General features: G+C 68.9%; 42 protein-coding genes and 3 pseudogenes. 21 read left to right on the forward strand and 24 right to left on the reverse strand.

The window, feature by feature from the left end; genetic code table 11:
* Window positions 1-18 precede the first annotated feature (18 nt).
* The 4 genes and pseudogenes from MFF61_RS29535 to MFF61_RS29545 form a co-directional block, all read right to left on the reverse strand.
* A complete protein-coding gene (locus MFF61_RS29535) occupies window positions 19-456 on the reverse strand; it encodes an IS110 family transposase (RefSeq protein WP_238241264.1) in 438 nt (145 codons plus the stop codon).
* A 376-nt stretch (window positions 457-832) separates the two neighbouring features.
* Complete coding sequence (locus tag MFF61_RS29540) at window positions 833-2,053, reverse strand: D-alanyl-D-alanine carboxypeptidase/D-alanyl-D-alanine-endopeptidase (protein ID WP_238241265.1); 1,221 nt, start codon at window positions 2,051-2,053, stop codon at window positions 833-835.
* Between the two features lie 74 nt (window positions 2,054-2,127).
* A pseudogene (locus tag MFF61_RS34085) lies at window positions 2,128-2,310 on the reverse strand (hypothetical protein); the annotation flags it as partial.
* Window positions 2,311-2,367: 57 nt separating this feature from the next.
* Window positions 2,368-3,228, reverse strand: coding sequence for a sulfite exporter TauE/SafE family protein (locus tag MFF61_RS29545; protein ID WP_238241266.1), 861 nt, complete (start codon window positions 3,226-3,228; stop codon window positions 2,368-2,370).
* A 389-nt stretch (window positions 3,229-3,617) separates the two neighbouring features.
* Here MFF61_RS29545 and MFF61_RS29555 point away from each other — a divergent pair.
* A pseudogene (locus MFF61_RS29555) lies at window positions 3,618-4,238 on the forward strand (integrase core domain-containing protein); the annotation flags it as partial.
* Window positions 4,239-4,343: 105 nt separating this feature from the next.
* On the opposite strand, the gene MFF61_RS29560 reads toward MFF61_RS29555, so the two are convergent.
* Window positions 4,344-5,336: a Bug family tripartite tricarboxylate transporter substrate binding protein gene (locus MFF61_RS29560; protein WP_238241267.1), complete on the reverse strand. Its 993-nt coding sequence runs from the start codon at window positions 5,334-5,336 to the stop codon at window positions 4,344-4,346.
* A 294-nt stretch (window positions 5,337-5,630) separates the two neighbouring features.
* Window positions 5,631-5,760 (reverse strand): annotated as a pseudogene (locus MFF61_RS29565) (IS256 family transposase); the annotation flags it as partial.
* A 17-nt stretch (window positions 5,761-5,777) separates the two neighbouring features.
* On the opposite strand from MFF61_RS29565, the gene MFF61_RS29570 reads away from it, so the two are divergent.
* The gene (locus MFF61_RS29570; protein ID WP_505744354.1) at window positions 5,778-6,464 is read left to right on the forward strand and encodes a DNA glycosylase AlkZ-like family protein; all 687 of its coding nucleotides are present in this window, start codon (window positions 5,778-5,780) and stop codon (window positions 6,462-6,464) included.
* A gap of 327 nt (window positions 6,465-6,791) precedes the next feature.
* Here MFF61_RS29570 and MFF61_RS29580 read toward each other — a convergent pair whose 3' ends face one another.
* Genes MFF61_RS29580 through MFF61_RS29605 form a run of 6 tightly spaced genes read right to left on the reverse strand, consistent with a single transcriptional unit; the run spans window position 6,792 to window position 11,592 of the window.
* A complete protein-coding gene (locus MFF61_RS29580; RefSeq protein ID WP_238241269.1) occupies window positions 6,792-7,436 on the reverse strand; it encodes a polysaccharide deacetylase family protein in 645 nt (214 codons plus the stop codon).
* A gap of 22 nt (window positions 7,437-7,458) precedes the next feature.
* Window positions 7,459-8,247, reverse strand: a complete 789-nt coding sequence (locus MFF61_RS29585) for an ABC transporter permease (protein WP_238241270.1) — start codon at window positions 8,245-8,247, stop codon at window positions 7,459-7,461.
* Between the two features lie 8 nt (window positions 8,248-8,255).
* A complete protein-coding gene (locus tag MFF61_RS29590) occupies window positions 8,256-9,128 on the reverse strand; it encodes an ABC transporter ATP-binding protein (protein WP_238241271.1) in 873 nt (290 codons plus the stop codon).
* Window positions 9,128-9,907, reverse strand: a complete 780-nt coding sequence (locus tag MFF61_RS29595) for an ABC transporter permease (RefSeq protein WP_238241272.1) — start codon at window positions 9,905-9,907, stop codon at window positions 9,128-9,130. Before MFF61_RS29595 ends, MFF61_RS29590 begins: the two co-directional genes overlap by 1 nt.
* An 8-nt stretch (window positions 9,908-9,915) precedes the next feature.
* Complete coding sequence (locus tag MFF61_RS29600) at window positions 9,916-10,908, reverse strand: ABC transporter substrate-binding protein (protein ID WP_238241273.1); 993 nt, start codon at window positions 10,906-10,908, stop codon at window positions 9,916-9,918.
* A 48-nt stretch (window positions 10,909-10,956) separates the two neighbouring features.
* A complete protein-coding gene (locus MFF61_RS29605; protein ID WP_238241274.1) occupies window positions 10,957-11,592 on the reverse strand; it encodes an isochorismatase family protein in 636 nt (211 codons plus the stop codon).
* Window positions 11,593-11,725: 133 nt separating this feature from the next.
* Between MFF61_RS29605 and MFF61_RS29610 the strand changes: the two genes are divergently transcribed.
* Entirely contained in the window at window positions 11,726-12,754 is a 1,029-nt protein-coding gene (locus MFF61_RS29610; protein WP_238241275.1) for a LysR family transcriptional regulator, read from the forward strand.
* A 60-nt stretch (window positions 12,755-12,814) separates the two neighbouring features.
* Here the strand turns inward: MFF61_RS29610 and MFF61_RS29615 are convergent, their stop codons facing one another.
* Both MFF61_RS29615 and MFF61_RS29620 read right to left on the reverse strand, forming a co-directional pair.
* Complete coding sequence (locus tag MFF61_RS29615; RefSeq protein ID WP_238241276.1) at window positions 12,815-13,435, reverse strand: alpha/beta hydrolase; 621 nt, start codon at window positions 13,433-13,435, stop codon at window positions 12,815-12,817.
* The gene (locus MFF61_RS29620; RefSeq protein WP_238241277.1) at window positions 13,422-13,976 is read right to left on the reverse strand and encodes a carboxymuconolactone decarboxylase family protein; all 555 of its coding nucleotides are present in this window, start codon (window positions 13,974-13,976) and stop codon (window positions 13,422-13,424) included. Before MFF61_RS29620 ends, MFF61_RS29615 begins: the two co-directional genes overlap by 14 nt.
* A 109-nt stretch (window positions 13,977-14,085) precedes the next feature.
* On the opposite strand from MFF61_RS29620, the gene MFF61_RS29625 reads away from it, so the two are divergent.
* On the forward strand, window positions 14,086-14,994 hold the full coding sequence (locus tag MFF61_RS29625; protein WP_238241278.1) for a LysR substrate-binding domain-containing protein: 909 nt from the start codon (window positions 14,086-14,088) through the stop codon (window positions 14,992-14,994).
* Between the two features lie 280 nt (window positions 14,995-15,274).
* Here MFF61_RS29625 and MFF61_RS29630 read toward each other — a convergent pair whose 3' ends face one another.
* Window positions 15,275-16,174, reverse strand: coding sequence for a LysR family transcriptional regulator (locus MFF61_RS29630; RefSeq protein ID WP_238241279.1), 900 nt, complete (start codon window positions 16,172-16,174; stop codon window positions 15,275-15,277).
* Between the two features lie 173 nt (window positions 16,175-16,347).
* On the opposite strand from MFF61_RS29630, the gene MFF61_RS29635 reads away from it, so the two are divergent.
* From MFF61_RS29635 to MFF61_RS29665, 7 genes are read left to right on the forward strand one after another with little or no spacing between them, the layout of a single operon-like run.
* Window positions 16,348-17,067 carry an EthD family reductase gene (locus MFF61_RS29635; protein WP_238241280.1) on the forward strand — a complete coding sequence of 240 codons (720 nt, stop codon included), beginning with the start codon at window positions 16,348-16,350 and terminating at the stop codon, window positions 17,065-17,067.
* Window positions 17,064-18,113, forward strand: coding sequence for an SDR family oxidoreductase (locus tag MFF61_RS29640; protein WP_238241281.1), 1,050 nt, complete (start codon window positions 17,064-17,066; stop codon window positions 18,111-18,113). The genes MFF61_RS29635 and MFF61_RS29640 overlap by 4 nt, the downstream gene beginning before the upstream one ends.
* A 19-nt stretch (window positions 18,114-18,132) precedes the next feature.
* The gene (locus MFF61_RS29645) at window positions 18,133-18,438 is read left to right on the forward strand and encodes a YciI family protein (RefSeq protein WP_238241282.1); all 306 of its coding nucleotides are present in this window, start codon (window positions 18,133-18,135) and stop codon (window positions 18,436-18,438) included.
* Between the two features lie 2 nt (window positions 18,439-18,440).
* Window positions 18,441-18,875, forward strand: coding sequence for a cupin domain-containing protein (locus MFF61_RS29650; RefSeq protein WP_238241283.1), 435 nt, complete (start codon window positions 18,441-18,443; stop codon window positions 18,873-18,875).
* Window positions 18,872-19,675 (forward strand): SDR family NAD(P)-dependent oxidoreductase, encoded by an 804-nt coding sequence (locus MFF61_RS29655; RefSeq protein ID WP_238241284.1) that lies wholly within the window; start codon window positions 18,872-18,874, stop codon window positions 19,673-19,675. Before MFF61_RS29650 ends, MFF61_RS29655 begins: the two co-directional genes overlap by 4 nt.
* 54 nt (window positions 19,676-19,729) lie before the next feature.
* Window positions 19,730-20,731 (forward strand): TRAP transporter substrate-binding protein, encoded by a 1,002-nt coding sequence (locus MFF61_RS29660; protein ID WP_238241285.1) that lies wholly within the window; start codon window positions 19,730-19,732, stop codon window positions 20,729-20,731.
* Window positions 20,728-22,608, forward strand: coding sequence for a TRAP transporter large permease (locus MFF61_RS29665; RefSeq protein ID WP_435404798.1), 1,881 nt, complete (start codon window positions 20,728-20,730; stop codon window positions 22,606-22,608). Before MFF61_RS29660 ends, MFF61_RS29665 begins: the two co-directional genes overlap by 4 nt.
* A 189-nt stretch (window positions 22,609-22,797) precedes the next feature.
* Here MFF61_RS29665 and MFF61_RS29670 read toward each other — a convergent pair whose 3' ends face one another.
* On the reverse strand, window positions 22,798-23,541 hold the full coding sequence (locus MFF61_RS29670) for a GntR family transcriptional regulator (protein ID WP_238241287.1): 744 nt from the start codon (window positions 23,539-23,541) through the stop codon (window positions 22,798-22,800).
* A gap of 123 nt (window positions 23,542-23,664) precedes the next feature.
* On the opposite strand from MFF61_RS29670, the gene pcaB reads away from it, so the two are divergent.
* From pcaB to MFF61_RS29685, 3 genes are all read left to right on the forward strand, one after another.
* Window positions 23,665-25,038 (forward strand): 3-carboxy-cis,cis-muconate cycloisomerase, encoded by a 1,374-nt coding sequence (pcaB, locus tag MFF61_RS29675; RefSeq protein WP_373324814.1) that lies wholly within the window; start codon window positions 23,665-23,667, stop codon window positions 25,036-25,038.
* A gap of 99 nt (window positions 25,039-25,137) precedes the next feature.
* Window positions 25,138-26,472, forward strand: a complete 1,335-nt coding sequence (locus MFF61_RS29680; RefSeq protein WP_238241288.1) for a cation:dicarboxylate symporter family transporter — start codon at window positions 25,138-25,140, stop codon at window positions 26,470-26,472.
* 120 nt (window positions 26,473-26,592) lie between these two features.
* Window positions 26,593-27,990, forward strand: a complete 1,398-nt coding sequence (locus tag MFF61_RS29685) for a class II fumarate hydratase (RefSeq protein WP_238241289.1) — start codon at window positions 26,593-26,595, stop codon at window positions 27,988-27,990.
* Between the two features lie 82 nt (window positions 27,991-28,072).
* On the opposite strand, the gene MFF61_RS29690 is transcribed toward MFF61_RS29685, so the two are convergent.
* Together MFF61_RS29690 and MFF61_RS29695 are read right to left on the reverse strand one after the other, a co-directional pair.
* The gene (locus MFF61_RS29690; RefSeq protein ID WP_238241290.1) at window positions 28,073-29,593 is read right to left on the reverse strand and encodes a sensor histidine kinase; all 1,521 of its coding nucleotides are present in this window, start codon (window positions 29,591-29,593) and stop codon (window positions 28,073-28,075) included.
* Window positions 29,594-29,765: 172 nt separating this feature from the next.
* Entirely contained in the window at window positions 29,766-30,224 is a 459-nt protein-coding gene (locus MFF61_RS29695; protein WP_238241291.1) for a TetR/AcrR family transcriptional regulator, read from the reverse strand.
* A gap of 180 nt (window positions 30,225-30,404) precedes the next feature.
* Between MFF61_RS29695 and MFF61_RS29700 the strand changes: the two genes are divergently transcribed.
* Window positions 30,405-30,653, forward strand: coding sequence for a hypothetical protein (locus tag MFF61_RS29700; RefSeq protein ID WP_238241292.1), 249 nt, complete (start codon window positions 30,405-30,407; stop codon window positions 30,651-30,653).
* Between the two features lie 43 nt (window positions 30,654-30,696).
* Here MFF61_RS29700 and MFF61_RS29705 read toward each other — a convergent pair whose 3' ends face one another.
* The 5 genes from MFF61_RS29705 to ilvD all read right to left on the reverse strand — a co-directional run bounded on the left by MFF61_RS29705 (window position 30,697) and on the right by ilvD (window position 35,149).
* A complete protein-coding gene (locus MFF61_RS29705; protein WP_238241293.1) occupies window positions 30,697-31,599 on the reverse strand; it encodes an aldo/keto reductase in 903 nt (300 codons plus the stop codon).
* Window positions 31,600-31,789: 190 nt separating this feature from the next.
* Window positions 31,790-32,056, reverse strand: coding sequence for a hypothetical protein (locus MFF61_RS29710; protein WP_238241294.1), 267 nt, complete (start codon window positions 32,054-32,056; stop codon window positions 31,790-31,792).
* Between the two features lie 143 nt (window positions 32,057-32,199).
* Window positions 32,200-32,364: a hypothetical protein gene (locus MFF61_RS29715; RefSeq protein ID WP_238241295.1), complete on the reverse strand. Its 165-nt coding sequence runs from the start codon at window positions 32,362-32,364 to the stop codon at window positions 32,200-32,202.
* Between the two features lie 368 nt (window positions 32,365-32,732).
* Window positions 32,733-33,467: a haloacid dehalogenase type II gene (locus MFF61_RS29720; protein WP_238241296.1), complete on the reverse strand. Its 735-nt coding sequence runs from the start codon at window positions 33,465-33,467 to the stop codon at window positions 32,733-32,735.
* An 11-nt stretch (window positions 33,468-33,478) separates the two neighbouring features.
* Entirely contained in the window at window positions 33,479-35,149 is a 1,671-nt protein-coding gene (gene ilvD, locus MFF61_RS29725) for a dihydroxy-acid dehydratase (RefSeq protein WP_238241297.1), read from the reverse strand.
* A gap of 224 nt (window positions 35,150-35,373) precedes the next feature.
* Here ilvD and MFF61_RS29730 point away from each other — a divergent pair, with 224 nt between their 5' ends.
* Window positions 35,374-36,249, forward strand: coding sequence for a LysR family transcriptional regulator (locus MFF61_RS29730; protein ID WP_238241298.1), 876 nt, complete (start codon window positions 35,374-35,376; stop codon window positions 36,247-36,249).
* Window positions 36,250-36,521: 272 nt separating this feature from the next.
* Here MFF61_RS29730 and MFF61_RS29735 read toward each other — a convergent pair whose 3' ends face one another.
* Complete coding sequence (locus MFF61_RS29735) at window positions 36,522-37,538, reverse strand: LacI family DNA-binding transcriptional regulator (RefSeq protein ID WP_238241299.1); 1,017 nt, start codon at window positions 37,536-37,538, stop codon at window positions 36,522-36,524.
* A gap of 191 nt (window positions 37,539-37,729) precedes the next feature.
* Between MFF61_RS29735 and MFF61_RS29740 the strand changes: the two genes are divergently transcribed.
* The 5 genes from MFF61_RS29740 to MFF61_RS29760 form a co-directional block, all read left to right on the forward strand.
* Window positions 37,730-38,470: an ABC transporter permease gene (locus MFF61_RS29740; RefSeq protein WP_238241300.1), complete on the forward strand. Its 741-nt coding sequence runs from the start codon at window positions 37,730-37,732 to the stop codon at window positions 38,468-38,470.
* Window positions 38,471-38,474: 4 nt separating this feature from the next.
* The gene (locus tag MFF61_RS29745) at window positions 38,475-39,263 is read left to right on the forward strand and encodes an ABC transporter permease (protein ID WP_238241301.1); all 789 of its coding nucleotides are present in this window, start codon (window positions 38,475-38,477) and stop codon (window positions 39,261-39,263) included.
* A gap of 9 nt (window positions 39,264-39,272) precedes the next feature.
* On the forward strand, window positions 39,273-40,070 hold the full coding sequence (locus MFF61_RS29750) for an ABC transporter ATP-binding protein (RefSeq protein WP_238241302.1): 798 nt from the start codon (window positions 39,273-39,275) through the stop codon (window positions 40,068-40,070).
* On the forward strand, window positions 40,060-41,334 hold the full coding sequence (locus tag MFF61_RS29755) for a DegT/DnrJ/EryC1/StrS family aminotransferase (protein ID WP_238241303.1): 1,275 nt from the start codon (window positions 40,060-40,062) through the stop codon (window positions 41,332-41,334). The genes MFF61_RS29750 and MFF61_RS29755 overlap by 11 nt, the downstream gene beginning before the upstream one ends.
* A partial coding sequence (locus MFF61_RS29760) for an ABC transporter substrate-binding protein (RefSeq protein WP_238241304.1) occupies window positions 41,331-42,303 on the forward strand: 973 nt, incomplete at its 3' end. The genes MFF61_RS29755 and MFF61_RS29760, both read left to right, overlap by 4 nt.

Genomic DNA, 42,303 nt, shown 5'->3' on the forward strand with positions numbered 1-42,303 from the left:
CGCGAAGCCGAGGGAGGATCAGCGTCCCTTCACCGCGGAGTCGCGCGCAGTCTTGAGGTGGCGGATCATCTCGGCCGTGCCGGTGCCGGACTTGGGCAGGGCCGTGACTTGTCCGGCCAGCACCGCGCGTGCCGCCCCCTCGGCGTCCAGCGGATCGCTCTTGCCTTTCTGGTGCCGCAGCTGGCGATTGGGACGGTTGACCTCCAACACATCGTGCCCCTGCTCGCGCAGGAAGCGCGACAGGCCGGCGCCATACGAACCGGTGCCCTCGACGCCGAAGACTCGGATCGGTCCTAGAGAGCGTGCCCAGGTCTCGAGCGCACGGTAGCCCTTACCGCCGACCGGTATGGTGGTGCTGTCCAGGCGTGCGCCGAGCGCGCTGATCGCGACGGCAGCGTGGATGTGTTTGTGAGTGTCGACGCCGATGATGATCTCGGCGGGGGTGGTCTCGCTCATGGCAGGAGGCTCCAGACCGTTGCGGAAGACCTGCCGGTCTGGCGGGCGGACAGGACTGTGACGGGATCAGCGGCCTCAGGCTCCTATGAGGTCACACCCCGCTCAATCGGCAGGTGCTGCCTGGAGCGCCGACAGATCACCCCAACGACACTGGGTCAGTCTCAAGCCGGGTCAGGCCTCCAAGCAGCGCTGACATTCTCACAGTCTCAAGCAACCGTGGGGGGAGGACGGCGACACTCCGCCCTGGGCTACCGCTCACCCCTCGTCTACGAACAGGAGCACCAGCCAAAACCCGCAACCGAGACCCTGGTCACCCAAGCCCCGTAACCGTCCACAGAAACCGGGCAATCCCAAATAGCCGGGGCGGTCCCGGCGGCTACAGGCCGGACCGGATGGTGTCGAGGAGCCGGAAGCGCAGCGCGCCGTCGTTGCCCCCGAGCGCGATCACGAAACGCACCCGCCCGTGCCTGGCCGTGTCGGCATAACCCGCCAGGGTGCGGACGCCGGAGAACGTGCCGGTCTTGAAGTGGGCGCCGTCGCCGCTGCGCAGCAGGGCGCTATGGGGCGTAAAGAGATGCAGCACCTGAGCGAGGCCCCGGGCCGTGAAGCGGTTGCCGCGGCTGATGCCCGAGCCTTCCTCGAGGTGGATCGACCCGGCGAGGCCGTGCTTGGCGAGCACGTCGTTCGCGACCCGGAGCGATTTCTCGAGGCTGACGGGTCCACCCAGGCGATGCCCGCCGATCTCCAGGAAGACTTGGTTGGCGATGTAGTTGTTCGAGCCGAGGAGCATCGCCGCCAGGATCTGCGACAGGGGGCGGGACTGGCGGTGAACGTAGACCGGCTCCAGCCCCGCGGGGACGGCTCCCGTCGAGATCTTGCCCTTGACGCTGGCGCCGGCCCGCTCGACGAACGCGGCGATCAGCTCGCCGGCATAGAGCAGGCCCAGCGTGGGATCCCGGGTCAGGCTGATCCGGCCGCGACCCTGGTCGCTCCGGGCCAGGAACTGGCTGATCGCGAGCGGCGTGATCGGGGTCTGTTCCTCGGCGGAGCGGACCGTCTTGCCCCTCCGCACCGCATGGATCGTGTTGAAGTTCACCGCGAGCGCGGAGTTCAGGGCGTCGTAGGCCTCGTCGGTCGCCTCGATGCCCGGAATGCGGAGATCGACGGGATAGTAGCTCGCGTCCAGCACGATGCCGCTGAGCGGCTGCTTGCCGATAGCGGCGACCAGGGCTGGCGCGAGCAGAGCCAGCTCCTCGGAGATCAGAAAGGGATCGCCGCCGCCGCGAATGTAGAGCACCCGGTTGGCATCCAGGTAGAAGCGGGTCTGAAAGCGGTAGTCGGCGCCCAGGGCGTCCAGCGCCAGCCAGGCGGTCACGATCTTCGCGACGGAGGCGGGGATGAAGGGCTTGTCGGCGTTCCGAGCGACGAGCTCGTCACCCTTCTCGTCCATCACGAGCACCAGCCCCGACGGAGCGAGCTCCGCGATCTTCTCCCTGGCACCGGCCAGGACCTGTGCGGGCGGCAGGAGCAGGGCGCAGGCAAGGGCGAACAGGAGACGCCGTCTGAGGCTGGCAGCCCGCACGCCCCACTTCGTCATTCTCGGCGATTGGCTCATCATGGCCATATGGTCTCAGTGTCCCCGCAAAAGGTCTGGGCAAGAGGTCGGGTATCGTCCGCTTTGGTCTGGTGGGAGCGCTGCTTCTGCACGGGTGTGGGGCTGAGGCCGCAGCGCTTGGCGGCGGCTCTCACGCTCTCCTGACGTAGCTGTATTGCGCGACGGACCGCCTCCGTTGTGCTGGCGCTGCCGGAGAGAACTTGGCGCGGGACAATTTGGCCCAGGACAACTTGGCCCATCGCGCATCCCTCGCAGCATGATGGTCAACCGTACCACTACGTCGCGGAATCAAACCTCTAGCCGGAGAGAAGACTCATCGCGAACCGTCCCGCCATGGCGAGGAGAAAGGTTGCGAAGGCAAGCTCGAGCGTGCGCTCCGGCAGTCGATGAGCGAGACGTGCGCCGACCGGCGCGACGGCGATGCTGGTCGGGATCAAGAGCATGAATCCGATCAGCGACACATAGCCGAGCGCCAGAGGGAGCTGCAGGGCGACGATGTCTGGATGCTGGGCTGCCTTAGACCAGCCCGCAATGGCGTAGCCAACCGCCCCCGGAAGCGAAATGAGCACGCCCAGACCGGCGGAGGTCCCGACGGCCTGACGGATGCTGCGGCCATACGAGGTCAACACCATCGCCCCGAGTGCGCCGCCGCCAATCCCCATCAGCGCCGAGATCGCCCCGATGAGGAAGCCGGAGGCATGAATGGGAGTGCCGGACAGCGGCCTCTCGCTACCGAGGACACGGGATTCGCGCTTGAAGACGAGGCGCAAGGCCAGAAACCCTGCCACGATCACGAAGGTGACTTTGAACACCGTCGGAGCGGCGAAACGGGCAACGGCGCTCGCGCCGAGCACGCCGACGAGCACGGATGGCGCCCAGGCGCGCAGAACGCCCCACTCGACGGCATCCTTGGCGCGATGAGCGGCCAGCGATCGAATCGAGGTTGGGATGATGACAGCGAGCGAGGTGCCAATGCAGAACGGCATACGCGCCTCGTCGGGAACACCTGCCAGACGAAATAGCTCGTAGAGTACGGGAACTGTCACTGCGCCGCCGCCGACGCCGAAGAGTCCTGCAAGCAAGCCGGTCAGGGCACCGGCCGCCAAAAGCGCCAACACGAGTGGGGCGATTTCTGAGGCGTGCATGCCGGCAATCATCTGGGCCTCGTAGAAGGAACTCGCTTTGTCCGCTGCAGCCGGGATTCAGCAAACGGCAGAACCTGCGCACATCGGCGATGCCAGGATCTGTATCATGCAGCCCACCGCCCATATCAGTGACCCCACCATGATCCGAAACGCAAATTCACGATTGGCTCGTCGATGATCGAATGGGGGTGCATTGATCGGTCCTAGCAACGCGTCCCGTACTCGCAACCGCGCAACCCCAGGCGACAGCATACGTGCGGGCAACGCGCGAGAACTCCGGCACCCGAAGATGGCCGTAGGACTTGTGATGGTTCGGCTCGCCGTCAGGCCGACGGTAGGCATTCAGGACCGGACGATGCAGCGATCAAGGTTCACAGACGAGCAGGTGATTGCGATCCTGCGCGAGCAGGAAGCGGGCGGGATCACCGCTCGTGCTGCCGGTTCCGCCCCACACGCGCTGGTCGATCGACTTCGTCCCCGACCAACGCGCCTCGGGCCGGCGGTTTCGGATCCTGAACGCGGTCGACGACGTCACGAAGGAGTGCCTCACGGCGGTGGCGGACACCTCGATCTCGGGCCGGCGCGTTGTACGCGAGTTGACCGCGCGTGTGGCCCGACACGGCAGGCCGACGGTGATCGTCTCCGATCACGGCACTGAGTTCACCTCGAACGCCATGCTGGCCTGGACGCAGGAAGCTGGGGTCGGCTGGCACTTCATCGCGCCGGGCAAGCCGATGCAGAACGGCGTGCGCGAGACCGTCAACGGCCGGATGCGCGACGAGTTGTTGAACGAGACGCTGTTCTTCGCCCACGCCCGCACCGCGCTGGCCCGCTGGGTTGCGGACTACACCCAGCACCGGCCCCACTCGGCCCTTCGCTATCAAACCCCAGCCGCCTTCGCGGCCAGCTTCACCGCACCGGGCGATCGGCGCAGCAATCCCGACCAGCTCAGCCGATCGCCCGGTGCTCCCGCCGCCCTCACGCGCCACTCTCACGCCGCGACTCCGGCCACCACCGGATGAATAACGGAGGTCACGTCATCAGTTCGCTTGAAGGTGCCCGCAAGCGGACAAGACCTCGAAAGCTCTGCAATCGGCCGCTCAAAAAAACTTTTGTCCAGAAAGGCTTTAGTCTAGTCGAGCGCCTGAGATCTGGACCATTTCCTTCCAAATCGGCCGTTCGCGCTGACCCTTCTCCTGCGCCTGTTCCGGCGTACTCGCGAGCGGACGGGCGCCGGCGACCTCAAACCGCTGCTGGATCATCGGATCGGCCGCAATCGCGCGCAGCGCCTCCGAGATCTGGTCGACGATCGCGCGCGGCGTGGCGCTCGGCGCAACGAATGCGGCCCAGGAGGTCGCCACGAAGTCCGGCACGCCCGCCTCGGCCATGGTCGGCACGTCGGGCAGGGTCGGCCAGCGCTCGGGCGTCGTGACGGCGAGCACTCGGAATTGGCCGGCTGCGATCGCGCCGACATAGGAGGGCAGGTTGTCGATCGCGAGTTGGACATCGCCGCTGAGCATCGCCGGTATGGTCTGCGCGGCGCCGCGGAACGGAACGTGGGTCGCTGTCAGACCGGTGCGCGTGGCGAAGAGCGCGCCGCAGAGGTGCGGCGACGTGCCGACGCCGGGGCTGCCGTAGAAGTAGCCTCCGCTGCGGCCCTTCGCCCAGGCAATGAATTCCGGGATCGTGCGAGCCGGCACGTGCTGGGTGGGCACCACCGCGACGTTCGGCAACTCCCAGGTCAGTGAGATGGGGATGAGGTCCCGGTCCGCGTCGAAGGGCATACGGCTGTAGAGGTACTGGCTGATTGAGAAGTGGCCGACGGTCGCCGCACCGATTGTGTAGCCGTCGGGCGTACTCTTGGCCACGGCGTCGATGCCGGTGTTGCCGCCCGTGCCCGGGCGGTTCTCGACGACCCAGGTGCCGCCGAGCCGATCCTTGAGGCGCTCGCCGAGAAGACGCGCGAGCACGTCGGTCGAGCCGCCTGCCGGATAGGGAACGATGAGCCGGATCGGCCGCTCGGGCCAGTTGCGATTCTGGCCGAGGGCGAGGCTCGGCAATCCGGCCACGACGCCGCCCGCCGAGGCGGCGATCCAGCCGCGACGCGTCAATCCCTTCATCAGTTCCTCCCTATCCGGGGCCGTGCCGGATACTGATCACCCGGATAGAGGGGCCGAACGGCTCCTCCGTCACATCCCATACCGGTCGACGCAGGTTCGTGAGCTGGCCGTGCCGCATGTCTTCGGCGTACTAGTCTCGGCCTGTCAATACTCGTCGAATAGGGAAGGTCCATCAGGCGCTGTCCGAACGCGAGATGACTTCTCACGCACGCGGGCGACGGCCCCGGGTCGTGTCCCCTGGCGTGGTGTAGCTGCGGTGTGGACACCACGATCAATCGGCCGGGTCCGGGACGATCAGGCGGCCAGGATGGGCAGGCTGACACGAGGATCCGCTGATCGGGGCGATGCTTTCCAGGGTCACGCAGCGGGCGCGCTGGACGGCCCATTCGTCGTTCTGTTCGCGCAGGAGCGCGCCGACAGGGCGAAGATGGCCGGTACGATCTGCCTGAGCGGGTGCTGCCCCGCGCCATCCTTCAGGTCCCGACGCCGAGCGAGGTGGATGCCCGGCGGAACCTCATCGCCCGGTCGGCACGCGCGCTCGGTGTCGCAACGGCGCACGATCTGCGCGACTACTCCCGCATCGGCCCCACGGATGCCCGGCTGCCCATCGACCAGCTGGTCGAGGAGGGCACGCTCGTTCCCGTCCGCGTCCGCGGGTGGCTGCATCAGGCCTACCTGCACAAGGACGCGCGGCTCGGCCGCACGCGCGCCGGCGCGGCGCTGGTGTCGCCGTTCGACCCGCTCGTCTGGCATCGCCCGCGCACCGAGAGGCTGTTCGGCTTCCGCTATCGCCTGGAGATCTACACGCCTGCCCACAAGCGCGAGCACGGCTACGATGTCCTGCCGCTTCTTCTGGATGGTGCGCTCGTCGCCCGCGTGGACCTGAAGGCGGACCGCAAGGCCGGCGCGCTGATCGTTCAGCGGGCGCATGTCGAGCGGCAGGCACCCTCGTGCACGGTGGAGCGCCTCGCGGACGCGCTCGGCTCCCTCGCGGCATGGCTCGGATTGTCGCGCCTTGCCGTCACGCCTGCCGCCGCCCTGGCGGGCTTGTCCCCGAGCGCCGCCATCCCGGCCGGGCCGCCAACCATCGGGCCGCCCCCTCCGAAGGTGGCCGATCGGTCGTGGTAGGCGCCCTTCACCGGCGAGGTAAGGGGCGGCACGCGCTATGCGAGGACGTCCTCGGCCACGTTCAGGATCCGGAAGCGCCGGCCCGAGGCGAACTGGTCGCGGACGAAGTCGATCGACCAGCGCGTGTGGGGCGGAACCGGCAGCACGAGCGGTGATCCCGCCCGCTTCCTGCTCGCGCAGGATGGCGATGACCTGCTCGTCGGTGGACCGCGATCGCTTCATCGTCCGATCCTTCCGGGATGCCGGACGCTACCCTCCGCTGGCCGAGATCACGGGCAGCACGTCAACCTGATCGGACCTTCGCCGCGCATCAGGCGCGTCCCGGAGTCACGCCGCCCGGCTGAGATAGCGGTCGACCGGCCGGAGGATGCGTCCACGTTCGATCGGCACGCAGGATTCGGGGAAGTCCTGGGTGAAGCGGGCGCCGCGGTCCTTGGCCAGGTTCAGGAAGCGATCGAGCTGGTTCATTGCGCCCGTCGCGATGTCGTGCAGGACGATCAGCGTCTCCGCCTGCGAGAAGCATTGTTGGAGCGCGCGATCGACCCATTCCTGGGGGCGGACCCAATCCTCGGGAATCGCGTTCCACAGGACGCAGGTGAAGCCGCCCTGCACCAGCACGTCGAGCGCCTCGGGGTTGAGCAGGCGATCGTCGAGCAGGCCGCCGCCGCCGAAGGGGCGGAAGAACCGGCGCTCATGCGCGAGGGTGCCGATCAGCTCCTGCGTGCGCACGATCTCGAAGGTGGCCATGCCCGCCGCGGCGCTCATCCCGAGCGGCACGAGATGATTGTAGGTGTGGTTGCCGATCGCGTGCCCCTCGCCATGCGCCCGCTCGCACAGGTAGCGACGCTCACGCAGCTTGTCCCCGAGCACGAAGAAGGTGGTCCGGATGTCGTGGCGACGCAGGACATCGAGCACCTGCGGCGTCACGTCGGGATCCGGGCCGTTGTCGAAGGAGAGCGTGATCTGTGTCATCGACCGGTGTTCCTGAGCATCGTCATCCCGCCTCGCCGGAGCGTGTGGAGAAGCGCCAGTGTGCGGTGCGGCGCTCGACCTGCTGGACGAGCGCGCCGAACAGGACGACGAGAAGCACGACCAGCAGGATGCCGGCGAAGACGTGCGGGCTGTCGAGCAGGGTGCGATAGCGCGAGATGAGGTAGCCGATGCCTTCCGAGGACGTCAGCATCTCGGCGACGACCACGCCGACGATGACCAGCGCCCCGCCCACCCGGAACGCGGACAGCACCGTCGGCATCGCGGCCGGCAGCAGCACCCGCCCGATGACCTGCCAGCGCGAGGCGCGCATGCTGCGCGCGACGGTCAGGTACTGCCGGTCGATCGTCTGGATGCCGGCCATCGTGCCGAGCAGGCAGGGCAGCATGCCGTAGACGCTGGCGAAGACGATCTTCGATTGCGGGCCGATGCCGAACCACGCGGTGAAGAGCGGGTAGAGGATGACGATCGGCACGGCGTAGAGCCCGGAGGCCAGCGGCTGGAGCGTCCGCCGCAGCGGAGCAACCGAGCCGATCAGCAGACCGAGCCCGATTCCCAACCCACACGCCACCAGCATCGCGATGCCGATCGCCCGCAATGTGTGGAGCAGGTGCGCGCCGTACTCCGCCGCCGATCCGACCAGGGCGGCGAGCGTCTGCGACAGGGCGGGCAGGAAGAGCTGCGGGACCAGCCCGAGACGCGGCAGGGCCTCCCACAGAATCAGGACCGCAATGCCGAGCAGGAGCCGCACCGCCGCGGGCGAGAGGGCCGGCCGCGCTGCCGAGGACGCCATCGCGAGGCTCATCCTTCGCTGACCTGATGGCGGATCTGTCTCCAGATCCGCTCGCGCAACTCGGCGAAGTGCGGCGTGGACATCATCTCGTAGGTCCGCGGACGCGGCAGCGCGACCTCGATCCGGTCGATGATCCGGCCGGGGCGCGCCGACATCACCACGATCTCGTCGGCCAGATAGGCGGCCTCCGACAGGGAGTGGGTCACGAACACCACGGTCTTGCCCGTCTCCGCCCAGATGCGCAGGAGTTCGTCGCCCATCGTGATCCGGGTCTGCTCGTCGAGCGCGGCGAACGGCTCGTCCAGCATCAGGATGGACGGATTCTGCACCAGCCCGCGCGCGATCGAGACGCGCTGCTTCATGCCGCCCGACAATTCGTGCGGGTAGCGGTCCTCGAAGCCCTGCAATCCGACGAGGGCGAGCTTCTCGCGCGCCCGCGCGGCCCGCTCCGCCTTCGGCACCCTGCGCAGGGAGAGCGGGAACTCCACGTTGTCCTGCGCGGTGAGCCAGGGATAGAGGCTCGCCTCCTGGAAGACGACGCCGACCACGTCCGGATCCGGCTCGGTCATCGGCCGGCCGCCGCAGACGATGGTGCCGGCCGTCGGCTTGGTCAGGCCCGTCATCATCATCAGGAGCGACGACTTTCCGCAGCCGCTCGGCCCGACGATCACCACGAAGCGCCCCGGCGCGATCGCGAGGTCGATCTCGTCGAGAGCCTTCGTGACCCGGCCGGAGACGTCGTAGGTGTGGGACACGCCCGCGACGCTCACCGCCCCCGGCGCAGAGGCGACGATCCGCAGCGGCGCCTTCGCCTCGCTGCGCGGGACGGCGGATGCCGAGGCAGGGCTGCCGGCCGTGGTGCCCCTGGCCATGGTCGACATCAGCTCCTCCAGTGCTCGCACCGGGCCTCGAACCAGCGCACGGCTTCGTTGAACAGGATGGCGGCGGCGGCGATCAGCAGGATGCCCGCCAGCAGCTCCTTCAGCATGTAGTTCTCGCCCCAGCTGGCGATGAGCTGCCCGAGGCCTGCGCGCGACGCGTACATCTCCGCCAGCAATATGCCGGTCAGATTGAAGATCATCGCGAGGCGAACCGCTTCGAGCAGGATCGGCGCCATCGCCGGCATGTAGACGCGCCACGCGATCTGCCACGGCGAAGCCCCGTAGGCGCGAGCGACGCGGACGTGATCGCTCTTCACCGAGTCCAGGGCGGAGAAGCTGCTGATCAGCACGATGAAAATGGTCGAGAAGACGCCGAATCCGACCTTCTGTCCGAAGTTGATGCCGAAGGCGAGGATGAACATCGGCAGGAAGATCGTCTTCGGGATCGAGAAGATGAGGAAGACGATCGGTTTCAGGATCGCGCTCCAATAGGAGCTCTCGGAGATCGCGAAGCCGAGCGCGACGCCGAGCGGCACCGCGATCGCGAAGGCGACCAGCACTTCGGCCAACGTCACGCCGACGCTCGCCAGGAAAGCGGGGCGCCCGAGCAGAGAGACCGCGGTCGCCAGCACCTCGCCGATCGGCGGCAGCAACTCCGGCGTCATCACGCCGAACCACAGGCTCGCCTGCCAAGCCGCCGCGATGGCGCCGACGAGCCCGATCCAGGAGAGAAGCCCGCCCAGCCGTCGCGCGGCCGAACGACGGAAGGCGGCCGCCATCGCGGGCGTCACGCCACGACGACGGGGGTGAAGGCCGAGGTGTAGATCTGGTCCGGCGGCGCCAGGTTCTTGAACCCGCCGAGCCGTGCGAGATCCTCGGCGGTCTGGACCTGCTCGGCCGTGAACCTGCCGTCGGGCGAGAGCTTCAGGAAGGTCTCCTCGAATTCCTGCGCGGCGACCGGTTCCGAGATGCCATTGACCTCCGCGATGATCTTGATCGCCTCGTCCCGGTTCTGCTGAAGGTAGGCGACCGCGCCGTAGAGCGCCTTCAGCGCCGCGCGCAGCATCTCGGGCTGCTTGTCGATCAGCGCGTCGGGCGCCGACCAGCTCACGGCGAGGTGGGACGGGATGGCCGTCGCGTAATCGAGCAGCGACAGGGTCTGCTTGGCCTGCAGGGTCTGGAAGCTCAGAGGCGAGTAGACCACCCCGGCATCGACGTTGCCCGAGAGCAGGTTGGGCACCAAGCCGCCGCCGCCCAGCGGCACGCTGACGAAGTCGAGCTTGTACTGGGCGCGCGTCCACAACGCCATGAAGTCGGAGAGCGAGCCGGCGGTGGTGATGCCGACCTTCTTGCCGGCGATGTCCTTCACGTCCTTGATCGGCGAGCCGGTCTTGACAAGGAGACGCCAGCCCGTGTTGGCGCTGGCGGAGAGGGCCAGGATCTTGGTGTTGACGCCGCGGCTGCGGCCGGTGGCGATCTGGGAGACGAGACCGGTGATGATGTCGGCCGCCCCGGCCGCCTGAGCCTCGAAGGCCTCGCCACCGCTGCGATACACGGTCAGCTCGGGATCGAGGCCGGCTTTGGCGAACAGGCCCCGCTTCACCGCGACATCCGCCACCACCGACGGCCACCACGTCTTCGTGGCGAGCCCGATCCGGACCTTCTGGGGTGCCGCGCGCAGGGGAGGGGCGCCGAGCGCCAGCGAGGCGGCTCCGGCCACGAGGCCGAGAGCCGCGCGGCGCGACACCCCTGCCGTCTCCGTCGGAACGATCCTCTCCATGCATTCCTCCCGATTCTCGTGTCGATTATCCCGCCGGCGGATGCGGGCCTAGGCGACGGCCTGCACCGCGCCGAGGTAGCCCACGATGTCGTCGACCGGCATCACATCCCCGTACTTGAGGTCGATGTCGATCAGGCTCTGCGCGTGCGCGTCCAGCAGCCGATCGGCGGTGGCTTCACGCGCCACGATGGTCCGGAAGCCGTACGAGCAGGCATCCACCGCGCTCGCCCGGACGCAGCCGCTCGTCGTGCAGCCGGCGATGATCAGGGTGTCGACGCCGTCCGCCCGCAGGTCCTCCGCGAGCGCCGTGCCGAAGAAGCAGCTCGCGAAGCGCTTGACGAGAATGCGGTCGCTCGGCGCACGCCTCAGCCTTGGATCCTGCTCGACCCCCTCGCTGCCGAGGATCAGCGCGTCCAGACCCGTGATCTTGGCCCGCCAGATCCCGGATTGCGTGCGCGGGTCGTCGTAGGCGATCGCCGAAAGATGGACAGGGATGCCGGCCGCGTGGGCGGCATCGAGCAGGCGGTTGGCCTCGTCGATCGCGGGCGCCATGTCGGCGCCGAGGCTAGCCTCCGGCGCCGTGAAGGCGCGGGTGAGATCCACCACGAGCAGCGCCGGCCTGCGGCCGGGGCCGACGCGGCGGCCGAACCCGCGCTCCCTGACCTTCGCGATCTCGCTCGCCATCCCGTTCCTCGCCCATGGCAGCGGTTCTTGAACGCCGTCTGCCTTGCGGCCAGCATTGCGCACTTTCGGTCCTGTGATTATGGGCAATGATCAGAAAATAATTTTTCCGATCCGACGATAATGCGAGGCCGGGATGGCGCCGGGCGAGGGGACCATCAACGACGCCAGCATCCTGTCGCTGCGCTGCTTCGCGGCCGTCGTGGAGACGCAGAACTTCTCGGCGGCGGCGCGTCAGCTGCGCGTAGCGCCGTCCTCCGTGACCAAGGGCATTCAGCTCCTGGAGCGGGCGGTCGGCGTCGCGCTGTTTCACCGGACGACGCGGCGCATGACCGTGACCGAGGCCGGTGCGCGCTTCTACGAGCAGTGTGTCAGCATCCTGACGCAGCTCGACAGCGCCACCGCGGCGATGGCCGCCGAGAAGGCGCTCGGCGGCAACCTGCGGATCACCGTTCCGCCGTCCTTCGCGTCGGCCATCCTCGGCCCGCGCCTGCCGGATTTCCTGAAGCTGCATCCGGCGATGTCCATCGACGTGATCGTGACCAGCGACACGCCCGACCTGATCGCGGGCCGAATCGATGTGGCCGTCGTCGTGCAGGACGAGCCGTCGACCAAGCTGACGCACCTCTTGCTGGCCGCCTGCCCGCGCGTGCTCTGCGCCTCGCCCGGCTATCTCGAGCGTCACGGCATGCCGCGCGAACCGGCCGATCTCGTCCGGCACCACTGCATGTCGAGCCGCTTCTCCGACCTCGCCGAGACGTGGCATTTCAACCGGGGCGACCGTCAGGAGAGCATGCGGGTGTCGAGCACGCTCCTGTCGAGCAGCGGCGAGCTGCTGCGCCACGCCTGCATCAATGGCGGCGGGATCGCGAATCTCTACTCCTTCCACGTCCGCGACGACCTGGAGAGCGGCCGGCTCGTCCGCGTGCTGCCGGACTACGTGCCGCGCCCGAAGACCATCTACGCGGTCATTCCCCATCGTCAGATCCTGCGTCCTCAGACGAAGGCCTTCCTCGGTTTCGTGAGCGGTTTGGTCGCGAGCGCGCTCGGGGAGCAGGCGACCGCCAGCTTGGCGCCTCAGCTCGAGCGTATGGTGGTCCAGATCAACTCCCGCCGAAGCGGACCCAGACTCGGCGCAGAAAGGTCATCAAGAAGGAAGACCTAGAGCAGACCCGCTGGCAGCCTGATCGGATCCTGCTCAGGCCGGCCGGCTACGGGCCGCAGATCAGGCGCGCAGCCATTCCCGTCCGGACTCGGCGTCCTCGTCGGTCAGCGCATGGCCGCACGTGAGCGTGCGGAAGCTGGTCTCGGCACCCTGGTTCCGGAGGGTCGCGGCGAGGTCCTCGCTCAGACCCGGTGGCGCGATCGGGTCGGACGCCCCGGCGATGAGCAGGATCGGCGTCCCGCGCAAGGAGGCACGGGGCTCGGCCCGCAGCGGGTTCACGGCGCGCAGCAGCACGGCGCCAGCGAAGACGGCCTCATGCTGCTGCAGGATCGCGGCCGCGACGTTCGCGCCGTTCGAGTAGCCCACCGCGATCGGCGGCGCGAGGCCGTAGAGCTCGCGGGCGGCGGTGATGAACCGCGCGAGTTGAGCCGCGTGGCGCAACACCGCGTCCTCGTCGAAGACGCCGTCGGCCAGCCGGGGGAAGAAGCGCAGCTTGCCCTGTTCGCTGACGCGGCCCCGGATGGCGAGGACAGCGCTGCCGGGCGAGAGGGTCAGGGCGAAGGGCAGGAGCTCCGTCTCGTCCCCGCCCGTGCCGTGCAGCAGAACCAGCGGCGGCGATCCCGGCATCGCGGCCGGACGGACGACGTGGTGGAACGCGTCGGGCACCTCAGAGGCGCTCATGCCATTCCTCAAGGCCGATCTGCAGCGGCAGCAGGATGCGCACGACGCAATTGTACCACGCGAGGGTCAGCACGAGTTCGAGGCGCTGCTTGTCGTCAAGCACGCCGCAGAGATCGCCCCAGAGGGCATCGTCCACCCGGCCTGACCGCGTAACGGCCTGCGCGAAGCGCATCACGATGCGCTCGGCATCGGAGAAGACCGTGGCGGTCTCGAAATCGGCGATGGCGTTCAGCTTCTCACGGCTCACCCCTGCCTTGACGGCGGAGTTCCAGTGATGCGCCACTTCGTAATCCGCCTTGGTCTCCAATCCGACCGTGATGACCGCGAGCTCCCGCAATTGGCGGTCGAGCAGCCTGCTCCGGCGCAGCGACATCGCCATGGCGAGCACCCCGTCGCAGAGGTCCGGCGCGTTGGCGATGGCGAGGAAGATGTTCTCGACCGGGTTGCCCCGCAGCGCCTCCAGCCGGTCGAACAGATCCTGGTTGTCGGGTCCGACGCTCGCCCGGCTGGCATAGGCGATGCGGCTGGTCGTGGATTCCATTCTGCGGCCCTTCTGACACTCCGCTGCGACGCTACCGAGCCCGCCACGATTGACATAGTGATTTGTTTGCATGTGAAGCATCGATGCCGTCACTGGATGGAAAGGCCCGATGGAGCTGCGCCATCTTCGCTACTTCGTCGCCCTGGCGCGCGAGCTCAGCTTCACCCGGGCCGCCCGCCAGACCCATGTCACGCAGTCGACGCTCTCGCATCAGATCCGCCGCCTGGAGGAGGAACTGCAGCAGCGGCTCTTCGAGCGGGTGGGCAAGCGGGTTCGCCTGACACAGGCCGGGCAGATCCTGCTCCCCGGCGTCCTCCGCTCCCTGGCGGAACTGGACGATGGTTTGAGAGCGATCAGCGCGCCGGCCGAGGCTCTCTCCGGTCAGGTCCGGATCGGGGCCAGCCAGACCTTCACCCTCAACCTGCTCCCCGCCTGCCTCGCGACCTACCTGACCGACCATCCCGGAGTCAGGATCACGGTCGAGGAGTTGTCGGCCGATGCGATCGAAGCGCGGCTCGCCGCCGAGGCGATCGATCTCGGCGTCGCATATCGGCCGAGGGATTTGGAGCGCGTCTCGTTCGAGCCGCTGTTTCAGGACAGGCTGATGCTCGTCGTCGGGTCCGAGCACCGCTTCGCGCGGCGCAAGCTCGTCCGCATGGCGGAGCTCCACAACCAGCCCCTGGCGCTCTTCACGCCGGAATTCGCGACCCGGCGGCTGATCGACGACTGCTTCCGCGGAACCGGCGCGACGCCCCGCGTGATGGCCGAGATGACGACGATCGGGCCGATCCTAGGTCTCGTCCGCTGTCACCCGATCGCCGCGATCCTGTCCGCGCAGGCCTTGCCGGGCAGTGCCGGCTTGAGGGCGATCCCGCTCGACCATCCCGCTCTGGTGCGGACCTGGGGCGCCCTGCTGCGACGCGACCGGCCGATGTCCGCCGCAGCCCATGCCCTGCTCGGGCTGATCCGGGCCGAATGCCGAAGCCTCGGCACCGGTACGGCCGCGCTGGCCGGATGAGTGCGGATCCGGCATTGCTCCCGTAGCGGCGCGCCGTGCCCGATCATCGCGCATGGACCTCGCGGACGCCGTCACCTCCGTTCGCCGGAATTGCTTCCGAGACCGCATCGGTCGACCGGCATGGCGTCGCGGAGAAGCGGGGGGAGGGGGCCGGCCACGCGCCGTCTCCGGATCTCGGCTCCCGGCCGGGGCGCCGATCGTGCGCTTCGTGCCCTTCTGGGCGGCACCCGAGGGACCGTCCGGCCCCGCCGGAGCAGACGGCCGTCCGCTGACCTTGTCGTCAGAGCGTGACCGTCTTCAGTTCACGCCGCAGGAAGTCCAGCAGCAGCCGGATCTTGGGCGGCACGAGCGCACTTGGCCGGTAGGCCGCGTAGATCGGGATCGCATCCTCCGGCTCGAAGGCCTGCAGGATGGGACGCAGGCGTCCGGCGCGGATATCCTCGCCGACGCGCAGGTCGGTGACGCGGCCGATCCCGAGCCCGGCGATCACGGCTTCGTAATTGCCGTGGCCGCCGTTGACGACGTAGTTGCCGTGGACCTTGAGCTTGAGCGGGCGCCCGTCGACGACGAACGACCACTCGTTGCTCATCAACCCGAGGCGGCTCATCAGCACGCAGTTGTGGGTCAGGAGGTCCCGCGGTGTCGCGGGAGTGCCGTATCGCTCCAGGTAGGAGAGCGCCGCGCAGACGATCTGGCGGCTGGACGCCACCTTGACGATCACCGCGGCCGAATCCTTGGGCACGCCCCATCGCAGCGCCACGTCGTGGTCCGAGAGCGTCGGGTCGGTCTCGTCGTCCGAGAGGTCGAGATGGACCCGGAGCTGCGGGTGCTGCGCGAGAAACCGCGGCAGGACCGGGATCAGGCGGTGGAGGCCGATCATGATCGGACTCGTCACCCGCAGCGTGCCGCGCGGCTCGCCGCCGAACTCGCCCACGACCAGTTCCATCTCGGCGATCTCCGCGAGGATGCGGTTCGACCGCCGGTGGTAGGTTTCGCCGGCCTCGGTGAGCGAAAGGCGACGCGTGGTGCGATCGAGGAGCCGCACGCCGAGGCGGCGCTCCAGCCCGTCGACGCGCCGGCAGACCGCGGATCGCGTGACGCCGAGCTGCTTTGCGGCCGCGGCGAAGCTGCCGCTCTCGACCACCTGGGCGAAGACCTGCATGTCGCTACCGCTGCTCACGCCCGCTCCATCGTTGCATTCTTCTCAACATTATGTGTCGCTCGCCGGCGGTTCCCGTCAATCTGCCGTTCCGCGTAGGTTTGGCATCCCAAGGCCGCTTCGAGACGGCCGCCGCGGAGGAACGAGATCGTGAAGATCCCACCAGTCTCGCGCGCGTTCCGGGACACGCGCCGGTGATCAAGCTCGTGACGTTCCAGAAGCGCGTCGCGGTCCTGACGCGCCCTGAATTCGAGGAGCGCTGGCGCACGATCCACGGTCCGATCGCGGCGCGCTTTCCGGGGCTCCGCGGCTACATGCTCGGTTTCTCCCTGGACGAGGGCGAGCCGCCCGCCGACGGGATCGCGCAGCTCTGGTTCGACAGCCGCGACGCGTGCCAAGCCTCCTACGCGTCGGAGATCGGCCGCAACGGCTCCGCCGATGCCTCCGCCTGGCTCGCCCGTCGCGAGCATCTGCTGGCCTCCGAGCATTGGCTGCGGCGCGCCGGTGCGATCAGCGCGACCCCGTTCAAGGTGGTGCTCTGCCTCAAGCGCGCGGCCGGCGATGCGCGCGAAACCTTCCTCGCCGGCCTGCGCCAAGCGGCCACGGCGGCCCTGTGCGAGCGCGCCGGTGCCGTCCAGGCCCGCCTCAGCCTCGACGAGGCCGGCCTGCTCCTGAATTCCAAAGTCGATGGCGACCTGTCCCTCGTCGCCGGCGAAGCACCCTACGACGCCCTGGTCGAACTGTGGTTCGCGACCGAGGCGGCGGCGCGGGCCGGGCGCGCCGCGGCGGCCGGCTGGACCGACGAGGCGTTCGGCGCCCGGCTCGGGCGGTTCGAGGACGCGCTTCTGAGCGAGCACGTGGTGGTGATGCCGCCTTCGCCCGCCTACGGCACGAAGGAAGGATCGGCACCATGAACAAGACCGCTCTCGTCATCGGAGCGACGGGCGTCTCGGGCCGCGCGCTGATCGACCATCTCGAACGCCAGAGCGACTGGTCGGTGATCGGCGTATCGCGCAAGCCCCCGTACTTCCCGACCAGGGCGCGCTTCGTGCACGCCGACCTCATGGATCCCGAGAGCTGCCGCGACAATCTCGGCGGTCTTCGCGAGGTCACGCACGTCTTCTACTGCGCCTATCTCGACAACAAGGTGATCGCCGAAACGCGCGCGCCGAACGCGCGGATGTTCGCCAACGTCCTGCCGGTGATCGAAGAGGCGGCACCGGACCTGCAGCACGTCTGCATCCTGCAGGGGACCAAATATTACGGCCAGTACCTGGGGCCCTTCAAGACTCCGGCCAAGGAGAGCGATCCCCGGATCGACGTTCCCCACTTCTACTACGACCAGCAGGACCTCGTCGCGGAGGCGAGTGCCGGGAAGGCGTGGTCGTGGTCGGCGGCCCGCCCGCACGTGATCTGCGGCTTCGCCCTCGGCAACCCGCTCAATATCGTCACGACCATCGCGACCTACGCGACCCTGGCGCGGGAGATGGGCGAGCCCTTCACCTTCCCGGGCAAACCCGGCGCCTTCACCTCGGTCTACCAAGCGACCGATGCCGGCCTGCTCGCCCGCGCCATGGTCTGGATGGCGACGAATCCGGCCTGCGCCGATCAAGCCTTCAACATCACCAACGGCGACTTCTTCCGCTACCAGAACCTGTGGCCCGCCTTCGCGCACCATTTTGGCGTCGCGCCGGGCGGCGTCGAGACCGTCGACATGATGAAGCGCATGGCCGGGGCCGATGCGCTCTGGGACAGGATCGTCGCGCGGGAGGGCCTGCAGAAGCACCCGCTGTCCCAGCTCGTGAACTGGAACTTCGCGAACTACGCCTTCTCCAACGACTGGGACGTGATGTCCGACACGACGAAGTGCCGACGCTACGGCTTCCTTGAATTCATCGACAGCGAGGAGATGTTCCTCGGTCACTTCCGCGACCTGCAGCGCAACCGGATCGTTCCCTGAGCACCTGAGGAGTACGGCCATGCCCTACATGGTGGTCGCCGACGACAAGCCCGGTACGGCGGAGCTGAGAGCCCGCGTACGCCCAGCCCACGTCGCCTATCTCGAGTCGCACCTGGAGCGGCTGATCGGTGCCGGCGCCAAGCTGGCCGATGACGGCACGACCGCGATCGGCAGCCTCTACCTGATCGACACCGACGATCGGGCGGAGGCCGAGCGCTTCGTCGCCGAGGATCCGTTCATGGTCGAGGGGGTGTTCTCCGGCTTCGTCGCGACGCGGTGGCGCAAGGCGATCCTCGACGGCCGCAGCTTCATCCCGAGGGACTGACCATGACGCCCTCGGCCCGACCGTCGCTCGACCCCGCCCTCGCGGCCGAGTTCGAGCGCAACGCCTTCAACCCCTGCGTCGGCACGGTCCTCCTCTCTGAGAGCGACCGGGCCCGGGTCTGGTACATCCGGCTCGAGCCGGGGGAGCGCATCGGCTTTCACCGCCACGTGCTCGACTACTTCTGGACCGCGCTGACGGCGGGCCGGGCCCGTTCGCACGTCGATGGCGGGCCGGCCCGGGAGGCCCGGTACGTCGCGGGGCAGACCAGCCACATGCGCTTTGCGCCCGGAGAGTTCATGCTCCACGACCTTGAGAACGTCGGCGAGACGCCGCTCACCTTCATCACCGTCGAGCACCTCGAGAGCGCGAACCCGCCGCTTCCGCTGCCGCCGGGCGTGACGCCGCGCGGTCTCGACGCCGGGGCGGTCGCGCCGTGAGCGCGGTGGATCACGCCCGCGCGACCGGCCTGTTCGCACCCGACGCCTTCGCGGGCCGCGTCGTCCTCGTCACCGGAGCGGGACGGGGTATCGGCAAGCTGCTCGCCGAGAGGCTCGCCGCCCTCGGCGCCCGCGTCGCGCTCTGCGACATCGTCGGCGACCGGGCGCAAGCGACGGCGCGCGGGATCGCGGAGACCGGCGGCGAGGCGTTGGCGCTGACGGTCGACGTCGCGGCCGAAGGCGATGTCGAGCGCGCCGCCGGGGCGGTTCTCGCGCGCTGGGGGCGGGTCGACGTCCTCGTCAACGCCGCGGGCAGCTACGGCGCGGCCTATCGCGTCACTCACGAGACGCCCGTCGAGGAGTGGGATTCGGTCTTCGCCTCCAATGTCCGCGGCAGCTTCCTGTGCGCCAAGGCGGTGCTGCCGCACATGGTGGCGGCGGGCGGCGGCCGGATCATCAACTTCGCGTCCAATGCCGGCCGCTCGGTCAGTCCGCTCCTCGGCTGTTCCTACACGGCGGCCAAGACGGCCGTGATCGGGATGACCCGGCACCTGTCGCGCGAATATGCCCGTTACGGCATCCTGGTGAACACGATCGCACCGGGTCCGGTCGAAGGAGAGCGGGTGAGCGGCCTGCTCCGCGATGCCGAGGAGAGCGAGACCCTGAGCGGCCAGATCCCGATCGGCCGCCTCGCCGAGCCGGCCGACATCGTCGACGTGGTCCTGTTCATGGCGTCGGACGCATCCCGCTACATGACGGGCGCCATCCTCGACGTCTCGGGCGGGCTGATTCTCGCCTGACCCATAAAGCGCCCGGAGAGGCGCTCCAGGGCGATCCAACGAACGGAGGGAACCATGACGCCCACACGCCGCAGCTTCGTCGCCTCGGGCCTCGTTGCCGCGTCCACCTTCGCCGTCGTCCGCCCGGCTCAGGCGGCGACCTACCGCATGGCCACCAATCTCCCGGCAGGCCATCCGATGATCGCCCGCCTTGAGGAGGCCGCCCGCAACGTCAAGGCCGACACGAACGGCGAATTCGACATCCGCATCTTTCCCAACAGCCAGCTCGGCGGCGACCTCGAAGTCCTGTCGCAGCTCCGCCAGGGGGCGATCCAGTTCTATCCGCTCGCCGGAGCCCAGCTGTCGAACCTCGCACCCGTCGCCTCGCTCAACGGCGTCGGCTTCGCGTTCAACACCCTCGACGACGTCTGGAAGGCGATGGACGGCGATGTCGGCGCGCTGATCCGCCGGGCGCTGGCCGGCACGGGCCTGCACGTCTTCGACGAGATGTTCGACAACGGCTTCCGCCAGATCACCACCGGCTCCAAGCCGATCGAGAAGCCGGGTGATCTCGCGGGCGTCCATATCCGGGTGCCGCCGAGCCCGCTCTCGACCTCCCTCTTCAAGGCCTTCGGGGCCGCCCCGCAATCGATCAGCTTCGGGGAAGTGTACACCGCGCTCCAGACCAAGCTCGTCGACGGGCAGGAGAACCCGCTGCCCCTCGTCGACAGCGGCAAGTTCTACGAAGTCCAGAAGTTCGTGAGCCTGACCAACCACATGTGGGACGGCTTCTGGGTCCTGGCCAACGGCCCGTTCTGGAAGCGCCAGCCGGCCGCGACGCAGGCGTCCATCACCAAGCATTTCCGCGCCGCGGCGCTGGCCGAGCGGGAGGATGTCGTCAAGCTGACGAGCAGCCTCCGCACGAAGCTGGCCGGGGCAGGCATGACCTTCGTCGAGCCGAACCGGCAGGCCTTCCGCGACGTGCTCAACGGTTCGAGCTTCTACAAGGATTGGAAGGAGAAGTTCGGTCCCGAGGCCTGGACCACGCTCGAGCGATACACGGGCAAGCTCGGGTGAGCGGCGTGGCTGCGACCTCCTCCGGCGCCGTCGCCGAATCCGGCGCCACCCCGGTCAGCCATCCCCTGGACGTGGTCGAGGCGGCGCTCGGCCGGGTGGTGGACGTGGCCGCCGCCGCGCTCCTCCTCGCCGACATCCTCCTGCTCGGCTGGGCCGTGACGGCGCGCTACGCGCTGAACATCCCGGTGACCTGGGTCGAGGAGGCGGCCACCCTGGTCTTCCTCTGGTTCGGCATGCTGGGCGTGGCGGGCGCGCTGCGCCGCCGCATTCATCTCCGGCTGACGTTCGTCCTCTCCCGGATGCGACCGGACGCGCGGCAGCGGACGGAGCGTCTCGCCCACCTCGTGCTGCTCGTCTTCCTCCTCAAGCTCGTGGTGCCGACGATCGCGCTCATCGAGCTCAACCACATCGTCACGTCGCCCAATCTCGGCGTGCCGGGCTCGGTGCCGGTCGCCGCGACCCTGGTCAGCATCGCCCTCATGGGCGTCTTTCTCCTGATCCAGATGTGGCGGGAGATGACGAAGCCGGCCTTCGCGCTGTCCGTCGCGGGCGCCGCCCTCTGCGCGCTCGCCCTCGAACTCGCACCGCCGTTCCTGGCCGACCTCGGCAACCTCAACCTGCTGCTCTTCTTCGGCCTCGGCGTGATGACGCTGATCGTGATCGGCGTGCCGATCGCCTTCGCGTTTGGCGCCTCGACCGTGTCCTACTTCGCGCTCACGAGCGATCTGCCGCTCACCGTCATCGTCGGACGCATCAACGAGGGGATGTCCCACTTCATCCTCCTGACCATCCCGCTGTTCATCTTCCTCGGCATCCAGATCCAGTACACCGGCATGGCGCGGGCGATGATCAACTTCGTCATGGCGCTGATCGGACCGGCCCGCGGCGGGCTCAGCTACGTGATGCTCTGCGCCATGTACCTCGTCTCCGGCATCTCGGGCGCGAAGGCCGCCGACATGGCGGCGATCGGCCCGATCCTCGCGCCCGCCATGAAGGAGCGCGGCGTGCGCGACGGCGACACCGCGGCGCTCCTGGCGGTCTCGGCCGCGGCAGCCGAGACGATTCCGCCGAGCCTCGTGCTCATCATCATGGGATCGGTGACGGGCATCTCGATCGCGTCGCTCTTCGTCGGCGGTCTCGTGCCGGCCGTCGTCTGCATGGTGGCGCTCGCGGTTGCCGTCTACGCCCGCTCCCGCGGGGAGCGCCGCGGCACGGATCGGCGGGACCTCAAGGTCATCGGTCGCACGTTCGTCGTCGCGATCCCCGCCCTCGCCTTGCCGCTGATCATCCGCGCGGCGGTCCTCGAAGGCGTTGCGACCGCCACGGAGGTGGCGGTGATCGGCGTGGCCTATGTGGCGGTCGTGGGCGCCCTCATGATGCGCGGCGTCTCGCTCCGACGCCTGGGCGGGATCCTGGTCGAAACGACCGCGCTGACCGGCACGATCATGATCATCATCGCGCTCGCGGGGGCCATGTCCTGGGCGCTCACGCAATCGGGCTTCGCCGACACGCTCGTCGCGGCCATGCGCCAGCTGCCGGGCGGCAAGGTGACCTTCCTGGCGGTCTCGATCCTGGCCTTCGTGGTGTTCGGGAGCATCCTCGAGGGCATCCCGGCCATCGTCCTGTTCGGGCCGCTGCTCGTGCCGGTCGCGCAATCGCTCGGCGTCCACCCGGTGCAATACGCGATGGTCGTCCTGCTCTCGATGGGGCTGGGCCTGTTCTCACCGCCCTTCGGCTACGGCTACTACACGGCCTGCGCCATCACCAAGACGTCGCCCGACGAGGCGATGTGGAACATGGTGCCCTATCTGGGGGCACTTCTGGCCGCGATCGTCCTCGTGGCAGCCTTTCCATGGCTGAGCATCGGGTTCCTTTGAAGCGCGTAGGCCTCGACCCAGGCTGGCGATCGGCGGGCTCCAAGGCCGGTCCGTGAGCATCCTTGAGCGCTTGGCCGACGAGTTCCCTGCGAGTGGGGCTTCGATGCCGAGACCTCGGCCCTCGGTCTCAGCCGCCCGGCGCCAAGAAGCGCAAATCCGGATGGCGGCAGCGTTCGTCTTCATCGGGCATCAGCCGTGCGCATTCTCGGTCATGCGTCGCAAGCGCTGCGAAACCGTGAAGCGACCCGCCGGATGGAGGGTCGACGAGATCTCGAAGGTCTTGCCGTCCTGGTCGATGTAGTGGCGCACGATCCGCAGCGCGGGCGTCTCGGCCTGGGCCTGCAACGCGCCGGCGCGCGCGGCCGGAAGTGCGACCGCGTCGACATCCTGCCGGATCTCGGCGCTGCGTCGGCCGTAGCGCTGCTCGATCAGCGTGGTGATCAGAAGGTCAGGTGAGGTGCGAACGACGTCGCCGAGGTCGGCGTAGATCGGATCGATGTACACGTCGGTCCAGCCGATCGGCGCGCCGCCCGGCTTCCCGTCCAGGCGCAAGCTGGAGATCCGGAACCAGCGCGTTCCCTCCTGGCAGCCGAGCTCCTCCGCGAGCGCCGCGTCCGCCGTGACCTCCGCCGTGTCCTGAACCTCGCGGATATGGGCGGCGCCGAACTGGATCAGGTCCTCCAGGGAGGCGAGCGACTGGCGGTAGCCGCTGGTCGGCACCGCGGCCTCGACACGCGTCCCCGCCTTCTTCCTGCGCGAGATCAGCCCCTGGTCCTGCAACTGGCGGATCGCGGTGCGCACCGTGTGGCGGCTCGCCCCGTAATGCTCGCAGAGGTCCAGCTCCGTCGGCAGCAGCGACCCGACCGGGTAGCGGCCCGAGGCGATCCCGGCCCTCAGATCCCGCGCCACCTGCGCCCACAGCGTCTCGCTCATCGGCTCCTCGCGCACGTCAGCACGCCGCGGCGTGCCACCCCTCTTGACATCATGTCCGGACATAATCTAGCAAGTTAATGTCCGAACATAATAACACCGCCGGTCGGGCGGTCGGAGGAAATCGTGAGCCGCTCGATCCCCGCACCCACCACCACCGTCATCGACTCCCTCCTGTTCCGCGACGCCTTCGGCACCCCGGCCATGCGCGCGATCTTCTCTGACCACGCCTTGATCCGGCGCTTCATCGAGGTCGAGATCGCACTGGCCAAGGCCGAGGCCGCCTGCGGTGTCATCCCGGCGGACGCGGCCGAGCAGATCGCCGCACGGTGCGATTTCGAGGCGCTGGACTTCGACCTCCTGCGCCAGGAGACCGACACCGTCGGCTACCCGATCCTGCCCCTCGTCCACCAGTTGGTGAAGCAGTGTGGCGAGGCGGGGCGCTACGTCCACTGGGGCGCGACCACCCAGGACATCATGGACACGGCCAACGTGCTCCAGATCCGGGCCGGCCTCGACCTCGTCGCGGCCGATGTCGATGCGTTGCGCACGATCCTGGCCGACCTGTCGCGCCGCCATCGCGACACCCCGATGGCGGGCCGCACCCACCTCCAGCAGGCCCTCCCGGTCACCTTCGGCTACAAGACCGCGATCTGGCTTGCCGCCCTGGACCGCCACGCGGAGCGTCTGGCCCAGGTGCGCCCTCGGGTGCTCGTCGGCTCCTTCGCGGGGGCGGCGGGGACGCTGGCCTCCCTCGGCGAGCACGGCCTTCCGGTGCAGGAGGCCCTCTGCCGCGAGCTCGGCCTCGGCCTGCCGGTCTCGACCTGGCACGTGGCGCGCGACGGCTTCGCCGAGGTGGTCAACCTGCTCGCCCTCCTCACCGGCTCGCTCGGCAAGATCGCCCTCGACGTGATGATCATGGCCTCGACCGAGTTCGCGGAGGTCTACGAGCCCTTCGTCACCGGGCGCGGCGCCTCCTCGACCATGCCGCAGAAGCGCAACCCGATCTCGTCCGAACTGATGCTTGCCGCCGCCAAGGGCGTGCGCCAGCAGGCGGGCCTGATGCTCGACGCCATGGTGCAGGATTTCGAGCGGGCGACCGGCCCCTGGCATGCCGAGTGGCTGGCGATCCCGGAAAGCTTCGTGCTCACGGCGGGCGCCCTGCATCAGGCCAAGTTCGCGCTGGGGGGCCTGATCGTCGACGAGGCGCAGATGCGCCGGAACCTCGGCATCAGCCGGGGCCTGATCGTCGCCGAGGCCGCCATGATGGCGCTCGCGCCCCATACCGGGCGGAGCCAAGCGCACGACCTCGTCTACGCCGCCTGCCGGGTCGTGAACGAGCAGGGCGGCACGCTGGCCGAGGCGCTCGCGGACGTGCCCGGGGTCACGGCGCATTTCGACCGGGCCGCGATCGACCACCTGACCGACCCGGCGAACTACCTCGGTGCCGCCCCGCAGATGGTCGACCGCGTGCTCGCCGCGGTGCCGCGTCGCCGCTGACCTCCACCGCAACCCGCTGCCCGCACAGGCCGCGCCCCAGGGCCCCGCCCGCGGCGAGACCAGGAGCGCGCGTTGCTCGCCTGTCCATCGGAGGAGACCATGACGACCGTCAGCAGCCCCGCCGACCTGCACCCGCCGCCCGCATCCGCCGTCAAGCCGCGCAAATCGATCTGGACCAACCTCGGCTTCCAGATCGTCGTGGCGATGGTGCTCGGGGCCGCAATCGGCTTCCTGTTCCCGAGCTTTGCCGCCCAACTCAAGATCCTGGGCGACATCTTCCTGCGCCTGATCAAGACCGCGGTGGCACCGCTGGTCTTCCTGTGCGTGGTGGTCGGCGTGACCTCGGCGGGCGACTTCAAGCGCATCGGCAAGGTCGGGCTGATCGCGATGCTCTACTTCGAGGTCGTCTCGACGATCGCGCTCGCAGTCGGCCTCCTTGCCGGGAACCTGCTCGGCGTCGGCCAGGGCATGGCGGAGACCACGAAGGCGACGCTCGCCCAGGGCAAGGCGCCGAGCGCCGCCGCCGCACCCCACTCGACGCTCGACTTCATCCTCAACGTCTTCCCCGACAACTTCATCGGCGCCTTCGCCCGCGGCGAGTTGCTCCAGGTGCTCGTCATCGCGCTGATCTTCGGCGCCGCCCTGCTGCACCTCCCGCCCGAGAAGCGCCAGCCGATCGAGCGGGGTCTCAACGCCATCTCGGACGCGTTCTTCGAGTTCATCCACCTCATCATGTGGTGCGCGCCGATCGGCACCTTCGGGGCGGTTGCGTTCGCGGTCGGGTCCAGCGGCACCAGCGTGCTGCTCTCGCTGATCTACCTCGTGCTGAGCTTCTACGCCGTCGTCATCCTCTTCATCGTCGTGGTGCTCGGGGCGATCTCGGCCCTGTTCAAAGTCAACCTGTTTCGCCTCCTCGCCTTCATCAAGGAGGAGATCACCATCGTGCTCGGCACCGCCTCGTCGGAGAGCGTGCTGCCGCGCCTCCTGGAGAAACTGCCGACCTATGGCTGCTCGCGGCAATCGGTCGGGCTCGTGCTGCCGACCGGCTACGCGTTCAACCTCGACGGCACCTCGATCTACATGTCGATGGGCGTGATCTTCCTCGCCAACGCCTACCACGTGCCGCTCGACCTCGGGCAGCAGCTCGGCATCCTGGCGATCATGCTGCTGACCTCGAAGGGCGCCGCAACGGTCTCGGGCGGGAGCTTCGTGGTCTTCGCCGCAACGGTCGCGGCGACGGGGGTGCTCCCCCTCGAGGGACTGCCGATCCTGTTCGGGGTCTACCGCTTCATGTCGATCGCCATCGCCACCACCAACGTGATCGGCAACAGCGTCGCGACGGTGATCACCGCGAAGCTCGCGGGCGAGTTCGACGAGGCCGTGGCCCGCGACGCCCTCGCCCGGATGCGGGCCGAGAAGGGGCTGGCGGCCTGACCACCCGGCCATCGTGGATGAGGTGACGGCACCGTCATTCCTGGTGGCCCCCTTGGGTCGCGAATCCGGGGCTCGGGCTTCGGCGATGCGCGGCGGCAGACGCACAGGAGGTCCACGCCCATGTCCGACGATTCTCGTATCGAACACGATGCCTACGGCGAGGCGGCGATCCCGGCCGGGCGCTACTGGGGGGCTCAGACGGCGCGGGCCTTGGACATCTTCACGCTCGGTGCGGAGCGCTTCCCCGCCGGGCTGATCCACGCGTTCGGCCTCCAGAAGCTCGCGGCCGCACGCGCGAACAGGCGCCTCGGCGTCCTCGCGCCCGACCTCTCCGAAGCGATCGAGAGGGCCGCGCACGAGGTGGCGCAGGGTGCGTTCGACGATCACTTCCCGCTCAGCGTCTGGCAGACCGGGTCCGGCACGCAGACGAACATGAATGCCAACGAGGTCATCGCCAATCGCGCCAACGAGCATCTCGGCAGCCCGCTCGGCTCGCGGTCGCCGGTTCATCCCAACGATCACGCGAATCGCTCGCAATCCTCGAACGACACGTTCCCGACCGTCATGCACCTCGCGACGGCGCTCGCCCTGCGGGACGACCTCCACCCGGCCCTCTCCCTCCTGGCCGACGCGCTCGCCGAGAAGGCCGAGGCCTTCGCGGACGTGGTCAAGATCGGGCGGACGCACCTGATGGACGCGGTGCCGATGACGGTCGGGCAGGCCTTCGACGCCTTCGCCCGGCAGGTCGCGCTGGGGCGCGAGCGCCTGGAGGCCGTCACGCCGCGGCTGTATCGCCTGCCTCAGGGAGGCACCGCGGTGGGCAGCGGCCTCAACGCACCCGCCGGGTTCGACGCGGTGTTCTGCCAAGAGATCTCGGCGCTGACCGGCCTCGCCTTCACGCCGAACCTGAGCAAGTTCGAGGGCATGGGCGGGCACGACGCCCTCGTCGAGGTCTCGGGCGCCCTCAACGTCGTGGCGGTCTCGCTGACGAAGATCGCGAACGATCTGCGCTTCCTGGGGTCGGGCCCGCGCTGCGGCCTGGGCGAACTCGTCGTCCCGCACGACGGGTTGACCTCGTCGATCATGCCCGGCAAGCGCAATCCGACGATCGCCGAGGTCGTGCTGCAGATCGCGTTTCAGGTCATGGGCAATCACGGCACGGTGACGGCCGCAGGTGCCTCCGGGAATTTCGAACTGAACGTCGCCAAGCCGGTTCTGATCCACAATCTGCTTCAGTCCATTCGGCTTCTGAGCGACGGGTGCCGCCTGTTCGCCGAGCGCTTCGTGTCAGGGCTGGAGGTCGATCGCGAGCGCCTCGATGGGAACGTGGCAGGTGCACTGCTGGTCGCCACGGTCCTCAATCCGGTGCTGGGTTACGATCGGGTCGCGCAGATCACGGAAACCGCTTTGAGAGAGGATGTGACGCCCAGAGAGGCTTGCCTCAAGCTGGGTTTTCTCGAAGCGGCTGAGTACGATCGCCTCGTCGACCCGGTCCGGATGGCGCGGCCGAACGGCTGAGGCCGTCCTGTCTTCGACGCCGATCTTCCAGCCGGTGGCCATGTCAGGGCTGCTGCCGCGCCCCATCGAGCCGCCAGAGCGTCTACCGAGCGAGGTTCTCGACCGGGACACTGATCCGCATCGTCAGACCCTCCGCCGCCCAGTCGTGGTGGATCTCCCCATCGAGCTGCCCGACGGCGCTGCGCGCCAGGAGCACGCTCCCGAATCCGCGCCGCCCCGGCGGTCCGGCCACCGCCGGGCCGCCGCGCTCCCGCCACAGCAGCGACAGCGACGCGCCCTCGCGTCGGCAGCAGATCTCGACCCGTCCTGTCGCGACCGAGAGCGCACCGTACTTCACGGCGTTCGTCGCCAGCTCGTGCACGATCAGCGCCAGCGCCGTCGCGGCCTTCTCGCCCACCGCCGCATCGTCGCCCGCGATCCCCACCCGCTCGCGGCCCTGCTCGACATAAGGCGTCAGCAACGTGCGCAGCAGGCCCTGGACCGTCTGGTTCGGAACGGCGGGCTGCCGGTCGGGGCCGTGCGGGCGCACGTACTCGTGGGCCTGCGCCAGCGCCTGAAGGCGGGCGCGAATGCTGTCGGCGTAGTCCCTCGCGGCCGGATGGCCGCGCGCCGTCAGGGCGATCAGTCCCTGGACGACCGCGAAGATGTTCTTGATCCGGTGGGACAATTCACGGGTCAGAAGCTCGCGCGCCTCCTCGTTCGCCTTGCGCCACGTGACGTCGCGATGCGCCCCGATCAGCCGCAGGGCTCGACCACTCGCGTCGCGCTCGATCTGGGCGGTGGCGGCGATCCAGCGAACCTCGCCGTCGCTGGGCCGGATGATCCGGTACTCGGCCCGGTAGTCCGTCTCGCTGCCCCGGACGGTTTCGACGAAGTGGCGCTCCGTTGCCTCGCGGTCGTCCGGGTGAATGCGGCGCACCCACTCCTCGTGGCTCTCGTGCGTGGCGTCCGGAGGCAGGCCATGGATGCGCAAGTACTGCGCCGATCGTCGGTTCTTGAACCCGGCCCCAAGCTCGACTTCGAGGCCGCCGACGCCCGCGATCTCCTGGACCCGCACGAGTTCGGCTTCGCGCCGCGCGAGGGTGCTCATCAGGCGGCGATGATCGAGGAGCGTCATCACCTGACGCGCGAGGGCCTGGAGCATGTCACCCTGCTCGGCGGTCAGACCCTGTGGACGCGGGGCATGATCGAGCACGCACAGCGTCCCGATCGGCAGTCCCTCCGGCGTCACCAGCGTGGCTCCGGCGTAGAAGTGCAGGGGAGGCTCGCCCGCGACCAATCGGTTGCCGATGAAGTGCGGATGCCCGGCCGTATCCGGCACGACGAACAGATCGCCTTGAAGGAGCGCCTGCTTTATCGGACCGTGCAGCGGCGCTTCGCGAATCCCTAAACCGATCTCGGCCTTGAAGAACTGCCGCGTGGTCTCGATCAGGTTCACGGCAGCGACAGGCGTGCGGCAGATCTGGGCTGCGATCCTGCAGATGTCGTCGAAACTCTGCTCGGTCGGCGTGTCGAGCACGGCATAGGCGCGAAGTGCCGCGAGCCGCTCCGTCTCCGCGCAGCGGGAAACGCCCGGCTCATGGCGATCGAGGTCGGTGTCCATCCTTGGCCACCCCTGACGATCGGTGCGGCGAGATCAAACCCGCACACCTTAGCCGGAACGCCATCGACAATGAAGGCCGGTCAGGTGACGCTGCGGGCGTTCTTCGGTTGCATGCCGTGACGGACGCCGAGCCGCGCAGAGGGCGCAGGCTGCGGTCGATGGGGCGGCCGCGTCAGCGCTCCCGTCGGGAAGCGGAGGACCGCGACTGCATGCCGAATCGGGCGTGCAGCTGCGCGAGCCGTGCATTGTCGAGCGGAAAATCGGCGCAGAGCACCCGTCCCAGGAAGGTCCCGTAGAGCACCACCGCGCTCGCCTCCGCATCGAGGGGGGGGGCGAGCCCGCTCCGCCGGAACGTCGTCGTCAGGATCGACACACGCCGCCGGTTGACGGCGGCCACGACCTCGGCCGCCTGCGGGCTGACGGCAGCCCAGCCGTGGACGGCACGCTCCAAGTCCCGAGGTGCGCGGAACGCGACGTCGACGAGACCGTCCAGGCTCGCCGTCTCACCCACACGGGCCCGCTCGGCCCGAGCGAGCGGCTCGTCGACAGCCAGGATTTCCCAGCGCGCGAGGACGGCCCGGTGAAAAGTCGGAACGTCGGCGAAATGCCAGTAGTAGCTGCCGCGGGACACGCCGAGCCGCTTGGCAAGGGGTTCGGCGCGCAGCGCCTCATGCCCGATGATCCTGAGGACCTTCAGGGCCTCCTCAGCCAGCAGGCACGGCTCAGGCGGCGATCACGTTCCATACACTCCTGTATTGACGAGTCCGCCCGGCGGGAACAAGACAACATACATCCCTGTATGGCGGTCGCCATGGCCGCCCTGCTCGTTCCCGCCGGACTGCTCTGCATCGGCGTGGCCTGCCTGCACGGCCATCTCGGCAAGACGCGGCTCATCGCCCGCTCCACCTTCCCCGGCCGACAAGCCGGGGGCCTGATCAGCGCGATCTGGCTGAACGCGAGCACGCCCTTCTGGAGCCGGGTGGGTTTCCGCGTGGCGGAGGCCGCGCCGGGTCTCACCCCGTATGGAGCGGAGGCCGTGTTCATGCCGTGGCAGCCGTAGAAGGCTGCGCCGGCTCCCGCACGGCCGGCGTTCCGGCGATGCGCTACGCTGGGAAAGCCTCATCCAACTGCCGCAGCTCGTCCGATCCGAGCGTCAAGGTCAACGCTGCTGCATTCTCGCGCACATGGGACACCGAGCCGGATTCGGGAATCGCGATCACGCGTCCTGAGCGCACCGCCCACGCCAGAGCCACCGCTGCCGGGCTTCGACCCTGTGAGGACGCGATGCGTTGCACAACCGGGTTCCGCAAGACACCCGCGCCTTCACCACCGAGTGGGGAATAGGCCATGATCGGCATCCGGTGTTGCGCACACCAGGGCAGGACGGCGCGCTCGACCTTCCGATCGGCCAAGCTGTAGGGCACTTGATTGGTCGCGCAAAGCTCGCCCCCAGGGATGCGCCACAGCCGCTCCATCTCGGCAACTCCGAAGTTCGACACGCCCCAACGCCGGATCTGCCCGCCCGCCCGCAGTTGCTCGAAGGTCTCGACGACCTCTGCCAGGTCCTTCACGCGGTCAGGCCAATGCAGCAGATACAGGTCGAGGTGATCGGTGCCGAGACGGGTGAGGCTTGCGGAGCAGGCGTCCTGGATACCCGTCCGGGTCGCGTGCGAGGGCCACACCTTCGAGACGAGGAAGACCTCGTCGCGACGGTTCTTGATCACGCGCCCGATCAGTTGCTCCGCCTTGCCGCCGCCGTAGACCTCGGCCGTATCGATCAGCGTCATGCCGAGCGAGAGGCCGGTGCTCATCGCCTGCTCCTCCTCCGCTGCGGGGCGCCGCTCCTGGCCCAGACGCGCTGATCCTTGTCCCACGGCCGGCACGACCGTGCCATCGCTCAAGGAAACGCTTCGCGCGGTCGCGCTCGTGGCCCTGCGAGGCAGACCGAGGGCCGAGATCAGGCCGATGCCGCCTAAGGCTAGGCGACGCCGCGTGATCGCCTGCATGACACTCTCCGGCGTCGATGGCGGATCGGAGCAGTGTACCCGGCTTGGGAAGGCGCAGGTACGGCGAACGCGCGCAATCGCCCGATCAAGGAGTCCGGCGCACTCCGTAAGCACGGAGCATGGGCCCGACCGCCGCCGCGTCGGACCGCACCGTCTCCGGAGGAGAGCGGAGACGGTGCGGCACCGCGGGTCAGGCGTTGGGGCGAAACTCGCCCGTCGGGTCGAAGCGAGCGGTGCTCACGCCGCCGGCATCGTTGACGCCGAAGCGCCGGAAGCCGCGCCCGCCGTGGAAGCGGTTGAACCGGTAGAACCGGCCGCCGTGGAAGCCATGCTTGTGGAAGCCGCCATGGTAGCCGCCGCCGTGATACCCGCCGAAGCCGCGGGCTTCCGCGGACCCGGCGAAGCTGATGGCCGCGATGCCTGAGATCAGGGCGGCGCTGAGAGCGGTCTTGAACATGCCTTGCTCCTTCTCGTGCGAGGTCAGAGCAGGATGCGGCCGACGGCCGGCCCCGTCCGTGATGCGGCTCACGCAAGCGAAAACCCGCCCAGGGGTGCCCGGGCGGATCGGAACGGCTCGCAAGGGAGCGGCGGATGGCGCGGTCAGGCGGCGCGCTGGAGCAACGCCTGCGCGTTGTCGTTGACGGCCACGAACATGCCGGCGGTCTCTGCGTCCGGAGCCGCGAAGCCCAGGCGATCGGTGAGGATGGCGAGCGCCGGACCCACGGCGACGGCGGCGAGACCGGCGAGGAAGAGGGCGATCGTCATGGTGGGCGTCCCGTGGTGTGTGCGTTTGCGATGAACCGAATATCGCACTGCACAAAACTGTCTGGTATACCACATGCCAAAGATCGGACATGCAGCGGCTGCATACGGTCGCAAGGCGCCTCATCCCACATCCGCTTGATCCCTTCGGAATGGCGGATGTGGGCTTCGCTCAGTCGTGTGGCGCCCTGGGCTCCACCGCGCGGGCTTGCTGATGCCGTCTCCGCTTTGATCAAGCGGAGACGGCATCAGACGATTCAGGCAGCGGTTGCTGTCAGGCCGTCTTGCCAGCAGAGCGCCGGCGAGCCCGTCCAGGATCGTCTGGCCGGGGGGCCCGAGTTGCCCTGTGCTGCAGGGGTCGGGTCAGCCGGTCAGGGAGTCGAACCGTCGTCCGGTAGCCATCGCCAGCTCGCGAAGCGCTCCAGTACCCCGTCGAGCGTCCTGACGATGGCCTCCGGCTGGTAGCCTTGGGGAGCTTGGCGTCCCGTCCCGCGGTCCACCCAGACACAGCGGAAGCTCAGGTCGCGGGCCGCCACCAAATCGAGATGGGGACTGGCGCAGATGTGGCAGATGGCGTCGCGGCCAGCCCCGATCGCCTGCCAGACATGCTCGAAGATGCGCGCCTGCGGCTTGTAGGCGCCGGCCTGCTCCGCCGTCACCACGCGGTCGATCGTGCCCGGCGGGCCAAGTTGAGCGACGTTGCCGGCGATCAACGCGTCATCCGTGTTGCTGACGATGCAGAGGCGAAATCCCGCCTCCTTCAGCCGCCGCAAGGTCCGCGGAACCTCCGGGAACGGCGGCATGGCCGAGATGCTGCCGGTGAGGATCTCCGTATCCATCGAGCCGCATTGCAGCCCGAACTCTCCCATCGCGCGATGGAGCGCCTCGCCGGACACGGTCCGGAAGTTGCGGTGCGGCGGCTGCTGTTCGAGCGCGTGTTCGTGCTGATCGTAGACCGCGATCAGCCTGCCGGGAGCGATCTCGGCCCGGCCGTGCCTGGCCAGGATCTGCGAGACTGCAGCGAGCAGGCCCTCGTCCCATTGGATGAGAGTGCCGTAGCAGTCGAAGGTCAGCCACGTCGGGCGAAGGGTCGATGAGCGCGTCACGGGCCCTCTCCTCAGAAGCGGGGCATGACTGCGCCCTCGGAGGCCGGGGCGACGTGGTCGGCGTAGAACTTCAGGTAGCCGCGCGACACGCGCGGGGCGGGAGCGACGTAGGCTGCGCGACGGCGCTCGAGCGCGTCGACGGGCACCAGGAGGTCGAGCCGGCGCCCATTGAGATCAATCGCGATCGCGTCGCCATCCTCGACCAGGGCGATCGGCCCCCCACGGGCGGCCTCGGGCGTGACGTAGCCGATCGCCGGGCCGTGGGTCGCCCCTGAGAACCGGCCGTCGGTGACCAGGGCGCAGCTCTCGCCCAAACCCGCGCCGATCAGCGCCGACGTCGCCCCGAGCATCTCGCGCATGCCGGGGCCGCCCTTCGTGCCCTCATTGCGGATGACGATGCAGGTCCCCGGCCCGATCTGGTCCGTCCGCAAGGCATCGATCGCCTCCTCCTCAGCCTCGAACACGCGCGCCGTGAGGGTGACCTCCCACATCGCGCGCGCGACGCCCGAGACCTTCACCACCGCCCCGCCAGGGGCGAGCGTGCCCCGCAGGATAGAGAGGCTGCCCTCGGCCTCGACCGGGCTCGCCAAGGTGTGGATGCAGGTGGAATCCAGGATCGTGGCCGCGTCGGCGATCTCGCCGATTGTCAGCCCCGCGACCGAGCGGGCCTCGCGCTGCAGCAGCGGCCCGAGCGCCTTCATCACGGCGGGCACGCCGCCGGCTTCGCCCAGTTCCGTCACGCCCCAGGGTCCGGAGGGAGCCAGCTTGACCAAGGTCGGCGTGTCGCGCGAGAGCCGGTCCCAGGTCTCGAAGGACACCTCCACGCCAGCCTCCCGCGCCATGGCGATCATGTGCAGGACCATGTTGGTCGAGCCGCCCACCGCCATGCCGACCCGCATCGCGTTCTCGAAGGCCGCCGCCGTCAGGAGGCGCGACGGGCGGACATCCTCCGCCACAAGACGCATGATCTCGATGCCGGTGGCCTGCGCGGCGCGCAGCTGCGCGTTCGAACCCGCGGCCAGCGTCCCGGTCCCCGGCAGGGCGAGGCCGAGCGCCTCGGTGTACAAGCCCGCCGTATTGCCGGACGTGGCCGTGTCGCAGGCGCCCGGGCCAGGGAAGTGCGCGTCCTCCATCCCCGCCAGATCCGCGCGCGAGAGCGAGCCGCGCAGAACCTCGCCGACCCCGTCGTAGACGGTTTCGAGGAAGACCTTGCGGCCCCGCCAGCGCCCGACCGGTGTCGGGCCGCCGTAGAGCAGCACGCTCGGCAGATCCAGGCGGGCCGCCGCCATGACCATGCCCGGCACGACCTTGTCGCCCGAGGGCAGCAGCACCATCGCGTCGAAGCGGTGCCCCTGCACCATCAGCTCGATGAGATCGGCCACCACGTCGCGGCTCGGCAGGACATAGCGCATGCCCTCCGACGCGAAGGTCTCGCTGTCCGTGACGTGGAAGGCGTTGAACTCGCACGGCGTCCCGCCGGCCCGGTAGATGCCGGCTTTGACCGCGTCGGCAACGCGCCGCAGATGCGCATTCTCCGGCGAGAAGTCTTGGTAGGTGTTGACCACCGCAACCAGCGGACGGTCGAGGTCGGCGTCGGTCAGGCCGGCTCCCTTGATCCAGGCGCGCTGGAGGGAGCGGGTGATGCCTTGGAACTGGTGGCGGCTGCGCAGGTCGCGAGACATGGGTTCTCCTCTCACTGCGCGATGGCGCAGCGACCGCGAAGGGGATGCGACGGAGCCGGCGGTCGGTGCCGGCAGCTTCACGGATCAGGCCGGCATCCGCAGCCTTCGGCCGCGTGCATCGCACCGGAGGCCCGTCCCGGCTCCTCTCCGTATGCCCGGCACATTGACGCGCGACGCGACCAGTGTGAAATTAAATATCAAAATGCGCTTCAGTGAGAAAAGCGATGATGCCGCCGCTCGACGCGGACCTGCTCCGCTCCTTCGTGGCCGTCGTCGATGCGGGTGGCTTCACCCGTGCCTCCGAACGGCTGAACCTGACGCAATCCACGGTCAGCCAGCAGATCCGCAAGCTTGAGGCCGCGGCAGGCCGCCAGCTGCTGACCCGCGACCGGACCGGCAGCGGTGCGCAGCCCACCGAGCCCGGCGAGCTGCTGCTCGGGTATGCACGGCGCATTCTCGCCCTCTCCGCGGAAGTGCAGGAGGCGATGCGGGCTCCGGAGGCTCCCCGCACCGTGCGGCTCGGCGTTCCGGAGGACTTTGCCGGTCGCCGCCTGATCGAGATCCTCTCGGCCTTCGCCCGCGACGCGCCGCAGATCCGCCTCGACACCATCAGCGGCTGGGGGGCCGACATGCGCCGCCGGCTGGAGGCCGGTGAGGTGGATTTGGCGCTCGTGAAGCGCGAACCGGGGGAGGGCCAGAGCCTGGCCGTGTGGCCGGAGAGGCTGCTCTGGATCGCTGGACGGACGGCCCGGATCGAGGCCGCTCCGGTGCCGCTCGCCGTCTTCCCACCCGGCTGCATCTACCGCGCAAGGATCATCGACGCGCTGGAGCGCCAGGGACGATCCTGGCGAATCGCCTACGCCAGCCAGGGGCTGATGGGGGTTCAGGCCGCGGTCGCGTCGGGTCTGGGCATCAGCTTGCTCTCGGCGGACGCGCTCCTGCCGGAGCACCGCCGCCTCACCACCCAGGACGGCTTCGATGAGCCGCGCCCGACGGAACTCGCGCTCGTCGCACAGGCGCGGCGGATGGCGCCGGCGGTGCGGAGTGTCGCCGACTTCCTGACGCACGTGGTCGGAGAGGTCGTACTGCGTCAGGACTGACGCGATCGGCGGGGCCCGCATGCGGAGGGGGCGCGCCTTGATGCCGATTCTCGGATGCGGGCCGTGCGCTCAGGGACTTGCCCGATGCGGGACCATCGCTCGCGAGGCCGATCCAGTCGCTGCGTTCCAAGCGCTCAAAGCATCAATGCCTCGCTTAGCACCAGCCCGGACATTCCCGCCGATGGCCTGGTCGCCGCGCAGATCATGGAACGTCCTGGGTGCTGGCGGGCGACCGTGCTGATGGGCGGCGAGGGCTGGCACGACCCCCGGCATCAAGCCTTGCCACCGGCCCGCGCCGTTGATCGGCGCACGACGAGTTCGATCGGCAGATCGACGTGGGTTTGCGCCTCCCCATTCTCCAGGAGCGACACAACCATCTCGGCCGCCATCTGTCCGATGCGTCCGGTCGGAATGTGCACCGTCGTGAGCGACGGCGTGAGATACGCGGACATGTCGACATCGTCGATGCCGACGATGGACAGGTCGGTCGGGACGGTGAGCCGGCGCGCCCGCGCCTCCTGCAGGCACGCGATCGCCAAGAGGTCGATCGTCCCGATGATGGCGGTGGGCGGAGTGTCGAGCTGCAGCAGAGCGGCACAGCCGATGCGCCCTCCGGCGAGTGAGAGATCCTGCTCGTTGACACGCCAATCCGGAATCTCGTGGCCCGCCTCGCGCATCGCTTGCCGTGCCCCGGCGAGGCGCGCCCGCTGCCGATCATTGAAGGACAGGCGTCCGGTGACCATGCCGATGCGCGCGTGGCCGAGCTCAACCAGGTGCTGCGCCGCCAAATAGCCGGCCCGCTCGTTGTCGACCGTCACGCAGGCGAAGTCCGGCGCGCCGCACCACGTGAGAACGACCGGCGCGCTTCCGGTCCGGAGCAGATCCAGAGTCGAGCGCGGGCGATCAGCGCCGACCAGGATGAGACCGTCGGCGCCGCGCGCCAGAAGCATGCGAACCGCCTCGGTCTCCGCGGCGGGATTCATCTCGTGGGAGGCGACCAGCAATTGATAGCCGTCGCGCGCCAACGTCGATTGGAGCGACTGCAGGAAACGGGCGAAGATCGTGCTGTCGAGGGTGGGAACGATCGCACCGATCGTCATGGACCGGCCCGAGGCGAGCGCCCGCGCCGCGCCGTCGGGAACGTAGCCGAGAGCCTGCGCTGCGGCGCGCACGCGCTTCAGCGTCGCGGCCGAGAGCAGGTCGGGCTGGGAGATCGCTCGCGAGACCGTCGCCGGCGAGACGCCCGCGCGGCGCGCCACGTCCGAGAGCTTGACCTTGCGCGCCACCATACCAAGACCAGCCGGATGAAAGGATTTTCACCTCGATGCCACGGCCGCAGCCTTCCTACAAGTTTCAGTTTCGCCGGCAGCGGTTGACAATCATTCCCGGGTGATGCGATCAATTTCTGAAAGCGCTCTCATTGAAGCGCGACCCCGGGGAGGCTGACATCAGTCGACGAGTCGGCATCGGCTTTGCAACCATGGCGGTGCTCGTGGCGCTGTGGTTCCTGCTGACCACGCTTACCGGGACGATCGGCGGCGGCCGATTTCCCTCGCCGGGAGAGTTCTGGGCGTCCCTTCTCCAGATCAGCGGGAAAGGCTACGCCGGGGCGACCTTGCTCAGCCACGCGTGGCACAGCACGACGCTCGTCGTCATGGGCTTCCTCGTCGCGATCGGGACCGGAGTGCCCCTCGGCCTCTGGATGGGCTGGAGCCGCCGCGCCGAAGCGCTGATGAACCCGATCTTCCTCTTCATCCGCCCGATCCCTCCGCTGGCCTGGATCCCGCTCGCGATCCTGTGGCTCGGGCTCGGTGACGCCGCGAAGATCATGGTCATCTGGTTCGCCGCCTTCGTGCCGTCGGTCATCAACGCCTTTACGGGGGTTCGCACCATCGACCGCCCGGTTCTGGAGGCCGCAGCCATGCTCGGCACGCCGCGCTGGCGCCTCGTGCAGGAGGTCATCCTGCCCGCCGCCCTGCCGATGATCTTCACCGGATTGCGGCTCTCGCTGCAGGCCGCCTGGACGACGCTCGTGGCGGCCGAGCTCGTCGGCGCGCTGGTCGGCGTCGGGTTTGTTCTGAACGTCGCCCAGCAGGACATCTATCCCGGCATGATCCTCGTCGGAATGGTGACGGTCGGCGTTCTCGGCTGGGCGACGACCTGGCTTCTGGGCCATGCCGAGCGGCGGGCCCTCGCCTGGAACGTGGCGGCGGGGGCCTGACGCCATGAACGGCGCGCGTCTGACCATCGGACAGGGTGTCGCCTGGAGCTTCCTCGGGATCGCACTCTTCCTCGGACTGTGGACGTCCCTCTCGGTCTCCGGCCTCGTGCCCCGCCAGTTTCTGCCGACACCAATGGAGACGGCGGCGCGCTTCCTCTCGCTCTTCACCTCGCCCTTCGCCGGGGCGACCCTGCCGGTGCATCTCGCATCGAGCTTCAGGCGCTACGCCTACGGCGTGCTGCTGGCGGCGGCGATCGGGGTTCCGCTGGGATTGCTGATGGGCTGGTTCAGGCTCCTCGACGACATCGTGTCGCCGATCTTCGACGGCCTGCGCTTCATCGCGCCGATCGCCTGGGTGCCCTTCGCCGCGCTGTGGTTTGGCACCGGGATCGGCGGACCGGTCATGATCATCTTCGCCGGCGCCTTTCCGCCCTGCCTCATCAATGCGTATCGCGGCGCGCGCTTCGTGGAGCCCCGGTTCATCGAGGCGGCGCGCATGCTGGGCACCAGCGATCTGCGGATGATCAGGGAGATTCTCCTGCCGTCGGCGGTGCCCTCCATCATCGCGGGACTGCGGGTCGCCGCCGGTCTCGGCTGGCAGTCGCTCGTCGGCGCCGAGCTCATCGTGGCGGCCGCGGGCGTCGGCTTCATGATGGTGCAGGCGCAGGCCAGCGTTCAGACCACCACGGTCATGTCGGGGATGATCGCGATCGGGCTCGTGGGGATGCTGATCGACGTGCTGCTGCGCCAGGGCGAAGCCTGGCTGCGCCGCCGCCGCGGCCTGGAGGCGTGAGGGGAGGCGATGGGTTCGATCCGCTTCGACAAGGTGGACAAGGTGTTCGGCCCCAAGACGGGCGGCATGAAGGTGCTCGAAGGGATCGACCTCGTCATCGGCGAGAAGGAATTCGTCGCCATCGTCGGTCCCTCCGGTTGCGGCAAGACCACCTGCCTGCGGATGGTCGCGGGCTTCGAGGCGCCGAGCGCCGGGTCGGTTAGCGTCAACGGGCGAGAGATCACGAGCCCGGGTCCGGATCGCGCGGTGGTCTTCCAGCAATTCGCGCTCTTTCCCTGGAAGACGGTGCGCGAGAACATCGATCTCGGGCTGCGCAACAAGCGCCTGCCGCGATCCGAGCGGAGCGACCGCATCGCGGGTGCGCTGAAGCTCATGAATTTGGAGAGCCACGCCGAGGCGTTCCCGCACCAGCTCTCGGGCGGCATGCAGCAGCGCGTCGCGATCGCCCGCGCCTACGTGCTCGATCCCGAGGTGCTGCTGATGGACGAGCCGTTCGGGGCGCTCGACGCGCAGACCCGCGTCGTCATGCAGGAAGAGCTCGTCCGCTTGGCGCGGCGGAACCCGCGCACCGTGCTCTTCATCACCCACGCGGTGGAGGAGGCCGTCTACCTCGCCGACCGGGTCGCAATCATGACGCGCCGTCCAGGGCGCATCAAGGAGGTACTCGACGTCAAGCCGGTGCGCTTGGCCGAGAACTGGGATCGTCTGGCCAGGATCGAGGACGTGATGGACCTCGAATCCTTCGTGCATCTGCGAACCCAGATCTGGCGCTCGCTGCGGGAGGAGAAGGGCCCGCATGGCGTCTGACCTGCCGCCGCCGCGACTCACCCGCGATCTCACGCAGCCGGAGGCGATCCCGGAGGCCGGCATCGCGCGCGCGCTCGAGCTGATGCGATCGGGGCGCCTGTTTCGCTACGGCGAGATGGGCGCGGATCAACTCGATGTCTCGCGTCTCGAGGAGGAGTTCGCCGCCTTCGTCGGTCGGCGCTACTGCGTCGCCGTGAACTCCGGCGGCGCGGCGATGTTCCTGGCCCTGAAGGTGGCCGGCGTCGCGCCAGGCGATCCGGTGCTCGTCAACGGCTTCACCCTCGCCCCCGTCCCGGGAGCGATCCTCCACGCGGCGGCGAAGCCCGTGGTGGTGGAGATCGGCCGCGACTGCGTGATCGATCCGGACGACCTCGTCCGCAAGGCGTCCTCCTCCGGCGCGAAGGTGCTGCTCCTCTCCCACATGCGCGGCCACATCGCCGACATGGACCGGGTGCTCGAGACATGCACGGGGCACGGCATCGCCCTCGTCGAGGACTGCGCCCACGCCCTGTGCACGTCCTACAGGGGCAGGACGATCGGCACCTTCGGCGTGTCGGCCGCCTTCAGCGCCCAGGCCTACAAGCACCTGAATGCCGGCGAGGGCGGCTTCCTCGTCACCGACGATCCCGTCATGGCGGGACGGGCGATCCTGCATTCCGGGAGCTACATGCTCCACGGGCAGCATCTCAGCACGCCGGGACCGGACGTCATCGAGACGCTCAGCGAGCACGTCCCGAATTTCAGCATGCGCATGTCGGCGCTCTCGGCGGCGATCCTGCGGCCCCAGCTTGCCGAGCTGCCGCGCCGGGCCGAGCGATGGAACCGGATCCACGACCGGATCGCCGCCGGCCTCGCGCGCTCTCAGCACCTGCGCGTGCCCGAGCGCGGCGGCGATCACGCCTACTCAGCGACATCGGTCCAGTTCTGCGTCCTGGGATTGGACGCGGACGCAATGGAGGCCGTCCTCGAGAGAGCTCAAGCGCGCGGCCTCCCGATCAAATGGTTCGGAGCGGAGCGCCAAGCGGGCTTCACCAGCGCGCCGCGGCACTGGCGCTATGCGGGCGATCAGGGGCCGCTCACGCAAACCCATCGCGTGCTCGCACAGCTCTGCGACATCCGTACGCCGTTATCGCTGACGGACGCGGAGTGCGACCTCATCGCGGAGATCGTGCGCGACGCGATCGAGGCGGTCGTCGCGGCAAGACGAGACGGCCGGCATCGCCAGAAGGCATCGCGATCGTCGTCCCAAGGGAGGGAGCCATGAAGAGAGAACTCTGCGGTCTCATGCTGGCGACCGCTGTCGCCGCCGCGGCGCCGTCGACGGGCACGGCACAGGCGCAGGCGCCGATCGGCGTCAGCTATCAGCCGTCGCTCTACTGGGCGCTGCCCTTCCACTATGCCACCGTGAAGGGATGGTGGAAGGAGGTCGGGCTCGCCCCGAACTTCACCACCTTCCCGGCCGGTGCACCGCAGATCGCCGCGGCGCCGTCGAAGTCGTGGGATGTCGGCGGGACGGGCTCCGTCCCAGCGGTGCTCGGCGCGGTGCGCTTCAACATCGTGACGATCGGCATCACGAACGACGAGTCGAAGGCCAACGCCATGATGGTGCGTGGCGACAAGTTCGACGCGGTGAAGGCGAATCCCGCCTCGCTCAAAGGCCAGCGGCTGCTCCTGACCACGAACTCGACGGCGGACTACGCCTCGCGCAAATGCCTCGTGAAGATGGGGCTAGCCGCCAACGACATGCAGTTCGTCAATCTGGGCCAAGCTCAGATCATCACCGCGATCACCTCGCAGAACGGCGACGTCGCCGGGGTGTGGGCGCCCAACACCTACACCCTGGAGGACCGCGCCAACGCGAAGTATCTCTGCTCGGGTGCGGATGCCGGAGCCGCCGTGCCGGGCGCGCTCGTCGTGCGCGCCGACTTCGCCAAGGAGCGGCCGGAGGACGTCGCGAAGTTCCTCGCCGTCTTCCTGCGCGGCTGGTCTTGGGCCAAGGCGAATCCGCAGGAGGCCCGCACCCTCGCGCTCGACTTCTACAAGCAGGGCGGGCTCGAGGTGACGCCGCGCGCCATGGATCAGGAGTTCGCCTTGCGGCCGACCTTCGGCCTCGACGAGCAGCTGACGATCATGGCGCGGGACGGCAAGGCTTCGACGGTGGACGGGTGGTTCGGCGAGATCGGCAAGTTCATCGCCGAGGTGGGCACCATCCCGGCGATGAACTTGCCGATCT

Origin of the sequence: Methylobacterium isbiliense (assembly GCF_022179325.1) — a bacterium.
Classification (GTDB): Bacteria; Pseudomonadota; Alphaproteobacteria; order Rhizobiales; family Beijerinckiaceae; genus Methylobacterium; species Methylobacterium isbiliense.

Bases quoted from the DNA above. Each gene is read 5' to 3' on its own strand.
- MFF61_RS29680 (WP_238241288.1), top strand. From the start codon at position 25,138: ATGACGACCGTCAGCAGCCCCGCCGACCTGCACCCGCCGCCCGCATCC.
- MFF61_RS29685 (WP_238241289.1), top strand. From the start codon at position 26,593: ATGTCCGACGATTCTCGTATCGAACACGATGCCTACGGCGAGGCGGCG.
- MFF61_RS29625 (WP_238241278.1), top strand. From the start codon at position 14,086: ATGGAGCTGCGCCATCTTCGCTACTTCGTCGCCCTGGCGCGCGAGCTC.
- MFF61_RS29690 (WP_238241290.1), bottom strand. From the start codon at position 29,593: ATGGACACCGACCTCGATCGCCATGAGCCGGGCGTTTCCCGCTGCGCG.
- MFF61_RS29650 (WP_238241283.1), top strand. From the start codon at position 18,441: ATGACGCCCTCGGCCCGACCGTCGCTCGACCCCGCCCTCGCGGCCGAG.
- MFF61_RS29640 (WP_238241281.1), top strand. From the start codon at position 17,064: ATGAACAAGACCGCTCTCGTCATCGGAGCGACGGGCGTCTCGGGCCGC.
- MFF61_RS29580 (WP_238241269.1), bottom strand. From the start codon at position 7,436: ATGACACAGATCACGCTCTCCTTCGACAACGGCCCGGATCCCGACGTG.
- MFF61_RS29735 (WP_238241299.1), bottom strand. From the start codon at position 37,538: ATGGTGGCGCGCAAGGTCAAGCTCTCGGACGTGGCGCGCCGCGCGGGC.
- MFF61_RS29585 (WP_238241270.1), bottom strand. From the start codon at position 8,247: ATGGCGTCCTCGGCAGCGCGGCCGGCCCTCTCGCCCGCGGCGGTGCGG.
- MFF61_RS29620 (WP_238241277.1), bottom strand. From the start codon at position 13,976: ATGGAATCCACGACCAGCCGCATCGCCTATGCCAGCCGGGCGAGCGTC.
- MFF61_RS29600 (WP_238241273.1), bottom strand. From the start codon at position 10,908: ATGGAGAGGATCGTTCCGACGGAGACGGCAGGGGTGTCGCGCCGCGCG.
- MFF61_RS29700 (WP_238241292.1), top strand. From the start codon at position 30,405: ATGGCCGCCCTGCTCGTTCCCGCCGGACTGCTCTGCATCGGCGTGGCC.
- MFF61_RS29710 (WP_238241294.1), bottom strand. From the start codon at position 32,056: ATGTTCAAGACCGCTCTCAGCGCCGCCCTGATCTCAGGCATCGCGGCC.
- MFF61_RS29595 (WP_238241272.1), bottom strand. From the start codon at position 9,907: ATGGCGGCCGCCTTCCGTCGTTCGGCCGCGCGACGGCTGGGCGGGCTT.
- MFF61_RS29715 (WP_238241295.1), bottom strand. From the start codon at position 32,364: ATGACGATCGCCCTCTTCCTCGCCGGTCTCGCCGCCGTCGCCGTGGGT.
- MFF61_RS29540 (WP_238241265.1), bottom strand. From the start codon at position 2,053: ATGACGAAGTGGGGCGTGCGGGCTGCCAGCCTCAGACGGCGTCTCCTG.
- ilvD (WP_238241297.1), bottom strand. From the start codon at position 35,149: ATGTCTCGCGACCTGCGCAGCCGCCACCAGTTCCAAGGCATCACCCGC.
- MFF61_RS29545 (WP_238241266.1), bottom strand. From the start codon at position 3,228: ATGATTGCCGGCATGCACGCCTCAGAAATCGCCCCACTCGTGTTGGCG.
- MFF61_RS29645 (WP_238241282.1), top strand. From the start codon at position 18,133: ATGCCCTACATGGTGGTCGCCGACGACAAGCCCGGTACGGCGGAGCTG.
- MFF61_RS29590 (WP_238241271.1), bottom strand. From the start codon at position 9,128: ATGTCGACCATGGCCAGGGGCACCACGGCCGGCAGCCCTGCCTCGGCA.
- MFF61_RS29730 (WP_238241298.1), top strand. From the start codon at position 35,374: ATGATGCCGCCGCTCGACGCGGACCTGCTCCGCTCCTTCGTGGCCGTC.
- MFF61_RS29560 (WP_238241267.1), bottom strand. From the start codon at position 5,336: ATGAAGGGATTGACGCGTCGCGGCTGGATCGCCGCCTCGGCGGGCGGC.
- MFF61_RS29705 (WP_238241293.1), bottom strand. From the start codon at position 31,599: ATGCAGGCGATCACGCGGCGTCGCCTAGCCTTAGGCGGCATCGGCCTG.
- MFF61_RS29610 (WP_238241275.1), top strand. From the start codon at position 11,726: ATGGCGCCGGGCGAGGGGACCATCAACGACGCCAGCATCCTGTCGCTG.
- MFF61_RS29615 (WP_238241276.1), bottom strand. From the start codon at position 13,435: ATGAGCGCCTCTGAGGTGCCCGACGCGTTCCACCACGTCGTCCGTCCG.
- MFF61_RS29740 (WP_238241300.1), top strand. From the start codon at position 37,730: ATGGCGGTGCTCGTGGCGCTGTGGTTCCTGCTGACCACGCTTACCGGG.
- MFF61_RS29535 (WP_238241264.1), bottom strand. From the start codon at position 456: ATGAGCGAGACCACCCCCGCCGAGATCATCATCGGCGTCGACACTCAC.
- MFF61_RS29745 (WP_238241301.1), top strand. From the start codon at position 38,475: ATGAACGGCGCGCGTCTGACCATCGGACAGGGTGTCGCCTGGAGCTTC.
- MFF61_RS29660 (WP_238241285.1), top strand. From the start codon at position 19,730: ATGACGCCCACACGCCGCAGCTTCGTCGCCTCGGGCCTCGTTGCCGCG.
- MFF61_RS29605 (WP_238241274.1), bottom strand. From the start codon at position 11,592: ATGGCGAGCGAGATCGCGAAGGTCAGGGAGCGCGGGTTCGGCCGCCGC.
- MFF61_RS29750 (WP_238241302.1), top strand. From the start codon at position 39,273: ATGGGTTCGATCCGCTTCGACAAGGTGGACAAGGTGTTCGGCCCCAAG.
- MFF61_RS29755 (WP_238241303.1), top strand. From the start codon at position 40,060: ATGGCGTCTGACCTGCCGCCGCCGCGACTCACCCGCGATCTCACGCAG.
- MFF61_RS29670 (WP_238241287.1), bottom strand. From the start codon at position 23,541: ATGAGCGAGACGCTGTGGGCGCAGGTGGCGCGGGATCTGAGGGCCGGG.